Raw genomic sequence first — 57,671 nt, forward strand, 5'->3', positions numbered from 1 at the left:
GCGCCACGGTCTCCTTGTTGGCATCGAAGAGTCGCGCCACGGTCTCCTTGTTGGCTTCGCTGGTGGCCATGGTGAGTCCTCCTGGCAGCCGGTGTGGTGTGGCTCATAGACTACGCGGCAGCGGCCCCGTCAACAAGCTCTCGCGTTGACACGAGCAGTGCGCGGGCGTTCGATGATCCCACAGGGTCACACGCTGCGAGGAGGCAACCGTCGATGCGCGTGGTTAGCAAGCCTAAACGAGTGTCCGTGACAGTCGGCGGTGCCTTGAGGGTTGCCGGATGCCTCGGCATGTGGCTGGCCGCCATACTTTCGGTTGGACCGGAGGACGGCAGAAACGTTCTATTTTCCTTCTTCTTCGCCGTCTTTGCCCTGATTTGAGGCGTCGTCATCCTGTCCTGGGACCGCCGGTCCGATCCCATGGTCCTGATGCGTATGCAGCGGATGCCCTTCAAGGAATCCTGCCCTTGGCCTTCTTCGCTTCATTCCTTCTGTCCATGCCCGCGCCCGAGCTCACAGATCCTGCCCAACCGTACCTGTGGATGGCCGGCCTGCTTCTGGCATCGGCTGCCGTTTCAGTAGTGCCGGCAGTGCAGGCGGCGCTCTTGGAGATCCCGCCACTGCGTCCCGGACGCTATCTGGACTGGCTCCGATGGCAGAACTTCGGCGCCGGCACCCTGCTGCACTCGATTCTCGTTCCAGTAATGTTTTTTCCTATCCACTGCAGTCCCACGCCTTTGCACCGCTGATCGTCGTGTTGGCCCTCGCCCAAGCGACCGTGAGCGTCTGGCGCATCATCGAACGCCGCCAGCTTTCTGTCTACCGGAGGCTTCGCCCCTCTGCTCTTGGATGAGTTGTCCGATACTCTCGGGTGCCTGGGCGCTCTACCGCTTTCCATCGCGCTTATCGTCCGTCTTGCACGTCAACGCCCACAAGCAAGCCATGGACGGGGTCCCGGGGGATCTCCTCATCTGCGGATCGAACCCAACCACATGGAGTGACCCTCTGGACCGCCCAGTTCCAACGTGCCCCAGTATTCATTCCTTGTTCCTGACTACTCGGCCGACCATGTTGAGACCTCAAGGTCCAGGAAGCCTATCGGCTTCGTGTAGCCGCGCATACGCCGGCCGCGGTCAATTAGTCGTTAATGAGGCCGGGATCACACTTCCTTGCGTCGTGACTTGGTCTCAGGGTGTAAGTTCTCGGAAACGTTTGTCCGAGGCGCTCATGGGTCGGCTCCTTTTCCTTGGAACGCCAGATCCAGCGGAGCAAGCAACAGTGGGTCATCCGGCGCGCCAAGCTCATCTGAGAGAGTGCCCAGTCCTTCGATGCCGGCAAACATTGCATGCTTCCGCGTCGGAGCGAGGCGGAGAGGCAGCGCGATCGACAGCGGAAATGAGCTGGTGCCACGCTACAGGTGACAGCGATGGATCCAGACCGCTCCCACGCGCCGTCGAGCAGCCCCATCTACTTCAATAGCCATGAACATTCCGGAAGTGAGACGAACTGACCAGACCGTCCTAGAAGATACGCCAAACTGTCGTCTGCCAATTCATTGATCTAGTCCCCGATGATCGGACCAGAGCAGTATTGATCTTTACGGGAATATTCGGTCTTCCGTCCTTCTTCTTTGGCAGTGCATTAAGAACGAGCTCATTGCCAGCGAAGCGGCCAGCCCAATCCCTGAGGCGGTAGTGACGGGGATGTGGGTTTCGATTTTGATCTGGTATTTCTAAGATCCCCCTCGCAGCCCCTCTGTATTTTCTCAGCGGCATTTTGTTTTCGAGAGACTTCAGAACGGCGTCAACTTTCTTAGTGGGGCCGGATAGAACGAACAAGCATTCAGTGGTGGGGGAGTGCTGGCTTACGAGGGCTAGTCGACACAAGTCAAGTAGGATCCTGTCCCATTTGCAATGGCCTGATTCGGCCCATTTCGCTTCGATACAGATGTCCGTCATCCCTGTGCGATACGCCTGGATGTAGAAGTCAACTTCGCGCCTACGTCCTACATTCTGATCGACATCCCTTGCGAGTGCATCGTGGGCATACCCCGAATGAATCCTGAAGTCTGTCGGACTGGTGATTGCGCCAATAATCTCATTCATGACCCCATGAAGGTGGTATTCGCTGAAGGACTGTCCACGTTCACAGACGTAGTCAAACTCAAGCTTGGCTGATACCCCGTCTGCCAGCCGTTTCGCGATGTCTTTTCGTTGCACTCAGTAAGCGTAGTAGGGCTAACGCTAACTCCTGTCATGCGTTTCGAGTCGGGATGAGGGCCTCCAGCCCTCAGCCGACGGCGACAAGGTGCCCATGACATTCAGCCGCAACGCCACGGCGCATACAGTGAGTCCCCGCCAGTTCAACCGGCGTAACGCGGTCCAAGGCATCATGGTGGCCTGCAGCCTGCTGTACCGACTTGACGAGAAGGCCCAGGCGCTCGGCGTGGATACGGAAGTGTAGTTGCCAGGGGCAACGGAAGAGGACACGCTCTCCAGGCCGGCTTCGAATAGCGGCCCAAACGGTGTGAAACCGGCCAACTCAGTACACGCGCATCGCGGGACGGTACCTTGAGCCACGTACGTCTAGGGCTCGGCAAGCAGGGGAGATTCTGCCTAGGAAGAACCCACCTCCTAACTCAACAATGAGCGGCCTGACCACAAGAGCTCCGTGCCACCAAAGTTGCTATAGGAGGTGGGCGCCAAAATGCCCGGAATTACGCGGGTTCCGGTCTATCTGTGACATCTTTGTAGCACAGCAAAGATCCATCTCATTTAGTAACATTGGTGGCTTCTTTTCCCAGTGGCAGGTGTGAGGGAATGAGCCCGGAGACGTCCTTGCTTCATCTGATTGAGGACCTCGAAAGTTGCGGACCTCACTGTGCTCGAGTTGCGTTGCAGCAGGAGGCACTTCACCGAGGCAACGAAACCACGCTTCCGGAGGTCTTTAAATGAGGCAACGTATTACTTTTCCCGGAGGGATTGCAATGAGGCAACAAGGGCTCAATGGCGTGGAGGGCCGTTTTTCAGTGTTGCAGGGGCATGGTTGAATGCTCCATGACCAAAAAGAAGAAGAAGAACTCAGGGAACCCCGGCCGCACGTCAGATGTACAGATCGTTATGCCTTCCAAGGCGCTCAAGGCGGTTGTGCGTTTGTTGGAGGAGATCGATGACGAGGCTCATGATGCCGCCCGACGGAGCTTTCCAGATGAGTATTCTCCTCTGTTCAATTTTGACCAGGGCGTCCTTGAGCGGGGCATCAATACGTTGAAGTCGGTGCGTATCCTGGTGGAGCATGGCCATTGGGAAATGGCACATTCGCTGCTTCGCCAGCTCCTGGAGCTGCTTGCGAACATGGAGTTCCTGGCGCAGATGCCGGACCGGACCAAAGCGACTCTTCAGTATGTGAAATATGGCCTGCTCCAGAAGACCACGGAGCAGATCCTCACGATGAAGTATGACGAGGAGTCCGGCCGGCCGATCGACCGGGAGCGTCTGGCGAAGCTCGAAGCCTTCCAGCAGGGCCCGACGTTCGATGAATTCAAGGCCAAAACAAAAGACGGGTCGTTGAAGTTTGTAGATAGTTGGTGCCGGAAGAACATGAAGTCACTGTGTGAAGCGTCGGCGAACAAGCTTCGCCTGTCGCAGTATGAACTGCTCTACTCGCCGTGGTCTGAGCAGGTACATGCGTCCCCGGGCGCTCTTATTGATTCGATGTTCCGGAACCAGGGAACCGATTGGCAGAAGCTTGTCATTGAAGGAGATGAAGTGCGGATTCACGAGGCCGTTAGCATGGCCATCACCTTGTTCCTGGAGCTCCGCCGCTTCCTGCCGGCCATCGATGCCCCTGATCATGAAAAAGCCAACGACTGGCTCGAAAAGGCCAAGCCAAAGCAGGCGGTGGCAGCCTAACGTTCTCAAGCGTGACCACGAGAACTCCGTAGCACCAAAGTTTTAATAGGAGGTGGGTACCCAAATCCCCGGAATGACGCGATTTCTGGCCTACTTTTGACATCCTTGTGGCACAGCAACGACCCACCTCCTTTAGTAACGTTGGTGGCTTCATTTTGCTGACATCGCCATCGTGTTTGCCGCCGACAGGAACGATGTCGGCGTCACCGACCCCGCGGTGCAGGACGTCGAGGACTTCATCCAAGACGACTACCGGACGACCGCTGAACGCATCGCGGACGGTGAGCTGAAACAGTCCCAACTCCAGTCCTGGATGTGAGGGTCGTTCAGCATTCCTATAGCTGTCTCAGTCACCGTCCAACATGTCATGCGGCACGGCGATTTCCTCGTAGAAGTACGCGAGAGCCCCGGCCGCTGCCAAAGCACGCTCTGCCCCTACGCGGGCGTCTCTGGCCACTGGGCCAGAGAATCCAGACGTGAGCTGTACAACGTCAATCGCAAGTTGAATGAGTATGTCTTCCGGCAATCCTTCGGGTAGGAACGTGAGCATATCTGGCCGCGCATTTGTGGCATCTTCACCGAGAAGCTGCGCCTGCAAACCGTCAAGCCATAGCTCCGCCGCCCGATTTGGCGAGACGGCATGATAGTCGGCGGGCCTAATACGTAAATTCGCGGGGGCGACCCAAATGGAGGCGGCCGCACACAGGATGCCACCGGCTCGAGATAATCGACTGGCGTCGGAGATATCTTGGAGCGCTTCCCGGGCTAGCGCACGCCAGTCTTGCGCATTGAGGATCGAGACAAAGTCCGAAGAATCCAATGGGGAAGCCGAAAAGCCCAATTCGGCCTGCTTCATGCGAGGCCCGTGACCCAGACGATCCCAATCTAGCAACTGATCATAGACCCGACTGGAAGGAAATGCCGCCAGTACACGGAGCGCCCAAAAGAACCCTCCAATCTCGACAGCCGAATGCTCTCGGTCATCCTTTAGGCCGTTAATGATTTCCTCGGCGAACGGTAGGTCATCAACTGTGAGATCGTCGCCAGGATCAAGTTTCCAAACCTCCCGATCCAGAGAACCGCAAGCGTTTGAGAACAGGAGAGCTTCACGTCCAATGAATGTCAGTTCTCGTTGTTGTTTGTTTTCGGGCTCCCAGTCGCTATGGACCATAAGCAGCGGGCCCCACCCAAGAACGTCGCGCGGATGCTGGATGCCTGACATTTTCACGGCCAGTGTCGAAAAGTCTGACTTCTCCTTATCCAGATGCTCCTTTATTTCGAGGCCCAAATCAATGCGAGGATGCAGGTCTGCCCGGTCAGCAACAGATTTCAGAATCCGTTGATCGAGAAATGCTACTTCGGTTCCGCTGATTCCAATTGACCCATCGGCGAACGCCTGGACGAGTTGCTCTGCTAATTGCGCTAGAGTCTGAGGTTCAAGTTCGGGCAAGTTGTGCGCGAAAGACATGTCACCAGTAGCCGCGGCGAATTCGAGCGCACGCGGCCACCATTTGCCTATGTCTGCCCAAAGACGAGCTTCCCACACCACTGCTGCCTGATCTGGCACGTGCATACTGAGCACCCCGGCCTCGAGCATGCTTTCGACTTGATCGGTAGAAGCCGGGCAGCCTGTGCTTCGTCGCTGAAGAGCCAATGAAATCTGCTTTACGATCCCCCCGCGATTTGCGATGTCAACCGCAAGGTCGGTCGCAACCTGGGGATCGAGATCAAAAGCCCATCTCCAAAAACGCCCGTGCGCCAGAAACTTGGCCAGCGTTCTTCGTCGATGAGCACATTTGCAGTAATCCGACACTAGAGCGAGCGAGTAGGTCAAGGAGAAATCAGGAGTATCGCCATCCTCTATTGCTCCCCGTAGGGCATCCACTAGACCGTGAAGGGCAGGGCCGTCGCCGAGGAGCTGGCAGCTCTGATGTATGGTCTCTATCCAAGAAGGGTGCAAGGCAGCATCTAAGAAGTCTTCCCACCAGCCTTCGGAACGTGTCTGGATACGTCTGGCGAGAACGGTGGCGGTGAAATATTCGTGGATGGCACGATGCATCCAGCGAACTCGCTGGAATCGTCGGGAGAATGGTGACTCTTGCAGCCCGTGCGGAACAAGGATGCCCGACAAATACACTTCATAAGGGGCATCCGGCGAACTGGTCCAGTCTTCAAGCGTGGCCAGTACTTCGCTATCTCTCCAAAGCGATTGGATACTATTGTGCTTGTGCTTGGCCATTGCCCAGGCCACAGTAGTCGCGGCCCGATGCACGCGAGCAACCTGAGCGTCGTCGTCTATCCAGTGAGTTCGGGGATGCCATTTGCGTCGAAGAAAGTGATCCACGAACCGGTCGAAGAGGCTGGCTTGGTCGCCGGGAACCTCCTCGTGATGTGCGACAAAACACATGAACCCGAGCATCAACGGATTGGTGTTCAGCTCCGACAGGCTAGCCTCACGGATCGTTCGGTTGTATCGCTTACGGGCAACCATGCTTCCTGACAGATCGAACCACCTATCGGCGGTGCTGGCTGCGGCAGCCTCGGTGATCGGCAAGACTGCCACATGTGTTGCGGTAGCAAACGGCGTGCTGTATCCGGTAATTCTGGAAGTGATAACCAGCCGGTATCGACAGTCAATTAGAAGATTCACCAGTTGCTTTACCGCAGCTTGGCCGGCGGCACTTGGGATCTCGTCTAACCCGTCAAGAACAACCAATGTCTGGCAGGTGTTTTCCGCTTCTCTTGAGGCGCGAGCGGCTTCCAACAGAGCGTCAGGAGAGACCCTGGCCGAGACGGCTCGAGTCATTGCTTGCGCGATTGCAGCGAGCGCCTCCCGCTCTTTAGTAATAGGCCTTTCCGGTGTAAGGATGGCGGCAACGTCCGCGAGGCGAGCGAAGGCGGCCTTTTCACCGGCTTTGACTGCTTGTACAACCAGATCCTTAGCGAGAGTGCTCTTACCACTCCCAGGATTTCCAAGTATCACCGTCAAAGATGAGCTCGGAAGAACCCCATCGAGTCGTTCTGATTCGCCGTACAATCGGCCGTCCCAGTACAAGTCCTCGCGATCAGATGGCACGAATCTGAGCAGGTCGTCGACCCGAGTTACCAACAGATCTTTCGCGAGGTCGCGGTTGGAAAACCCGTCGGGGTAGTACTCAGGCGGGCGATCGAGCGCTTCGATAACAGCAGTGGTTGGCCAAGCTGCATTGGATTGCTCAACCGACGCAGCGTGGATCTCGTCGATCAGTGACCGCGTCTCCTTCGCGAGGAGTTCGATACGCAGCTGCGACCGCATCTGGTCCACTGTTGCGTCTGTGTTGAACCAGTCTGCATATCGGACAACTTCAACGACAACCGAAAGGCTGCACCAAATGGCGGTGGAAAGACGAGTGGTCGCCGGTTCCTCGGCGTGCAAGGCCTCGATCGCCCGCCTGCCGTCAACATCCAATATCCGCTGCATCCCATGCTCGGGGTCGCGTACGAGGTCCAGCAGCGCATCGTGAGCAGAAAAAGCATCGGCCAGGAGTTTCGCGACGTCTCCTGCAATCGCGTTCCACTGGGCGGTGGTCCCCCCAAGTTCTGTTTGCACGCTCCGGTCAGTGCGTAGAGCATTGGCTGTGTGTGACGCGATGAATTCAAATCCGTCATGTTGTTTGAGAATTCTCCGAGTCCAGCCTTGTTCCCCCGTCAGTGCGTTGGCCAACTCGTTTTGTGAAAATGCCGTCCGCAACGACGACACGACCCGCGGGACGGCCCTAGACGCTAAAGGGACAAGATCAAGCATGTGTGTATTCTGCCAACACCTTCCGAACAGTGCGAACCTGCTTCGCGAATCAGGCACCGATAGGTGCTTTGGTGTAGTTATTCGCCCGTTGCCCATACACAGAGGAACATCGCTCGAGCCGGGCCTACTCGTTACTTCTCACTGACGCTTAACCGTGCGGCAAGACTATGCGCGATCGGTGGAGCGGCTAACTTCGTCCGGTCGCGATGACGCCGCGCCCCGGTGACCATTCGATCTTGTCCCTCGGAGTCCCGGGCGGCAACTTGTCAGGAGACAATCGGCGGCGCTGACAGTAAACGGCGGCCTCCGCCGGACCGGGTGATCGTGACCGAGCTCGAGCCCGCGGCTCACCCGATGATCATCCATGTGCCCGATTGCTCGTCCGTCAGACGGAAGCTGGCTGGTCGAGCGAGCACGCTGCTGGTTGGGCCCCATGCCGACCCACCACGTTCTTGAACGTTCGTCAATCAAGCTCCTCTCAGATGGTCTCTCGCAAGGTCTCAATCGTCCTTCGGTCAAGCTCGGCACGGTCGACTTGATCGCCGTGCCATGGGCCTATTGAATGTGCCTGAACACGGGAAACACGGGCCTGAACCGACCCACCTCCTAACTAAACAATGAGGGGGTAGTAATGTGCGGAGGTCGATATGGGTTGTGCGGGTTCAATCTAATAGTATTTGTCCAGCTCAGGGGCGCATTGGCCCACCCATCTGGCAACATTGGTAATTGACCGGAAAGTAGTCTTTCGCCTTCCGTATTGGGTTCGGCCAGTTCACCATCATGGAAGATGTCGATGAGGCTGCGGAACAAATTACGACGGCCGTTCCGCGTGCCATCTAGGTTGGGGGTCGTGGCCATTGACGTTCCGTCGCTCACGAGACAGGATACGTTTCATGGCTTGGCTGGATGGGGCGGTCAATGGAATGATGTCGCGACTGATGCCCGCGGGATTCACCCCTGATGAGGCATTCTGCCTAGCGCAGGCTGCGTACATCAAGGAGCGTAAACGCGCCCAAGGCGTTCCGCGCACCGTGCTGGAACGACAGCAGGTTTCGTTTGAGATCAATCAAACTTTGAAGCGTTTGGGGCAGTTTCCGATGGGACCTGAGGCGCACCGCCAACGGATCATCCTGTGGGAAACAGTCTTTGGGCGCGGGTCCTGGCACGAGCCCATCGATCCGGAGGAAATCTATGGTCCCGGAGCTGGTTTACAGCCCGAGAGCATCGTGCATAACTTGAAGCTCCACAAAGATGCCGATGATGCCGCATTTCTTAAGCTGTCGTATGCCGGTCCTCAAGAAGGTGAACTTGCCTCAAATTTAGACAGGATTAGGCGTGGTTTCGAGGCGCTGGCAGGAGGACATTCTCTGTTCTGCGCGTTCGAGACTAAAGAATCCACGGACCTGCAGAAGGGCCTGATCGCGTGCACGCATGAAAAGATCGGCTTGTTTACGATGCAGAGCCTGGCAAAAGGCGGAGACCCTTTACCCGGCGACAAAATCGTGGACTTCTCCTCGATCAGAGACGTGGGATACACAAGAGTCCCGGGCGAACTTGAAGCCGCCGAACTCGCCCATTTCACCGCCTTTCAACAACCCCACATGGCGATGCGAATCATCTTTGACAACGATGACGTCTGGGACATGGGGTTCTCAGTAGAACAAATGGGCGGCTATAGCTCTGCTCCGTACGTGAACTTCGTGAAGGGGCTCCACGACAACTATCACGAGTGGCATGCAGCTAGACTCCCGGATCGCATTCCGCCCCGACCAACCAAGGAACCTGCGGCAACAGCAGCAGCGCCCATGACTAAAGCCCGCACAGAGCACACGGCCACGCTCCTGGCCTCTGGCACCGTCCTCATTGTCGGAGGGGAACGAGACGGCGCTTTGCGCAGTGCCGAATTGTTCGACCCTACAGCCGGACTGTGGCAGAAGGCGGCCAAGATGGCGACTGCCCGAACGTCTCACACAGCGACGCTGCTGCCTAATGGGACAGTACTGGTGGCTGGCGGATCAATTTACTCGTGGATGCCCATGCCTAGTTGTGAGGTGTTCGACCCAACAACCGGACTGTGGCAGAAAACAGCTAGCATGGCGACTGCCCGAGACTCTCACACAGCTACGCTACTGCCAAACGGAACAGTCCTGGTCGCGGGCGGAACCGCCGAATATGCAGCCCCTTTGGCCAGTAGTGAACTCTATAACCCAGCGACTGGAACGTGGTCGGCAACGGGCAGCATGACGGTTGCCCGCCACGGTCACTGTGCCACCCTACTCCTCGACGGAACTGTGCTTGTCTGTGGCGGTTACGCCGACCCGCAAAGACTCGACTCGGCCGAGCTTTACGCCCCAAATACCGGCACCTGGTCCACCGTGGAAAGTTTGGAAGTTGCGCGCTCCAGCCACTGTGCAACCCTTCTCTCCACTGGTTCGGTGCTCGTGGCGGGCGGCTATGACAGCGGTGCGATCGCCACCGCTGAAATGTATGATCCAGCGTCCGAAACGTGGTCGACCACGGCAGATCTGGAAGTCGCCCGCTACGATCACAGTTCCACGCTGATGCCCGATGACACGGTCCTTGTTGTTGGTGGAATGACGGGCTCAGACGAGCGCATTGGCAGCGCTGAACTGTTTGACCCCGTGCTTGAGACGTGGTCAGTGCAGACTGGCATCGGGGGCGTCCGCAGTGACCACACGGCAACACTGCTCGCCAACGGCGCTGTGCTCATCACAGGCGGTATGGTCGGGGGCGGGGACGACAGCGAACCGGCCGCCAGCGCAGTGCTTTACCGATAGACGGATCAGGTTCGTAGAAACGAGAGCGTTCCGTGGGGTCAAAGCTAGCAGGATCGTCTCCGGAGCAACCGAGAGCTGGGGCCGGTTACGTTTGCCCCCAGGCAGACGAGGACGTCTACGTGATCTTCGATCGAGCCCGCATGAGACCCGTCGGAAGCAATGTAGCTGCCTCCGACCGAGATGTCATCACCCAGGAGCGCCAGCAGCGGTACGCGGATCCTGTCCGGGACGTCGCCGGCCGCGACAGCTGTCATAAAGGGCACCGCATGGGCCGTTGCCTGATGAACCGTAGCCTGGTGACAGGTGTTCGAGTAAAGCCGTCACCGATTGCCGTGGAAGGATCTATTCGAAGGGCAGCCAGAGATCGCGGCACGTCGCCTGCGATGGCAAGTGACAGGTCGCCCTCAACACCAAATGAAACGACGCCTCGCCCGTAACTGTGCTCCAGCCGGCCCCAGTCGACACGGTCGAGTTCGTCCAAAGCATCGAAACCTATCCCATGAGGCTGATACGGCGTATCCACACGACCGAGAATACTCAGACAAGATCGTGGAGAGGACCACTCAGCGGGGTGGGAAGACGCAGGTCAGTGGATGCCTTGAAGGCCGCTGCCCCAGGTGCATGGGCCTCAGTATTGTGGAGCGGACCTGCTGGAATAGAGACGGACCGCCTCTGTCAGCATCATGTACGCGAGCTGGGTTAGTACTGAAACGTCCGTCATTCCTGCGGTGAGCCGGACCTCGGTGACTCCGTTGTCGTGCTCCTTCATCAATTGGCGGTGGAGGACATCCAACGTGGACCACTCCCGTCCGTGTGCCATGCCGCTGCACATCCGCCAACCCAGTTCACCAAGGTTGTCGCCGTCGGACCAGGTTTCCTTGTCGACCGTCTTCGCGATGGATCCAAATGAGGGGACCCCGCCCCGTACCCTGTGGGGGTCGAGGTCGCATTCGACGATAAGGTTCTCGACCCAGTCGTCCCGGGGTGTCGCAGGTGGTTCGTCAAGGCAGTCTGCCATGGTGTTCTGATCCCTGTCGTCAGCGCGGCAGGCAAGTATGTGACGGCTGATTCGTTCGCTCCGTTGCTCCGGTTTCAGGAGCCAGAGGGCGTTGATGGAGCCTTCGAGGCTGCCACGAATGAGTGTGAACGGTGCGTAGGTGTGCAGTGAGTTGGCCAGGAACAGCGAAGCCCGCAGCGAATGAAGGTGATCGATCGCAACGAGCAGGTTGCGGGTCACTGCATGGGACAACGGGTACGGGCTTGTCCGTTTGTCGTCTCCGCGCAGCGATGAGCGTTGTTGTACGCGCGGAAGCCTGATACCGCCGTCAACGTACCAGGAATCGACCGCATCGAATATCCCAGACAGCTCAGCACCGGCCCGCAGGGTGTCTTGCTGCGTTTCGCTCCGCCGAGAAGACCACACGTCGTCATCGGGTCCGGTCATGATGTTGCTCCTGCATGAAGGGCCAGTGTGGGCGGCATTCAAAACTGCTCGATCTTGTCCTTGCGCAGATCCGGCCTTTCCGCCGGCGTTTTCGGCCAGTTCACGACGAAACCGAGTTCCTCAAGGGCTTCGACCGCCGCACTGGTGTTGTCCGCAACGGCAGCGCGAAGCTGCGTGTCTCGCCACAACGAGCGGCCTTCCCGCAGGGACTCCCGCCACCCGCGGGCACAGTCAATTGCCAGCTCAACTACCAGCATTTCGAGTACATCCTCCAGGGCCGGGCGGAAGCGTGGACCGCCGAGCGGCAGATGCAGTTGTGCCGCTGTAGGTGCGCCGGCAACTCGCCTTCGCTGGGTGCGCCTGTTGCTGCCCGCGTCCTGCATGGCTGCAATCAGCGCGGCCGACTCGGTATGCATGTTGATGTGTGCGGAGGGCACGTCGCCTTTTGGTTTCCGAATGAAGTCATACCGGAGAATGGGTTCAGTCCGGTCGAAATGGAAGACCGTAAACGTGCTCTTCTCTACGGCAAGGTACGTACTTGCCTGATTCAACTCACAGTAATACCTGGCGGCCAGCCGGAATAAGGGATTCCCGGCTACCGTGAGCGTCAGACCTTCAAGCTCAACGTTCTTGACCACGACCCGGCTGCCGGAAGCATCGACGTGCATTACATCTTCATCGCATCCCAGGAACGCCTTAAGCGTGTGATTCACGCGGGCAGCAAACTCGCCAGCCTTCCGTTCGACACTGGCCCGGTGGTCAAGCTTGCGTTGAGCAGGGCTACTCACTGAGCAGGTAGTCGATGTCAGCGATCGCCTCGAAGATGGCGAACTGGTTGACAGTCAGGGTGTAATCCTCGGCCCGAGCAGTAAGTTCCGCGAGGGGCAGGCCGGACTTCTCAACGAGCATGTCCCGCTCCTGCAGCAGTTCCTTACGGGTTTTGAAGTCCACAGCAAGTGCAGTCATCGGTGGTTCCCCCTGTTTGTCTCGTGGCACAAGTATTGCACCCCGGTCTGACTTTTTGGGTATCCGGGACTGGGCGTGGCACAAGGGAGTGACCCCAGGCTGCGTGCGTGTTGTAGGGCTCCGTGCACCCATCTCCTGTTTCAACATTCACCATTCGATTTCCATCTGATGGACTCCCGTAAGGAACTGACCGCCGACCACCCGCGCCCGGAAGATGGGCTTGATTGACGCGCAAATTCGATCATGGGATAGCGAGAAGAGGCCGATGACCTGCGGAAACGTTAGGCAGGTTCAACCCACCTCCCAACTCAACATTCACCGGCAAGAAAATCTGCAATATAATATGGGTTCAATTCGGGGCAATTTCGCGCATCCCCGCAGGTCAGAGCGATTTCAAGTACCCATCTCCTCTTAATAGTTTGTGATCAGTAATGTTCACTTTTTAGGTACTCAATGTGCCGAAGCCACTTCAACCGGCCACAAAATTCTCCTTGGGGGAGAGGAGCCCTCTGTCATCGCATAATGCTTTTCCACGAACCCAGAGCAGCAGCCCGGCAAGAACGCCGTTTGAGAGAATCGCAACCCGCGCGCGTTCGTTGGGATTTGTCACGCGGGTTCACAGACTTTGTAATTGGCCTGAAGGTTTTGTCGAACTTGGCCGGAGAGCCCTTGCCCTATTCCGGTGTCCCGTGGAAACTGCTATAAAAGCCGCAGACATTTCGGTCAACTGACTCATGTCACACCATTGGGGATCTCTTGGGGGCGTTCATGTTTGGACGGGTCTGCGCGTTTTTGGCAAAGTTGAGCCGCATCCGGGCAGGTCGTTTCCTGCCCGTTGTTGTATCCCTCTCCCTCATCACAGGGTTGGCAGTTTCAGCGCAGGCGTCACCACCAGGGCCGGCTCCGCAGGCACCGACGACCGTCGCTTCCCAACCGCAGGAACCGCCGAAGCCGGTCATTCCTGAGGTCAAGCGCGGCCAGGGGAAAGACCCCGACCAGCACGGTAAGAGCACCTGGAAGTATCAGCAACCTCAGCCTGCTGCCGGGGTGGCGACGGGCTCGCCGTACCTCCGGATCGATATGGAATCCAAGACGTACTACGGCCCGGATACCTACATCTGCTGGGACACCGCCTACGTCAACCTGGTCCAGGGCAGTCAGTACTTCATATGCGCAGTGGTCTTCCCCTATGACGCCAATGGGAATCCGGCAAGCTTCTCCTCGTCAAACACTTTCGAGTTCATTATCAAAGACGGGTGCGGGAACACCGTTTCCGACGTGACCCGTTACAACCTGTACACCGCCGGAACAAACCCCGCGGTGCTGACGGCGATGCAGAACGGTTTTGAGCTGGGCGTAGCCATAGGCTCCGGGGTGTTTGGCGTACCGTGGGACTCGTCCTGTTCTACCGGGTGGTCGATGACGGTCAACTTCTCCGGCTCCACAACGGATCCGACACCAGTCCCGGTGAACTCGACAGCCACAGTGATCGGTAACACGACGCCTCCTGCGCCGCCACCACCCATGCCCGCAGAACAGACGACCGGTGACGGCGCGCCCTATCACTCGGAGCAGGGCGATCCTGTTGACTCCCTCACCGGGGCGTTCAACTACCACCCGGATCGCATTGATCTTGGCTATGCGGCTCTCGGCGGCGGCGTGGCCTTGGGCCGCAGCTACTCCTCAGCGGCGCAGCGGTCCAACCGCTTCGGGCCGGGCTGGTCCGATTCGTACGACGCAACCCTCCAGGCTGATCCGACGACAGGCAAGGTAACATACCACGACCCGGGCGGCTCCGTTCAGGTCTTCACGCCCGCCGGGGGCTCTTATTACACCTCGCCACTTGGGGTGAGATCCACGCTGGTCACGACCCCGACCGGATGGACTCTGACAACCAAAACCCAAATGGTCTTGACCTTCGACCTGAACGGCAGGCTGACCGGGACCAGGGACCGCAACGGCCAGGGCACAGTCCTGAACTGGACCGGCGGGCAACTGGTCTCTGTCACGGGCTCAGGGCGGACCATCTCCTTCTCCTACAACCCCTCAGGGCTGGTCTCGGAAGTCACCGGCTCCGACGGGCGCACGGCCGGCTACCAGTATGACGCCCTCGGCCGGCTTCAGACTTTCACCGACGTTATGGGGAAAGTGACCACATACGGCTACGACGGGAACAGTCTGCTCGCTTCCGTGCAGGACGCGAACAGCAACTTCCCGATCCGGAGCACCTACGATCCCAACACCCGTAGGGTGATCCAGCAGCAGGACGCCAACGGGCAGATCTCAACGTTCGGCTGGACGCAGACCGGCGCTGATGCAGGGACCGGGACAGCGACGGTGACCGACCCAAGGGGATTCACGATCAACGATACCTATCAGAACGGGTATCTGGTCGCACAGGCTGACGGGGACGGCAAGGTCAGCCATTTCGTCTGGGACGAATCCGCCCAGCTCAAGCAATTCTACGACCGCCTCGGTATCTCCACGTATTTCTCCTACGACTCCGCGGGAAACCTGGCCTGGCGCAAGAGCCCCACCGACGGCTACACCGAGACGTACGCCCACAACAGCAGCAACGACGTCACTTCCGCCACCGACTTCAACGGCAACACTTCCACCTACACTTATGACCCCGCAGGGAACCTGGCATCGGTCAGCCGGCCCAGCATCGCCGGCGGGACCACCCCGGTCACCTCCGCCAGCTACGTCTACAACCCCAACGGGACACTCCAGACCTCCACAGACGCACTCGGCTACACCACCCAATACAGCTACGACTCCCAGGGTGACCTGACCTCGGCTACTTCCCCGGAGGGCAGGATCACCAGCTACACGATTGACTCGGCCGGTCGGGTCACCTCGATCGTTGAGCCGCGCGGCAATGTCACCGGTGCCAACCCGGACACGTACCGGACAACGCAAACGTGGGACAACCTCGACAGGATCACTAAAGTCACGGATCCGCTTGGCCACGCCACCCAGGCCTTCTACGATCCGGCGGGACGCCTCGACCACACCCTTGACGCCAAGGGAGGCACGACCAGTTACACCTACTCGGCCACCGGAAAACCCCTCACCATCCAAGGGCCGGATCTCGCGGTCGGACCCCAGCGTTACACCTATGACCCGAACGACAACGTCGCGACCGCGACGTCGCCCGCCGGCGTCACCACGAGCTACACGTACACCAGCTCCAACGCCGTCCGCACCGTCTCGTCCACAGGCACCGGTACGTGGACCTATGACCACGACGCCGACGGACGGATCACCAAAGCCACTGCGCCCAGCGGCCGGTCGGTGACCATGACCAGGACGGCCAAGGGCCATGTGTCCCAGGTCTCCTACAGCGACTCGACGCCCGCCGTAAGCTACACCTACGACGCCAACGGCAACCGCAAGACCATGACCGACGCACGCGGCACCACCACCTACGCCTACAACGCAATCAACCAGGTCACTTCCGCATCCCTTGGCAGCACGTCGTTCACGTACAGCTACGACCAGGCCAGCCAACTCATCCGCCGCACGCTCCCTGACGGAAGCGCAGCGACCCAGTACGCCTACGACAAGGACGGCCGACTCAAGACCGTCACCTCCGGGACCACAACGCTGGCCTCCTATGCCTACGCCCCGGCGACCGGCACCGTGACCACGACGCTCCCGGGATCGATTACCAACACCCTCCAGATCGACGCCGCCGGCAGGGCAGCGTCCACTCAGGCACTAAAGGGCTCAACCGTCCTGACCCGCAGCCAGTACACCCTCGACGAACTCGGCAACCCGACCCAGATCGTCAACGCGGACGGCACCACCGACAGCTACGCCTACAGCCCGCTGAGCCGGCTGGCCGCCGCCTGCTACGGGGCCACCAGCTGCACCTCGACCACACCCACGGCGGCCTTCAGGTTCAGCTACGACGGCGACGGCAACACCACCTCTGTGATGCAGCCCGCGGGCACCACCAACTACACCTACAACAGCGCCGGAAGGGTCACAGGACGGTCAGGACTCAAGGGCACCGCCACTTACCAGTACGACGCCGACGGCAATACCATCTCAGACGGCACCTCCAGCTACACCTGGAACGCAGCCAGCCAGCTCACCGCCGTCACCGCAGGATCAAACACAACCAGCTACACCTACGACGGCGATAACCACCGGGTGAGCACCACGGCCAGCCGGACAACCACCACCAACTCCTACGACACGTTGACCGGCCAAATCGTACTGGAACAGAGCAGCAGGTCAACCCTCCGGAAGTACGACTACGGCATCGGCCTGCTCAGCACGACCGCCGGGAACAGCATCTACAGTTACCTCACCGACGCCCTTGGTTCTGTCCGCGGGGTGGCAACATCAACGGGCACCCTGAGCCTGGGCTACAGCTACAACCCCTACGGCGACTCCCGGGCAACAACGTCGGGCAAGAGCTCCCCGACGAACCCCCTGCAGTTCACCGGCGGCTACCTCACGGGAGCGCTCTACCAGCTGGGAGCCCGTGACTACAGCTCCACCGACGGACGATTCCTCACCCCCGACCCGGCAGGAGTCCCCGGCCGCGGCTACTCATACGCAGCCAGCAACCCGCTCGCCTTCACTGACCCCACGGGCCTGAGCGAGCACGACTGGCGCAAGATGATCAACGAACTGGCCAACGGCGTAGCTAACGTCGCAGGAACCATCGCCCTCGTCTGCGCCATCGCAGTGGTTTGCGCTGAGATTTCCCCGATAGCCGGCGGCATCTCCCTCGCCGCGTCGGCCGTCGAGGTACTCACCAGCGACCAGACAGCTTCATGTGTCTCCGGCCACGGCTCCTGCCCCGAAGCCATCGTCAACGCCGCCATCGTGTCTACAGCAGGCAAGTTCGGGCCAGCGGGCAAAGAGGCCGCGAACGGCATCAAGGCGCTGGCGGGCGCTGGCGACACCTTTCTCTATCAAAAGCTAAGCTCGGCCGGCGAGCACCTCAAGTACGGGATAGCGAAGAATCCCGCCACGCGATATACCTCGTCGGAACTCGCTGGTGGCGAGCTCAATATCCTTGCCAAGGGGTCAAGACAGGAGATGCTTTCCCTCGAACGCTCACTTCACGAGACTCTGCCAATCGGTCCAGAAGAGGGACAGTTATTCTACATTCAGAAGCAGATCGAAAACGGTCTCCGTCCACCACCCTATCCTTGGTAGGCATCCGTGAAATACATCCTCGTCTTGCAGTGGCCAGGTACCAATGAGGCCGACTTTGACGCGCTCATCGCAATGGAGGACCTGCTAGAGGCAGCACTCCCTGAGGCCCACGGCTTCGTAGACGGCCATGACTTCGGCGCTGGCCAGATGAACATCTTCGTCCAAACCGACCGACCACTCGAAGCGTTTCAGGACGCGAAGACGTCATTGAGCCTTGACCCAAGATGGGCCGGGGCGCGGGCCGCATACAGACCAGCTGAGGGAGATCGTTATGTGCTCGTGTGGCCGGCGACTCTTGAAGGATTCTCGGTGTCGTGACGGCGAAGGATGCAGTCTCACGGAGGCGATGGTTCGTCGTCACCAGCATTCTTCTAGGAAAAAGTAGATGCTTGAATACGATGAGATGCTGCTGATGCTGCATCTGGAACCTCTTGACCGCCTCGCTAAGACAGCTTTTGCCGCTGCCTGCGCCGAACGTATGGTGCCCTTGTCCAATCGATACGAGCGACGAGTAGGTGACCAGCGTGAGCAGCGGCTTGCCGCCATCGTCTCGGCAGCTTGGCAAGCGGTTTCGGGAAATGACGTCGATGCGACTCTTCTGGAGACTGAAGCAGTGTCAATGATTCCGGACGAGGACGATGATGGATGGACAGCCGGCCGGAGCTACGCTGGCAACGCTGCAGCGGCTGCAGGCTACGCCATCCGGACGTGGCGCACCAACGATCCTCAACACGCTGCCTGGGCTGCCCGTCAGATCTTCGACGCCGCAGATCTTGCATACTTTCAGGCAAACCCCGGCAGGAGCTTCCTGACCGAGGGTGAGCAGAACGCATCCTTGGAGTCCACGGTCGTACAGTCAGCCATTTCGGCCATCCAACGGGATCTTGAGGCCGTCAACAACGCATGGCCTCTGTCCGAATTGCGCCAGAGAGCCCAGCAGGAAGGCCAGGAATGGGCAGCGACCGTGCCCTGGAACGGTTGCACCCCGATCTTCCGGACTCCTTGGCAGGCGACGACGCTGCGGCCTGGCTCGCCGCTGCGGAGTCCGAGGTCCGGAAGTCGCTATATGGGCGGGACCCAGCCTGACCCCATCGCAAGTCAACGCTAATCGATTGTGTCTGGCATCCGTTGATTTGGCGGCGGGCAGACGAAGCCTTTCGCATGCGAAGTCAGGGTGCGGTTCCCGCCCGACCACCGCCGGTCTGACTCAACTTCGCTAGCTGGGAAGCCGCGTCAGTTGGTTGCCCACCCGGTGAGCCTCAGAAGGTCAGCAGCAATGTCCTGCACGACGCGGTTGTCCGTAGGGCATCGATGGACCCATCGTGGTGTGAGGAGTTCGAGTTCTCTGGCGGCTGCGTTGTTACGGTCAAGATGTTCCCGAAGGTCGCTGCCCTGGGTCCGCCGGAGGAGCCTTGCTGACGCTGTTTCGTCGTCAGCGGTCAGCAGTACCGCAGTGATACGGGGACTGTCTCCCATGGCTGCTGCTAATTCCTGTGTGAATCGGACGCTGACCGTGTTCGTGTAAATCATCCGCCGGTAGCCGAGAGCACGGTAGTTGGCCCAGATCGCGGCAAGATTCCGCTCTGCCAGATTGTGCTCCCACGGTTGAGGGAAGGCCAGATCGAGGTTGTCGCCTTCGATCACACAGTGCTTGACCTTTAGGGCAGTGAGCTGGGCATGCAGTTCGAAAGCCACCGAGCTTTTCCCAACACCTGACCGGCCGCCAACAAACAGAACCTCACTCTTCATATTCACCCTCCGAGTATTGTCTAAAAACTGGTCAAAGCCGCATCATCTGAGCGGGGACGACAGGCGGAGCTGCTGCCTGGGCTCGTCGTGTACTTCATGAAACCTTGTAGCTAGATGGGAAGCAGCGCCTCATGCAATGTTCCAGCCGTCCTGTGTCCTGGAGAAGAACTCCTCTCGTGTGCACGACTCGATCTCGAATTCTGCGGCGTTTGCCCGGACAGCTTTGTCGTTCGACACGATTATCCACGTCGGGTCGAAAAGTCGGCTCTCGGATTCTTGAGTCGCGTCCAGCGCGCAGGCGACCAGCATCGGATCGGCAGCGCCCTTGTTTGCGTAAAGGTTCACGAGCGCCGTGTCGTCTTCAGGCACGGTGGCCATGACTGTCTGAAGAAAATTCAGAACGCTCGCTGTTGCCGGGTACTCAACAGCCTTGAGCGCATCGTCAGCGTACCCGTCGGCTTCATGGAGCACCTCAGACGGTATCCGGCAGCGCGCATGGAAGAACCCGCTCGCTCGCTGTGCCGGCGACAAGTGCGAGAGCACGTTGTTATCGATGAGGTACATCTCCTCGTTCATCGGAGCGCTGCCTTCAGTTCGCCGAGGTCACTGGGACCGATCCGGTTCAGGCAGACGACCCGGCAAAATTCTCGGGCGCTAAGACGCCGCTCTTCGACAGCGAGGAGCATCCGCCTGGTCAGCTCGCGGCCACTGTATTTGCGGATCGCGTTGACGGTTTTTGGCTGATGCGCTGGGGTCTTGGCCCGCGCGCGAAACTCGTCCTCGAGTGTGCGAAGGTACCCGGCCGCGGTCAATGGGGTGAGGCTGCCGAGACGCATGGCCCTGACGGTCAGGGCGCTCGGGGTCACCTTGAACACGTCAGCCATGGCCTTCACGGCATCAAGGTCTTCGAAGGTGATTCTCTGGAGATCGGCCGCGGGCATGAGGATCTCACCCACGATGTCGTACTCCCGCCCCGCGTCAGGGGCGGTGCTGTTCGCGTCGTAGCTGACGGGAGCAAAGATCCCACGCGCAACAAGCACAGTCATCAGGACGAGAGTGAAGATCTGCCGGCCGTAAGGCTCTTGGAAGTCGCCGTGATCGCCACCTGTCAGGAAGATGTAGGGCACTTTCGAGTCGCGCACGGTCATGCCACTGAAATGCACCTCGATGAGCTGGGGCATGTATCCTCGAACGCTCCGGGACACGAGCACCTGATTGGCTTCGAGCTGTTCGATGATCAGCTCCAATGCGGATTCTTTCTTTCGTGCCTGACGGATGGCTTCACGGTCGAGCCCGATCGCTTTGATCAGCGCCTCGGCGTCTTCCCGTACGGTCGGTCGTGGCTTTCGGAGCAGCCCGACGACCTTGTTCTTCACAAGCGTGGAGTCGTGCTTCCGGGCCAATTCCTGTTTGCGCAGGAGGTCCTTCACGATCAGCTCAACATCCCGTAGCTTCACGGTCGTCCGCGTGTTCACTGTGAACGTGTCGGGCGCAACGCCTTGCAGCAGCTTCGCGGTCTTGGTACGCAATTGTGCTTGGACTACGGCCGGGGAAGCGAAAAACAGTGGGTGCGGGACCTCCGCTTTCCGGGCAAGCTTCAAGAGCTCGGAGTATTGAATCTTCGACTTCTCGAGGGCATGGAGGTACGGGGCCCTCCCGTTCACCACAGAGTTCTCCAGCAGATCAACAAACACCGATCGGTCAATCGGCACTGACTCGCCCGCAATGATCACATGCACCGTGAAGCCCCCAAAACTCCAGTCCGTACCCAGTCCTTGGTCTATGCCTCCGCAATGTACACCGTATGAATCGCCATAGGGGAGTTACCTGCCAAGTTCGGCCGTCACGGGAAACTCAGTTCCGGCGGTCAGAACTCGTCCAAGTAGTCGGGTACGGGCTCGTTGATTTTGTCCAGAAGAACTTGTCGGGCTTCTTCTTCGGCGCGGCGAAGTTCGTCATTCGTTTCGGACTCCAGGGCACGTTCGATTGCAGCCAGTGCCGATTGCAGCTCGGGCGACCCCGCATCGTTTCCGCTCCAGAAGTGTGGAGTGAGATGCTGTGAGACCCGATTGAGGGTGGAGCTGTAAACATGTTCTCCGAAGGTGCGGGCATGCTCGGTCAGCCGCCGCGCCAGCTCGATGTGATGGGCAGCCCACGCGTTCAGAGAAGCCAGAATTCCGAGGAGATTAGTGAGCTGTCGCTCGCTAAGGTTGCCCACGGCAGCGCACAGCTTGCCCGTGACTTCTCGAGGAAGCCGGTCTCCGGTCACCTTGGTCAGTGCTGACGCGACCTGGCCGGGGTCATCGCTTCCGCATCCGTCGATGATCCATGCTGCGACCTCGTGCGGCTTCCCGGAAAAGGCTGCGCGCAGGCTGTGATCCCCGGCGCTTCGCAGAAGATGGCGGAGGGAATGGATCCCGGTCATTCGGTCGAGGACCAGCCGTGGATGCGCCGTTGCGATGTCCGTGATCCGGTTCTCGGCCTCCCAGGTCCCCACCTGAATGGCGGCAAGGAGGTCGAGCACTGCCGTGGCCTGGGCATTGTTGAGATTCTGGTACCAGTCTCTGGCAGAGCCGCTCATGGGAGTACGGAGGATGTCATAGATGGTATGGTCTGTTGCCTTTCCGGCGATCAGGGTCTTGGAAACGGTGATTGGATCCTCGACAAAAGGCAAGGCTGTGAGGAATGCCTGCCGAACACGCTCCGAAGGGTCCTCCACTCCCTCGGTGATCGCCTCGGTGTAAGGGGCCCCGAGATTCGCCCAGCCGAAGAATCCGGCAGCACGTCCGATAGCCCACCGGACACCTTCGCGTTGTGCCGCTGCCTCGGCAACGATCTGGTCGAGCAGGGCATTTTTCGATGTCTGAAGGCAGTCCAGGAGGATCGGCAGGCCGGCATCGAGTGGGCCATCGGAGAGATCGAGGATAGCCGCGACCACGTCGGGAACACGATCGGCATGCCCGCTGGCGGTGAGCTGTAGAAGGGTGATGAGCTGGTGGTTCGGCGTGCTCTTCGAGGTCAAGAGGGCTTCCCGCAATTCCGCGTCGAGCCGGTCTACGCCTGCTTTCGTATCGGCATGAGGCCCCCACAATGACTCGGCAAGTCGGAGGAGCCTCAGGTGGGAGCGGCGCTCCTGTGCTTTCATCCGGCCGTTGAGTTCGGCCTCACCTTCTGCGGACTGTTTCGATCGGGCAGCAATTCTTTCAACGCACTCGCTGAGCGTTGGTGCGTCCTTCCCTCGTTGTGGGTCAAGGTCAATCAAACGTTCGCCGCCGAGCAGGTGATCGCTGAGATCATCATCCTCGCGTTGGTCGAGCTGATGGAGAAGTGAAAGGGCCGCATGCATAACTTCCGGAGAGCTGGAGTAGCCGGCCGGGATTTCGACGGCCCGGCGCACCGTTCTCCGGATGACCGATATCGTTGTAATATCGGCGATGGTTCGCAGGGCTGCGATGGTCTGGAGATCATCGTCTGCCCAGGCATTGCGCTGTTCCTCGGGAACATCCGCTCCGAAGTAGCCCCGAGATGGTCGGACGGCACCTTCGAGGAGCCCGACGATTTCACTGGTGAGCGACAGGTTCTCGTCGCCGGCATATTTCACGCATAATGCCCGAACCGCATCCCGGTGGGCCCGGGCCCACTCTGGATTGACCTGGAACTGGCCGAGCGAAATCTCACGTGGATCCTGCATCTCACTGGTCGTCCCTTCTTTGGCAAGGAGCGGCCCGAGCACCGCAAGCGGGGTACTGGCATCACCCGCTTCTAGTGCGCCGAGCCATTGCCTGACTTTGGCGATGATTCTCTCCGGGTAGGACGGATCGGGAAGCCTATTCACCTGGCATAGCCGGTCGATGATAATTCTCAACGGGTGATCCAGCGCCGAATCGACGGGACGCGAGTCTCGGCGGCCGAGCTCCCAGAGAGCATCAAGCGCCGTTTCGAGTCGTTCCGGACCGTTGGCGGCACACGCACCATAGGGGATCGCGAGCCTTCGTTCCACGGCTGTCCGGCCGATCTCGCCGTCATCGAACAACGTCGCGATACCAGCATCGCCACGGAGCACGGAAGGTCGCTGGCTTGGCTCGAGGACCTCGAGTTCGTCCAACCGGCGGCGGATTCTGTCGAGCAGTTCCAGTGTCTTCAGCGGCTGAGTAAGTGGGAGGTATCCGAGGTGACCGGCCAGGTTGTAGAGGTCGCCATAGCCCCCGTCATCAACGCTGGTTTCAACGCTCGCCCAGATCGGACCCATGACGTGTGGGCCGTCGTAGTGGGCCAGCCGCCACTGGAGGCTCCCGACGGAAGTGAAGAGATCCTCACCGGCTACGTCACCGAGGGCGTTCCAGAGCTCCTCGACGAATCCGGTATCCACCCCTTCGATCGACGCAACACGCTCTAGAACTTGATCTGCGAACAGCTCAGGTATGACCCGCGCCCTGCCATTCTGCTCAATGACGATGCCGCGGTGACGAAGCTGTTCGCGGAGGCGAAGGTAATCGCGCAGCGAGATGCCCGCCAGCTTAAGGATCCTGGACCGTACGTCTTCGTCGTCAGCGCTGACCGTGCCAAGCGCCGACAGAGTAGCGAGCACACGCTCGAGAGGTTCAGGCCCGACCGCGTCAATGCCTCCGGTCAGTATGTCCCCGTAGCGTGCCATGACCTGCTCCCGTACGTCGCTGTCGAGAGACAGCGGGCCGCTCAGCTGGCCACCTTTGATCATGTTCAGCATCAGGACGGCCACAAATGGCGTGTCCCGTGCCTGTCGAGCGAGGGCTTCAAAGTGCGAAGAGTCGAGGGAGAGCCCGTCAGCAAGGGAAGCCACCAATTCGCGACCTTCAGGCAGGGTGAGCCTTCCAACGGTAATTTCGCAGATCTTCTCCAGGCGGAAGCCCCTCATGATCACCTCATTGCGAATGGAACGTGCTTCCAGACCCCTGACACCAAGGACCAGCTGTGTTCCAGCATTCGCTGCGGCGTAATTGAGAAGAATCGCGAGGTCCGGTGCACCTCTGTGAGCGTCGTCGATCACGATGACCGCCGGTGTCTGCGGCAGTAGCTTGATCGCATCTTTGTCGAGGCCATGGCCGGGGGAAAGCCAGAAGACCGGGACTGCGGGCGTGGCTGCATGGAAGGTCACAAGGCAATCGACCATGAGTCGAGTCTTGCCGACACCAGCGATCCCATTCACGAAGACGACGCGTGGCCAATCTGCTGACCTATCCAGTGCGGACGAGAGCTTCGTCTTCTCTGATTCACGTCCGATAGCGGGTCCGAGGTCGTTCAGGAGGTCCTCACCGCTGCGCCTTCGCTCTGAGACTTCCTCGATGCTGAGGAAAGGCGACTTGCCGCCGCCACGGGACCGTTCAACGAGTGCCAGTATCTCGCCAGCCCGGGCATGGCGGGTGTTGCTCGTCCCTCGCACATAGACGGCACCGTCTTCTAGGCCGTCTTTGCGGTCATCGCCCTGGAAGCTCTTGTGGCACGGAAATATCGGATCACCATCCTGGGGTGGCTGCGCGATGATGAACACGACCTCGCTGGAGTCGTTGACACTAATCCTGCCGAACTCGAACGCAGGGAACTGGGGTCCGAGGTATGGCCGCAGCCGGTCCTCAAGCTCATGGGCTTCGACGCCACGGGGAATGCCCGGCGCGGCATCCTTCGACGCACCGATGACCATCACAGCGTAGCCACGGAAGTACGGTGACGCCTCCTTCGGCCGACGGTTGGCTGCCCCGAGCAGGAACTTCGCGACCTTCGCCACGCCTGTCTTGCTGTTGAGATCCAGGCTGCTCTTGACCTCCAGGTAGGTCGTCTCGGCCTCGTCGCCGACGGCCATGACGTAATCCAGGATGAGTCGCAGGGAACGTTCACCGAGGGGGAGGACAGCAGTGTCAAGCCCTGCGGGATTCGGCTCGGGTACGTTGACCAGTGTGGGATCGGCAGTCATGGATCGATCTTCTCACTCCCCATGTTTCGTCATGGGGTTGCGATGCATCTAACGTTCGTGGGTCGATCGATTATCAGAAGTCGCCCGTTTGGACCCGATCGTCGTCTACATTCGACCGGATATAGGGGTCCTACATCCATGCCAATTCCATCATGGACCAGTACGACAACCCTGGTGACCTGCAAAAATGCCGCACCAAGGGTACCCACCGGCGGTTTCATCTTTCTCCGGAGCGAACTGCAGCCTCATTCTTGGCGGTCTGGTGCTTCTGGCCAGGAGCTTTCGGCTTGCCAGGGGAGTCGCGGCAATAGTGGCCCTGGGAGGCTTGGCGGGCTTTGTCATGATGGTCGGACCGGACGCGAGCGTCGTGAGGGCGGCGGTCATGGGTGCAATCGGCCTCAGCGCGCTAAGTGCCGGCAGGCGGAGCCGGTCCCTGGGCTTTCTCTGCCTTGCCGTGACTGGGCTTCTCATCCTGGATCCCTCCCTTGGTACGAGCATCGGATTCCTTTTGTCGGTCCTCGCCACCCTGGGAATTGTCTTGTTGGCACGGCCCATCGCCTTTTGGGCTCCAGCGTGGGTCCCTTCCTGGTTAGCTTCCGCCGTTGCCGTGCCCTTGGCGGCGCAGCTTCTGTGCAGCCCGGTGATTGTGGCCTTGCAACCGCAGTTCTCCAGCTACTCATTGCTGACGAATATCGCAGTTGCTCCGTTTGTCGCACCCGTGACGATCCTGGGAACCATTGCGGTTCCCCTTGTTCCGCTGTTTCCTTGGTTGGCAGTTGTTCCAATCGCCGTTGCCGGGGTCAGCGCGGAAATGGTGGCAGCAATCGCCAGGTTCTTCGCAGGACTTCCGGGAGCGGCCCTGCCGTGGCCGGAAGGTCCCACGGGAATCGCCACCATGGTTCTCTGGTCGGTTGTGACCATCTTGATGGTGTGGCTGGTCCTGCATCCAACGCGGGTGGTCTCAGCCGTACTCTGGTTGCACCGCCACGTGGTGTTCCTTATAGCCGCCGGTGAGTCGGCTGTCCGTCGCCCCTGGACCGAGGGCCATTCCGGGTGCTCGCCGGCGCCCGGCAAGCAGCCCGAGGGGTTCAGGATCACTGCCCTGGACGCTGAACGTGGGAGACTGGGAATCTGCAAAAACACTTCTGGAAGGAAGCAACATTGGCTGCTGCCCAGGTCTCAAAAGCTAAAACCTCCGCGGCAAACACCGCCAGCTGGCGGGACGTTACCCCGTCCGCGGTAGTGCTTATCACCGGCCCTGAGGAGTACCTCGGAATCCGGTCAATGGATCGGATCCGCTCGCAGGTGCGGGCCGCGGCACCGGAAGTGGAAATCAGCAGGCTCAATGCCGGAAGCTACGAGTCCGGTTCCCTCGCAATGGCGGTCACGCCGTCGTTGTTCGACGAGGCCAAACTCATCGAGATCGAGGGGCTCGAGTCAATGAACGATGCCTTCCTTGCCGATGCCTTGAAATACGTAACCCAACCGGAGAACGACGTCGTGTTGGTCCTTCGTCACGGTGGCGGGGTGCGCGGAAAGAAGCTCCTGGACGCCATCAAATCGTCTGGATGGCCAGTGGTGGACTGCCAGCCCTTGAAAAAGGACGCCGAGAAAACAGCATTCGTCGTCTCGGAATTCAAGGCAGGCGGCCGCCGCATCGAAGCGGAAGCTGTCCAGGCCCTCGTCAATGCAGTCGGTGCCAGCCTCTCTGAGCTCGCTGCGGCATGCAACCAGCTCATCGCAGACGCCACCACCGCGGTCGACGCAGCCACCGTGGAGCGCTACTACGGCGGCCGCGTGGAAGCCACTGCTTTCAAGGTTGCGGACGCCGCCATGGCCGGCAACGGGCCGCAGGCTCTGTCCAGCCTCCGGCACGCCCTCGCCACCGGGGTTGACCCGGTGCCGCTGGTTGCCGCCCTTGCCGCAAAGCTGCGCACCCTTGCCAAGGTAGCCGGTGCCCAGGGATCCTCGGCACAGATCGCCAAGCAGCTTGGCATGCAGCCATGGCTCATAGAACAGGCCCAACGGGACGTTCGCCGTTGGACTCCGGAAGGCCTGATCCGTTCCATCCAGGTCACGGCTGAAGCGGATGCCCAGGTGAAGGGCCTCTCTCGGGATCCCGTGTACGCAGTGGAGCACGCCGTCACGGTTATTGCCGCCTCGGCCCGCGGACGCTAAGCCCGCGCGCGACACCCGGATTCTTGGGCGATACGCACATTTCCTGGCGATGCCGGAATACACGCGTCGCATGTCAATTTGCGCGTCGTCAGTCGGAAACGCGTCGCATGTCCCCTTCCGCGTCGTCAGTAGATCCGGTGGCCCGTCGGACTCACGAGCCTTAAATACCTGAGGCCGGCACCCATGGGTGCCGGCCTCACGTTCAGCTCAGTCGAACTGGATAAACCTTAGAGTGCGTTGACCTTTTTGGAGATCGCCGACTTGCGGTTTGCAGCGTTGTTCTTGTGAATAACGCCCTTGCTGACAGCCTTATCCAGCTTACGGCTGGCAGCAACAAGAGCCTTTGCAGCGGCATCCTTGTCCGTGGACTCAACGGCGGTGGCAACGGCGCGGATGGCCGTCTTCAGCTCAGACTTGACAGCGTTGTTACGCAGGCGAGCCTTCTCGTTGGTGAGGATGCGCTTCTTCTGGGACTTGATATTAGCCACGTGTGTGAACTCTCTTTTTAATGCGGAAATGGTCTAGAGGGTTTTCAGGTTGGCCATCGACTGAGCGGCGTGGGGATGCCTATGGCAGCCAACCATGAGTGGCCGTCGACCTGCACGGACACACAGCCATAAATATTATCAGACTCGGCGCTTTTCCGGGGATTTGGCGTCTACGCCGAGTTGTGTTGTCCGCTGAGCCGATTCGCCACCAGTTGGAAAGTGCGCTTGTCGAGGACGGCCCCCTCGCGCCGGACGTCCGCCGGATTGACGCGGACCACCCGGTCTACCTTGACCTCACTGGGTCGGCCTTGGGGGTCCCAGGCGCCAGTGCCGATGTCCACGTAGTCGTCTGCACGGCGGCCGTTGTCGTGGTCTTTGCTGGTCAGCATCAGCCCCAGCAGCCACCTGCCGTCGTGCCCTATCAAAAGCAGCGGCCGATCCTTGCCCTGGGAATAGTCCTCTTCGTAGGGGACCCACGACCACACGATCTCTCCGGGGTCCGGCTTGCCGTCGGGATTGGGGGAGTACCGCGGAGACACCGTGCCCCGGAAGTCGCCCGGATATGGGCGGGAAAGCTGCCCGACGCCGGTGCTTGCGCTCCGGGTCCGACTCGCCTTCGCCGCTGCCCCGCCTTTCTGGGGCTGGCCAGGGCGCGTGCCGGGGGCTCCGATGATCCGTCGAAGGTAGCCCAGGGAGCCTTTGAGGAGTCTGCCAAGCAAATGTGTGTCCGATGCCATGGAACCACCGTACTTTCCATTGCCGTGCCGCGTCGCCCACACTCGTCGCCCACATTGCAACAGCGACGATCACAGTGCACAACCGGCGTCAGGTTCATGGGAGACTATTAGTTCAGATATGCGGCATCGGCCGGAATGGTCCAGACCAGTCCGGAGTCCGGCCGTGTGAGTATCGACAGTAAGGACCCTGCGTGTCTCCCATGGCCCGCACCGCACCGGTGCCCGCCGCGACAGATCCGGCCATCATCCGGAACTTCTGCATCATCGCCCACATCGACCACGGTAAATCCACCCTGGCCGACCGCATGTTGCAGTACACCGGCGTCGTTAAGTCCCGCGACATGAAGGCCCAGTATCTGGACCGCATGGATATCGAACGCGAACGTGGCATCACTATCAAGTCCCAGGCTGTCCGCATGCCCTGGGAGCTTGACGGCACCAGCTACGCCCTGAACATGATCGATACCCCTGGCCACGTTGACTTCACCTATGAGGTTTCCCGTTCCCTCGCGGCCTGTGAAGGTGCAGTCCTCTTGGTGGACGCCGCGCAAGGCATCGAGGCCCAGACGCTGGCGAACCTCTACCTGGCGATGGAAAACAACCTCACCATCATTCCGGTGCTGAACAAGATCGACCTCCCCGCCGCCCAGCCCGAAAAGTACGCGGCCGAACTCGCCAACCTGATCGGCGGCGACCCCGAGGACGTGCTACGGGTATCCGGCAAGACCGGTGTTGGCGTGGAGGCCCTGTTGGACAAGATCGTCCGCGATCTTCCGGCCCCTGTCGGCGACCCCGACGCACCGGCCCGCGCCATGATCTTCGACTCCGTGTATGACACATATCGCGGCGTGGTGACGTACGTCCGCGTCGTGGACGGCATGCTGCACCCGCGCGAGCGGATCCAGATGATGTCCACCCGCGCAACCCACGAGCTCCTGGAAATCGGTGTCAGCTCTCCGGAACCTACCCCTTCCAAGGGGCTGGGCGTCGGCGAAGTAGGCTACTTGATCACCGGCGTGAAGGACGTCCGCCAGTCGAAGGTCGGCGACACCGTGACCAACCTGGCCAAGCCCGCTTCGCAATCCCTCGCCGGTTATGCCGACGCCAAGCCCATGGTCTTCTCGGGCTTGTATCCCCTGGACGGCACGGACTATCCCGTGCTCCGGGATGCCCTCGAGAAGCTGATGCTCAACGACGCAGCGCTCGTCTACGAACCCGAGACGTCTGCCGCCCTGGGATTCGGTTTCCGCGTGGGCTTCCTTGGCTTGCTGCACCTGGAAATCACCCGTGAGCGCCTTGAGCGCGAGTACAACCTCGACCTCATCTCCACCGCTCCCAACGTTGAGTATGAGGTCACGCTGGAGGACAAAAGGGTCCTGCACGTCACCAACCCGAGCGAATACCCCACCGGCAAGATCGCTGAGGTCCGCGAACCGATGGTGTCCGCCACCATCCTGGCGCCGAATGAGTTTGTGGGCGCCATCATGGAGCTGTGCCAGAGCCGCCGCGGCGTCATGGGCGGCATGGACTACCTCTCCGAAGACCGCGTGGAAATCCGGTATCGGCTGCCGCTGGCCGAGATCGTCTTCGACTTCTTCGACATCCTCAAGTCCAAGACCCGTGGCTACGGTTCGCTGGACTGGAAGGCCGACGGCGAGCAGGTTGCCGATCTGGTCAAGGTGGACATCATGCTCCAAGGTGAGCAGGTTGACGCTTTCAGCGCCATCACACACCGCGACAAGGCCTACGCCTACGGCGTCATGATGACAGGCAAGCTGCGCGAACTCATTCCCCGCCAGCAGTTCGAGGTGCCTATCCAGGCCGCCATCGGCTCGCGGATCATTGCCCGCGAGAGCATCCGCGCCATCCGCAAGGACGTCCTTGCCAAGTGCTACGGCGGTGACATCACCCGTAAGCGCAAACTTCTGGAAAAGCAGAAGGAAGGCAAGAAGCGCATGAAGATGGTGGGCCGCGTGGAAGTTCCACAGGAAGCGTTCATCGCAGCCCTGACCACCGACGAATCCAAGGACAAGGCCAAGAAGTAATGGGGCTGTTCGCCCGGAACACTGCGGGACAGGTGTGCGCTTTGGCGGCGCGCACAGGACGGCCACGAGGGGAAATCCGTGCCTAGCGTTCTTCCCGTCGGGGATCCGGCACCTGCGGACGGCCTCTTGCCGCCGCAGGTCCTCGACGGCGTCGGTTCACGCAAGTTTGGACTCTACGTCCACATACCTTTCTGTGCCGTACGTTGCGGTTACTGCGATTTCAACACCTACACCGCCACCGAGCTTGGCGGAGGCGCCTCCCAGGACGCCTACGCGTCTACTGCTATTTCGGAAGTGGAGTTCGCCGTCCGGGCCATGGAAGCCTCCGGGCTCCCGCAGCGGCCCCTGAGCACGGTGTTCTTCGGCGGTGGCACACCGACCCTGTTGCCTGCTGAAGATCTCGCACGCATCATGACGGCCGCCGTCGGGCACTGGGGCCTGGAATCGGGAGCCGAAGTCACCACTGAAGCGAACCCGGACTCCGTGACACCGGAGTCCCTCCAGTTGCTCGCGGACGCCGGCTTTACGCGGATTTCCTTTGGCATGCAGTCGGCGGTCCCTCACGTGCTCAAGGTCCTGGACCGTACTCACACTCCAAGCAGGGTCCCCTTGGTGGTCCAATGGGCGCGCGACGCCGGCCTCGCCGTAAGCCTCGACCTCATCTACGGCACTCCCGGCGAGTCCATGGCTGATTGGCAGACCTCCTTGGAGACTGCCTTGTCCTACGGGCCGGACCACATCAGCGCCTATGCGCTGATCGTGGAAGAAGGCACCAAACTGGCGGCACAGATCCGGCGCGGAGAAGTTCCCGGAATCGACGACGACGACCACGCGGCCAAGTACGAACTCGCCGACCAGCTGATCAGCGCTGCCGGACTGGACTGGTACGAGGTCAGCAATTGGTCCCGCACACCCGAACAGGCGTGCAAACACAACCTTGCCTACTGGCGCGGAGACGATTGGTGGGGCATCGGACCCGGTGCGCATTCCCACATGGGCGGCGTCCGCTGGTGGAACGTCAAACACCCCACTGCCTATGCCAACAGGCTCGGTAGCGGGGTGTCGCCCGCCGCTGGACGCGAAACGCTCGACGCCGGAACCCGGGAAGTGGAACGCATCATGCTGGAGGCGCGCCTCGGCACCGGGCTTCAGGTCGACGCCCTCGACAAGGTAGGCCGCCACGCCGTCGCAGGCCTCATTGCCGACGGTCTGGTTGAGCCTGGAGCGGCCTTCCAAGGACGGTTGGTCCTGACGCTCAAAGGCCGGCTGCTCGCAGATGCCGTGGTCCGCCGGATCCTTCCGGACTAGCGGCACCCACGAAGACCGGCTACTTGATCCAGCGCAGGTTGAAGCGGTAGCGGTGCGGCTGTCCGTGGTTGACGCGGATTCCGGCTGACACCGAGAAGCAGGTCACTGCGACCCAGATTGCCGTGGCAAGGACAGCGAACAGGTTTCCGACCACCGGAAGCAAGACGAGGATGTTGGCGAGCACTGCGGCAATCGTCGGAGGCAAAGTGAAGTTGAGCGCTTCCTTGGATTCCTGTGCCGTGAACGGGCCACGTTCGCGGAAAATCAGGTAGATCAGAAGCGAAGGCACGCAGCCAAGGATCCCGCCGAAGTGCGCCAGGGTTGCCCACTGCCGGTCTTCCGAGGCAGTCAAGGGCAGCGCGTTGGCAGGAACGCCGTGGTACTGGGACTGGCCCGAGGTGCCATCCCGATCGTCAGGAGCGTTGTCTGCCACAGTATCTTCCTTCGAGTATCTATCGGTGCAGTGTTGCTGTCCCAGAATACTTGCTCGGCAGGCGATCAGCCGACCAACTCCGGGATCGCTGCCCAGGGCCGCGCTTGGTCCGCTGCCAGGTGAGCACTGGACGGCCAAGGGACTCGTCACGGAACGGTCAGGAAATCGATCACTTCTTCCACGCGGCCCAGCAAAGAGGCTTCCAAATCGGCGTAGCTGTGGACGGCGCCCAGAAGCTTCTGCCAGCCAAGTCCGACGTCCTCGGCCGTCTCATGGGGCCAGCCGAACGACCTCAGGATTCCGGTCTTCCAATCCGTGCCGCGCGCGATGGTTGGCCATTGCTCGATCCCCAACACCCTGGGCCGGATTGCCTGCCAGACGTCCACATAAGGGTGTCCTACGATCAGGAGGTTTCCTGCGGCGCCCGGCAGCGTCATGGCGTCGGCAGCAATCCGCGACTCCTTCGAATCCGGCACCAAGTGGTCCACGAGGATCCCGAGCCGGCGGCCCGGGCCGGGGGAGAACCCTGCTATGGCCGCCTTGAGATCGTCCACGCCGTGCAAGGGCTCGACGACGATGCCCTCCACCCGGAGATCATCTCCCCACACCTTTTCCACAAGTTCTGCGTCGTGCTTGCCTTCCACCCAGATCCGGCTCGCCTTGGCGACTTGGGCCCGCTGGCCGGCCACCCGGACGGATCCTGATGCCGTCCTGCCTGCTTGCGCCGCGCCCTTGGCGGTCGCCGCGCGTGGCGCCGGCGGCAGGAGCTTCACTGCTTGTCCCTCCAGCAGGAATCCGAATCCGAGCCGGAATGATTTGGCCTTTCCCCGCCGATCCTCAAGCACCACAATGTGCATGCCTCCGGACTTCTCCACCCTGGTCACGGCCCCGACCCAACCGGACTGCACGTCCTCGAGAACCATCCCGCGTTCAACGGGCACCTCCGGCAGTTGCCGTTTGGCCGGCGAGGAGAGGTCTTGCGGGCCCCAATTGTCGTAAGACACGGTCTTCACACCACTTTGCACTAGGGGGATCGGTCACGGTCCGTGGCATTCCCAGGACCGCGCGGGAATCATGTTCGCCGCGAGCGGTACCAATGCTAACAACGAGGTGGCTCATACTAGACTTGTTAGCACTTGGGTATGTTGAGTGCTAATCGTTGAGTGCTAATTGTTGAAATACCGGATTGTTGAGAACTTGATCGTTTGAGTCCTTGATCGTCCAGTACTGGCTGTTGAATGGAGGTGGGCAGTGAGCGAACCACGGAAGCTAGAAGTGTTGCGCGCCATCGTGGAGGACTACGTTCACTCCCGCGAGCCCGTCGGCTCCAAAGCCTTGGTCGAACGGCACCACCTGGGAGTGTCGAGCGCAACCATCCGCAATGACATGGCCCTCTTGGAAGAAGAAGGCCTCATTGCAGCACCACACACGAGTGCGGGCCGCATTCCCACGGACAAGGGCTACCGCTTGTTCGTCGACCGTATTTCCGAGGTCAAGCCACTTTCGGCTGCCGAGCGCCGGGCCATCCATTCGTTGCTTGAGGGGCCCGACGACGTCGAGGACATCCTTGAGCGAACCGTCCGGCTCCTCTCCCAACTGACCAACCAGGTCGCCGTCGTCCAGTATCCGCACCTGAGCCGCGCGCGTGTCCGGCACATTGAGTTTGTCCTTTTGGCACCCCGCCAGGTCTTGGTGGTGTTGATCGCCGACTCGGGCAAAGTGGAACAGGGCGTTGTGCACGCAGCGACAGACGCCACTGACGAAGAGCTCATGGCTTTGCGCGCGCGATTCCTTGGGAGCATTGCCAGCTCCCAGCTCGACCTCATGCCGCAAGTCCTGCCCTCGGTGGTTGCCTTGTGCCCGCCGGCGCTTCGGAACCTTGCAGGCGCCCTTGCCCACGGCCTGGAAAGGCTTGCCGAGCGGAGCCGCGACGAACGCATGGTCATGGCAGGCACGGCAAACCTGGCCCGCTCCAACGTGGACTTCCCGCTGAGCATCGGTCCGGTCCTCGAGGCGCTCGAGGAGCAAGTGGTCATGTTGCGGCTGTTGTCGGACATGGCCGAGGACCCGCGGGGCGTCACGGTGAGCATCGGCCGCGAAAACCCCTATGACGGCCTCTCCGAGGCTTCGGTGGTTGCCACGGGCTACGGTCCGGGCAGCAGTGCCAAGATCGGCATTCTTGGACCCACCCGCATGGATTATCCCAACACCATGGCGGCCGTCCGTGCCGTCGCACGCTACCTTTCCCGCATTCTGGGCGGCTGACGGCCTCGGCTGGAAACCGCCTCGCAAGAAAAGCAGTGGAACCGTAAACAAGGAAGAGATACCGACTTTGAGCAGTCACTATGACGTTCTGGGCGTCTCGCCGGAAGCAACCGGCGAGGAGATCAAGAAGGCCTACCGCAAGCTCGCACGTAAGCTGCACCCCGATGTGAACCCCGGGGCCGGCGCTGCCGAGGAATTCAAGGCGGTGACCCACGCTTACGAGGTCCTCTCCGACCCCCAGAAGCGCCGCGTCTACGATGCCACCGGCAACGAGAACGGGACCGACAACGGTTTCGGCGGAGGCTACGCGGGCCAGGGATTCGCCTTCCAGGACATCTTCGACACATTCTTCGGCGGAGGCGGCGGCGGCATGCAGGGCCCCGCATCCCGCATGCGCCGCGGCCAGGACGCCCTGATCAGTGTCCGCATCGACATGCGCGAGGCGGTGTTCGGTGTCAACAAAAAGCTTGAGGTGGACACCGCTGTCATCTGCCCCACGTGCGAAGGCTCATGCTGCCGTCCGGGCACCCACCCGGAGCGCTGCGACATCTGTGGCGGCTCGGGCCAGGTCCAGCGGGCCGTCCGCTCGATTCTCGGCCAGGTCATGACCGCCGCACCATGTGGATCGTGCGAAGGTTTCGGCTCGATCATCAAGGATCCTTGCAATGAGTGCAACGGCCAAGGCCGCATCCGCAGCCGCCGTTCGCTGACCGTCAAGGTGCCTGGCGGCGTCGCTACCGGGACCCGCATCCAGCTTTCGTCGCAAGGCGAGGCAGGTCCCGCGGGCGGACCTCCCGGTGACCTCTACGTGGAGATCCGGGTCAACAACGATTCCACCTACATCCGCGAAGGCGACGACCTTCACGCCACGCTGAGCGTTCCCATGACTGCCGCGGCACTGGGTACCGAGCTGCAGCTTGAGACTTTCGACGGTCCCCAGGAGATCGACGTCAAGTCAGGCACGCAGTCCGGCGAAGTCATCACCTTGCGTGGACTCGGGGTCACCCATCTCCGCGGCTACGGCAGGGGAGACCTCAAGGTGCACCTGCACGTTGAGACCCCCGGCAAGCTCGACGCCGTGCAGGAAGACCTGCTTCGCCAACTGGCCAAATTGCGCGGAGAGCAGTTCACCGAAGGCAAGCTTGTGGCCAGTGGCGGTATGTTCGCGAAGCTGCGGGACAAGCTCGGTAACCTGTAGCGGTGAGCAACCCCGTATTCTTCACAGCAGCCGGAACGCTTGACGGGCTCGGCCCTGGTGACTCTTTCGTGCTCGACGGCGCCGAAGCCAGGCATGCTGTCACCGTCAAGCGCCTGGAACTCGGCGAAGCCGTCGATATCGCCGACGGTGCCGGTAGACGGCTCACGGGCACCGTGACGGAATCCGGGCAGGGAACCTTGACAGTCCTTGCCTCCGCTGTCGATGCGGAGCACCAGCCAAGCGTGCGGCTCGTGCTGGTCCAGGCCCTCGCGAAGGGCGACCGTGACGAGCTTGCAGTAGAGACTGCAACGGAACTCGGGATCGACGCCGTCGTGCCCTGGCAGGCGGAACGTTCGATCGTCCGTTGGAAGGGTGACCGGGCCGCCAAAGCCCACGCGAAGTGGCAATCCGTGGCCACCGCAGCCGCCAAGCAAGCGCGGCGCGCGTGGATTCCCGAGGTGCGTTCCGCCGTCGACGGCTCCGGCCTGGCTGCGGCGGTTGCCGCGGCTGACCTGGCGATCATCCTGCACGAGGACGCGAAACGTCCGCTGCGGGATGTCCTGGAGAAGTGGCAGGGCCAAGTTTCCGATGCGGATACCGGAGCGGGACGGGAAGTCCTGCTTATCGTCGGCCCGGAGGGCGGCATTTCACCGCGCGAAGTGACGAAGCTCAGCGACGTCGGCGCCGTCACCGCGCTCTTAGGCCACCACGTGCTTCGCTCGTCGACGGCAGGTCCTGCCGCCGTCGTGCTGGCCAGCGACATCCTGGGGCGCTGGTAGCTCGCAGCGCACGTCCTTGATGAGCGAACGTCCTCAACGAACGTTGAAACTCCGGGTATCCGTCGCGACGTCCCCATCGTTGGGTCCCACCAAGGAAACCCGCAATTCATAGCGGCCCGCTCCCAGCCCCACTGTGAGGCTGAAGACCCCGCCTTGTCCCGGAACGGTCGAAGCTGTGGTCTGCCCGGCGAGGTAGGACGACTTATCGCCGTTTGAATTCTCGCGAAGGATTTGCCAATGCAGTTTCTTCGAGGGATCCGTGCTCCGGCCGTTGAACTTGACCGGACCGGCAGGCAAGGTCAGATCCTCCTGCGGGTCAATGATCCACACCGGTGCCACCATGGATGCGTCGCGGATCATCGGATCGCCTAGTTTGACCTGTCCGAATGCCATGTAGTCCGTGTGCCCGTCCACCAGGATGGTCACTTTGATCTGCTGTCCGGAATCGATCAGGCCTGAGCTCGCGGCCGCAGCGGTAGCGGTGTAGACGAGTTCCTGGACCGCCCGCTGGGCCATCCCGGCATCGAGATTGGAATTGAACGCGTCGCGGGAAACATCGACCGTGACCACGTTCTTACCGGAAATCGAGGTCGCCAGGCTGCCCGGGTTCTGCCACGGAGTGAAGAAATCGTGATCCAACGGCTTCTGGGACATCATGATCCGCAGGGCGGTGGTGATGGGGTTCTCATTGCCTGGGTTGTCACGGAATTCGCGGTAAAGGAAGGTGTCCGTGTCGCTGCGCCCGATCCAATACACGGGGATCTTGTTTGAGGCCTGGGTTGTTTCGAGCGGAGCATTGCTGTCCGGGGCCGTCTGCAGGGCAACTGTCGGGGTGGGGACCGGCGTCGTGGATCCCTGTACCGTGCGATCGGCAATGCAACCCGACAGGAACAAGGCAGCCGTCAGGGCGGTCACAAGCATGGCGGAACGTTTCCGGATGCGTGTGCCGTGTGAAATCCCGGCTGGCCTGGTGATGGTGGATTCCTGCTCGCGTGTTCGGCCGCTGTACTGCGGGGGAGTCATGCGCCCGGGGGCCGGGCACAGGGGCATTTTTGCCCATGAATCAGCTTGTCATAGTCCCAGGGGCCCCGGCTGGCGTTTCGATACTCCGGCGGGCAACTGCAATGCGATTGATACGAGGTCGATGCCGAGTTGATACCAAAGCGGCACCGATCGGCCGTCCGCAGCCCCGCCGGGCACGGTCCGGAACCACCCTGAGACCGCCTGGCGTAGGATTGAAAGCAATCCGAGGCCCGCGATCCTGCCCCCATCCAGCAGACGGACATCGGAGAAAATCGATGGACATCACCAAGCCGGAGGAGCAGAGGCCGCAAGGCCAGCACTATGACAGAATCATTGAACGGGCGGCCCAAGGCCGGCAGCGTTGACACAGGTCCGGCCGAGTTCCCACACTCTGTCCCGGGCGCCCGGACGGAAGTTGTCATCTTCGACAACTCGGATCAGATGGTTCAGACCCTTGGCAGCCATGACGAGGCGTTGCGCTACATCGAAGCCCAGTTCCCCGGCGTCGATTTTCATGTGCGCGGCAACGAGCTCTCCTTCAGCGGACCGTCAAGCGATGTTCCCCGGATCATGCGGCTTCTGGAAGAAGTCCGCGGCCTGGTCGGCAAGGGGACGGTCATCACCCCGGACGTGCTGCAGCAGCTCGTGTCCTTGTTGCGCAGCCAGTCGCTGCAAAACCCCGTGGAAGTCCTGACCCACAACATCCTTTCGAGCCGCGGGCGCACCATCCGCCCCAAAACGCTCAACCAGAAGAACTACGTCGACGCCATCGACGACAACACCGTCATCTTCGGGATCGGCCCTGCGGGCACCGGTAAGACGTACCTCGCGATGGCCAAAGCCGTTCAGGCACTCCAGCTCAAGGAAGTCAGCCGCATCATCCTCACGCGGCCTGCCGTCGAGGCAGGGGAGCGCCTCGGCTTCCTGCCGGGAACGTTGAGCGACAAGATCGATCCCTATCTGCGTCCTTTGTACGACGCCTTGCACGACATGATGGACCCGGAATCCATCCCGCGCCTCATGGCTGCGGGAACCATTGAGGTAGCGCCGCTTGCGTACATGCGCGGCCGCACGCTCAATGATGCGTTCATTATCCTCGATGAGGCCCAGAACACTACCGCGGAACAGATGAAGATGTTCCTGACCCGCCTGGGCTTCGGCTCCAAGATGGTTGTCACGGGGGATATCACCCAAGTGGATCTGCCCTTCGGTGCCACCTCCGGTCTGCGCATTGTCCAGGAAATCCTCAGCGGGATCGACGGCGTGAACTTTACGATGTTGGACGCTTCCGACGTCGTCAGGCACCGGCTCGTCGCCGACATTGTGTCCGCCTACAGCATATGGGATGAAAAGCATCGGGTGCGTGCCCAGCACACGCCGATCCACGACAAACGGGGAGAACACAGATGAGCATCGAGGTCAACAACGAGTCCGGCGTCCAGGTGGACGAGGCACAATTGGTGACGCTTTCACGCTTCATCTTCGAGCGGCTCTACATTCACCCCCAGGCCGAACTTTCCATCCTCCTGGTGGATGAACCTGCCATGGAAAAGCTCCACATCGAGCTCATGGACGAACCCGGCGCTACCGATGTCCTGTCTGTTCCGATGGATGAGTTGACGCCGGGGACACCGGGTAAGCCGACTCCGCAAGGCATGCTGGGCGACATCGCCATCTGCCCACAGGTAGCCGAAGTACAAGCGCGCAACGCAGGTCATTCAACGCAGGATGAAATGCTCCTGCTCTGCACGCACGGAATCCTCCACCTGCTCGGTTTCGACCACGCCGAACCGGAGGAAAAGGAAGAGATGTTCGGCCTGCAGCGTGAGCTGCTGTCCGCGTTCCTTGGCAAGGACGCCCCCATGGAGACCATGCTGTGACCTCGCTCATCCTGGTCGGGATGGCGTTGGTGTTCCTCAGTTTCGTCGCCCTGCTGACCGCGGCTGAGGCTGCCTTCACCTTCCTGCCGCGGCACGACGCGGAGCAAGCCGTCGTCAGGAGCCGGGGGAATTCGCTTCGCAGTATCCTCGCCCAGCCTATTGCGCACATTCGCGCGCTGCGATTCTGGCGGGTTTGGTTCGAGATGGCGGCGGCGGTGGCCGTCGCCGTCGTCATGCATAGCCTCCTCGAGAACGTCTGGCTTGCCGGTTTGGCGGCGACGGGCATCATGGCCGTCATTGGTTTCGTTTTGGTGGGCGTCTCGCCCCGCCAACTCGGACGGGCCCACTCAGGCGGCGTGGTTCGCTACTCGGCCCCGCTCATCAGGTTCCTGTGCTGGATCCTGGGTCCCATTCCAGGCTGGCTCGTGAGGATCGGCAGCGTGGTGGCACCCGGTGCGCCCAGCGGCGATGAGGCTTTCTTCAGCGAGGAAGAATTCCGTGAACTCGTCGACAGGGCCACGGAATCCGACATGATCGAGGACAGCGAAGCCGAACTCATCCAGTCGGTCTTCGATTTCGGAGACACCCTGGTGCGCTCGGTGATGGTCCCTCGAACGGACATTGTGAGCATCGATTCCGGATCCAGCCTGGAACAGGCCATGGCCCTGTTCCTGCGCTCCGGATACTCAAGGATCCCCGTTATCGGCGAGAACGCGGATCAAATCCGCGGCATTCTCTATTTGAAGGACGTTGCCGCCGCATTGCACCGCCCGGAACAGCCATCAGTGCGCCAGGACGTTGATGCCATAGCCCGCGAGGCACGTTTCGTTCCCGAATCAAAGCCTGTCAGCGACCTCCTGAGCGAGCTACAGCAAGAGTCCACGCACGTGGCTGTAGTCATTGACGAATACGGCGGCACAGCCGGACTGGTGACGCTGGAGGACCTCATTGAGGAAATCGTGGGGGAGATCGTGGATGAGTACGATTCCAACGATGCGGAGGTCACTGACTTGGGTGATGGCACCTATCGCGTCAGTTCACGGATGAGCATCGATGACCTCGGCGAACTTTTCGACATCGACCTCGACGACGACGAAGTGGACACGGTGGGCGGCCTCCTGGCCAAAACGCTGGGCAAGGTGCCGATCGTAGGCAGCGCGGTGGAGGTGGATGGAATCTCCTTGAAAGCCGATAGGCTGGAAGGCCGGCGAAACCGGGTCAGCCATATCATTGCGGCAGCCATTCCAAAAGAAGACACTGACCTTGAAGACCTTCTCGACGAGGCCGACACAACGCAACAGGGAGTTCCACGTGAGCAAGCACAATAAGAAGTTCGACGCCGATCAGGACTTCGGCGGCTTCCACGCAGGTTTCTCGGTTCTTGTGGGCCGTCCCAATGCCGGCAAGTCCACCCTCACCAACGCTTTGGTTGGGCAGAAGGTGGCCATCACCTCGGCAAAGCCGCAGACCACGAGGCACACGATCCGTGGCATTGTCCATCGGGAGGACGCCCAACTTATCCTCGTGGATACTCCGGGCCTTCACCGCCCGCGCACCCTTCTTGGCAAGAGGCTGAACGATCTCGTCGCGGACACCCTTTCCGAAGTCGACGCCATTGGTTTTTGCCTGCCCGCCAACGAGAAGATCGGACCGGGCGACAAGTACATTGCAGCCCAGCTGGCCGCCGTCGGACGCAAGCCGATCATCGCACTTGTCACGAAGACCGACCTGGTGGACCGCCAGGCCTTGACCGAGCAACTCCTGGCCGTAGCCGCGTTGGGCCGCGAGGTCCTTGGCGAACAGGGCTGGGCAGATATCGTTCCGGTTTCCGCGACCGACGGCTTCCAGGTCAGTACGGTCGCCGACGTCCTCATCGGCCACATGCCTCCTTCTCCGCCTCTCTACCCGGACGGTGAACTCACTGATGAGCCGGAGGCCGTCATGGTCGCCGAACTTATCCGGGAAGCAGCCCTGGAAGGCGTCCGCGACGAGCTTCCGCACTCCCTGGCCGTGGTGGTGGAGGAAATCCTGCCCCGCGAAGGCCGCTCTGAAGACAACCCTCTCCTCGACGTGCGGGTCAATTTGTACGTTGAACGCCCGTCCCAGAAGGCCATCATCATCGGCAAGGCCGGAAGCCGGCTGCGCGAGGTCGGAACGAACGCCCGCAAGGGCATTGAGGCCCTTTTGGGAACCAAGATCTACCTCGACTTGCATGTGAAAGTGGCCAAGGACTGGCAGCGCGACCCGAAGCAACTCGTGAAGCTGGGATTCTAGGCGCTGGGGAATTTCCCAGTTTGGGCCCGTAAAATGGTCCGAATCCCATTTTCCGAGGAAAGGTTGAGCGAGTCGTGCGACGTCGCGATGCACGCGTTCAGGAGCCCGGCACCATTGGTGCCCCCGGCGCTGCACGCCACGGGGAAGCTCCCGGCACCCCCCGCCACATGAATGCTCCGAAGGGTCTCCCGCTCTGGCTCAAGGTCACTGCTGTGACGGTGTCAGTGCTGTTGGTCGCCGGTATCGCTTTCGCCGCCTACTGGGTCATCCGTTTGCAGTCGAACATCAGCAAAGCACCATTGTCGGCAGGCGATTCCAGGACGGAGGCTGCTGCAAACGATGCCACGGACCGCTTGCAGATCCTCATCCTCGGGTCCGACACCAGGGACGGGAAGAACTCGCAATACGGTTCAACGCAGGATTCCGCCGGCTATGGCCAGTCAGATGTCATGATGCTGCTGGACATTTCGGCGGACAACAAGAGAGTGAGCCTCACGAGCTTTCCGCGCGACCTCCTCGTGAATGTTCCGAAGTGCACCGATCCCAAAACCAAGACCGTCTATGAAGCCCATTCCAACGTCATGATCAACTCGGCCATGGCAGAAGCCGGGATCGGTTGCGCCGTGGACACAGTGAACAAACTGACGGGACTGCAAATCGATCACTTCATGATGGCCGACTTCAACGCCGTCAAGGAGCTGTCCAACGCCGTAGGCGGAGTCGACGTGTGCGTGAGCGATGCTGTCTACGATCCCGACTCCGGGCTCCGGCTCCCCAAGGGAACATCGAAGGTCCAGGGGGAGCAAGCCTTGGCTTTCCTTCGGACCCGCCACGGTTTTAGCGACGGAAGCGACCTCGGCCGCATCCAGGCGCAGCAGGGTTTCCTTTCCTCGCTGACCCGGAAGATCAAGTCTGACGGCACGCTGGGCAATCCCCAGAGCCTGCTGTCCATCGCGGATGTCGTGACAAGGAACCTCACCGTGGATGAAGGCCTGGCGTCCGTCCAGTCGCTCCTGACCATCGGGACCCGCCTCAAGGACGTCGACTTGTCCAAGGTTGCGTTCGTCTCGGTTCCCACCCAGCCCGCCGCCGTCGATCCCAACAGGCTCGAATTGGTTCAACCGCAGGCCTCCCAGCTGTTCGCCGCCATGCGCGCGAACCTGGACCTGACAACCCCGGGGGCTACAGCCACTCCATCGGCCAGTCCCTCGCCCGCCGCGTCTGGCGCCCCCTCGAGCGGCTCGGCGCCGGCGCCGAGCGCTCCCGCTGTTCCCGCCTATGACAAGGCCCTTCAGCCAGTGACCGTTGCCGACGGAACAGGCATCGCCTCCCGCGGCCAGGAGATCGCGGCCGCGCTGGTTGGCGGCGGATTCACGAAAGCCGCACACTTCCTTGCAGCCGCGGTGCCCAAGACCGTTGTCTATTACGGGGCCGGCTATGCTGACGTCGCGCCGGATGTAGCGAATCTTCTGGGGATCCCGGCCTCACAAGTCGAACCATCCAACGATGTCGTCGGAGTCCAGGTCTATATCGGCAGTGACTTCGATTCCGGGACCAAGTACGGAGTTGCCTCCGTTCCGTCCGACGTCGTCAAGCAGACCGCAGGCGACGTGAAATGCCAGGCGGTCAACCCCGTACTCATCGCGAGGTAGCCGCACAGGAATTACCCCGGACGCAGCGAAGGGAGCGGTCACCACACGGCGTGTGGTGACCGCCCCCTTCCGTTTGTTTGTTGCTTCCTACCAGATACTGACGCGGTCCTCGGGCGACAGCCACATTCCATCCCCGGCTTCCACCTCGAACGCCTCATGGAACGAGTCCAGGTTCTTGGCTATGGCATTGGTCCGGAACTCGTTGGGGGAGTGCGGGTCCGTGGCGACGCGCCGGATGGCTTCCTCAGGACGGATGACTTGACGCCAGCCGGCAGCCCAGGACATGAAGAAGCGCTGCTGGCCGGTCAGCCCTTCGAGAACGGGCGGTTCCGCACCGTCAAGGCTCAGGAGGTAAGCCTTATAGGCGATGGTCAGGCCGCCCAGATCGCCAATGTTTTCGCCGAGCGTGAGCTTCCCGTTGACCCTGTGCTCCGGAGCGGCATAGGGGGCAAGGGCGTCGAACTGGGCCACGAGCTTCGCCGCCAGTCCTTCGAAGGCCTTGCGGTCTTCCTCGCTCCACCAATTCCGCAGCGCTCCACTTCCGTCGAACTGTGAGCCTTGGTCGTCGAAGCCATGGCCGATTTCATGGCCGATGATGGCGCCGATGCCCCCGTAGTTGACCGCGTCGTCAGCCTCCGCTGTGAAGAAGGGCGGCTGCAGGATCGCAGCGGGGAAGACAATCTCGTTCAGCATCGGGTGGTAGTACGCGTTGACGGTCTGCGGGGTCATGAGCCACTTGTCGAGATCGACCGGCTTGCCGACCTCATCGAGGTGACGGTCGACGTCGGCGTTGTGCGCCCGTTCGACGTTCCCCAGAAGATCAGTCGGGTCAATGTCGACGGCGGAATAGTCGATCCACTTGTCCGGGAAACCAATCTTGGGCCGGAAGGCCTCAAGCTTTTTCAGCGCTTCGGCCTTGGTGTCCTCGCCCATCCAGTCGAGCGCCGTGATGCTCTGGCGGTAAGCCTCGATCAGTTTGGCAACCAGCGTCTGCATCCTGGCTTTGTAACCTTCGGGGAAGTGGCGCTCCACGTAGATCTGGCCTACCGCCTCGCCCAGGGCGGCTTCGACGACGGCGACTCCGCGCTTCCAGCGGTCCTTGTTCTGCGGAGTGCCACTCAGGGTGGTGCCGTAGAAATCGAAGTTTGCGTCCACGAATGCCGAGGAAAGATAAGGGGCGGCGGCATTGAGCACACGCAGGGCCAGCCACCCCTGCCACGTGGCAAGGGACTCGGACTCGACGAGGGAGGACGCGCCGGTGAAGAAATCAGGAGTACTTACCACCAGCTCGGTGAATTTGTCTCCTTCGATCCGGGCCGAATCGAACCACGAGTCAAGGTACGGGAACAGTTCACGGCCCTCCTCCGCGGTCTTGAGGTTGTAGGTCTTCTGCGGATCGCGAAGGGTGACGTTGTCCCAGTGATGCGAGGCAAGGGCTTTTTCAAGGGCGACAACGCGCGCGGCGGCATCGTCGGCGTCGGGAATGTCTGCCAGGCCGAAGAGTTTGGCGACGTATTTCGCATAAGCGCTGACAATGCCTTCGAACTTCGCGTCCCGATAGTAGGACTCGTCGGGAAGCCCCAGGCCGCCCTGGCCGATGTACAACAGGATCCGGTCCGGGTTCCCGGCGTCGGGAGCAGGATAGATGGAGAAGAGCCCGGAAACATCCGAGCGGAACAGCCGCCCGGTCAGGGCAACCACTTCGGCCGGCGAAGCCGTGGCAAAGACCTCCGCGAGCCGGGCGCGGATAGGCTCCATGCCCTTGGCCTCGGTGGCCTCCTCGTCCATGAAGCTGTTGTAAAGCCCGCCTACTTTGCGTTCGATGCCGCTGGCGTAGTCGCCCTTTCCGGCGGCTTCCTCGATGATCGCTTTGACTGCCAGTTCAGCGCCATCCCGCAACGCGGTGAACGTTCCCTCGAGCGGGCGGTCGTCGGGGATGACCGTCGACTTCAGCCACGCTCCGTTGACGTGCTGGTAAAGGTCGTCCTGCGGCCTAACGCTTTCATCGATGTTGGACAGTGTGATCCCCGACTGTGGCACAAGAACTCCTTCGGACGACGATCGGATCCGGCTCACCACCGTTCCCGCGTCTGCATAGTGGACGTTGCTTCTGGTATTGCATTGTCATCATACGCACCCGTGTTACTGTGAAATGGTGCGTGCAGGAATGCTTCTCCTTAGCTGCCGCGGCGGGGCCTCGTAAGCGATCATTCGCTAGGCCAACCCTCGCTGCGGAGTTAGCTATGCCCGGCCAATCTTCCATCAAAGATTAAGAGAAAAGGCCCCAAGTCATGCGCAACGCACAAAAGCCCTCCGGAATGCCCATTCACCGGTACCTGCCCTTCCAGGACCAGATAAATGTCGAGCTGCCGGACCGCACCTGGCCGGACAAGGTCATCACCAAGGCTCCGCGCTGGTGCGCTGTGGACCTCCGTGACGGCAACCAGGCCCTGATCGACCCCATGAGTCCGGCCCGCAAGCTGAAAATGTTCCAGCTGTTGGTGAAGATGGGCTACAAGGAAATCGAGGTCGGCTTCCCGTCCGCTTCGCAGACCGACTTCGACTTCGTACGGCAGCTCATCGAAGGCGGCCATATTCCGGATGACGTCTCCATCCAGGTCCTGACCCAGGCGCGAGAACACCTGATCGAACGCACCTACGAATCCCTCGTGGGCGCCAAGCAGGCCATCGTCCACCTGTACAACTCCACGTCGGTCCTGCAGCGCCGCGTCGTGTTCAACCAGGACGAGGACGGCATCCTGGACATCGCCCTGCAAGGTGCCCGCTTGTGCAAGAAGTACGAGGAAACCCTCACGGACACCCACATCACGTACGAGTACTCGCCGGAGTCCTTCACCGGAACCGAGCTTGAGTACGCAGCGCGTGTTTGCAACGCAATCGCCGACGTTTTCGAAGCATCCGCTGACAAGCAGGTCATCATCAACCTGCCCGCCACGGTGGAAATGGCCACTCCCAATGTCTACGCGGACTCCATCGAATGGATGCACCGGAACCTGCATCCCCGTGACGGCATCATCATCTCCCTCCACCCGCACAACGATCGCGGCACGGGCGTTGCCGCCGCGGAGTTGGGCTACCTGGCCGGCGCCGACCGCATCGAGGGCTGCCTGTTCGGCAACGGCGAGCGTACCGGCAATGTGGACCTGGTCACCCTGGGCCTGAACATGTTCGTTCAGGGCGTCGATCCGATGATCGACTTCTCGGACATCGACGAAGTCCGTCGGACCGTGGAGTACTGCAACCAGCTGCCCGTCCCCGAACGTTCCCCGTACGGCGGCGACCTGGTGTTCACGGCATTCTCCGGTTCGCACCAGGACGCCATCAAAAAGGGTTTCGAAGCCCTCGAAAAGGACGCTGCCGCTGCCGGCAAAGCCGTGGACGACTTCACGTGGCAGGTTCCGTACCTGCCGATCGACCCCAAGGACCTGGGTCGCAGCTACGAGGCAGTCATCCGCGTCAACTCGCAGTCCGGTAAGGGCGGTGTGGCGTACTTGCTCAAGAACGAACACAGTCTGGACCTGCCGCGCCGGGCGCAGATCGAATTCTCCGGCGTCATCCAGCACCGCACCGACACTGTGGGCGGCGAAGTCAGCGGAGCCCAGTTGTGGGCAATGTTCCAGGACGAGTACCTGCCGGCCAGCACGGCCGATGGCCAGTGGGGACGGTATTCGCTGGGTTCCATCCGCACCGAGACCGACGAGTCCGGCGAGCTTACCCTGCATGCAGCCCTCCGGGTTGACGGCTCCGTAGTTCAGCGCACCGGCACGGGCAACGGACCGATCGCGGCCATGCTGGACATCCTGCGTCAAGACGGCGTGGACGTCCGCGTCCTTGACTACACGGAACACGCCCTTTCCGAAGGTGGCAGCGCCACCGCCGCCGCTTATGTGGAATGCGCAGTTGGCGAGCGGGTACTCTGGGGCGTCGGAATCGATCCCAACACGAGCACCGCGGCGCTCAAGGCAGTCATCTCTGCCGTCAACCGCGCGATCAGGGCCGTCCGGGCATAGCCAATTGCCGTGCGGCGCCGTCAATACGGCGCCGCACGGCTTCGCCGGACCTGATCAGGCCCGGTGTGGTGCGAAGATTAACTGTGGCCAATCCTTCGTCGTTTGCAGCGCGGTCCTATCGGGACGATGCCGTAGTGCTGCGCACCCACAAACTGGGCGAAGCGGACCGCATCATCACTTTGCTGACAAAACACCACGGACAAGTAAGGGCGGTTGCCAAGGGCGTACGGCGAACCAGCAGCCGGTTCGGAGCCCGATTGGAGCCGTTCATGGTGGCTGACCTGCAACTCGTTTCCGGCCGGACCCTGGACATCGTCACGCAGGCTGTCGCCAAGGGAGCCTATGGGAGCTCGATCGCTGCAGATTACTCCCGGTATACCGTCGCTGCCGCCATGACGGAGACCGCAGAAAAGCTGACGGACGCCGACGCCGATTCGGGAACCGCCCAATACAACCTGCTGGTCGGGGCTCTTGCCGCGCTGAGCCGTTCCGACCACCCGCCGGAGCTCATTCTTGATTCCTACCTGCTCCGCGCTTTGGCAACCGGCGGTTGGGCGCCCAGTTTCACGGATTGCGCCCGCTGCGGGGCGAGCGGTCCGCACGCCGCTTTCTCCGCTCCCTTGGGCGGAATGATCTGCCACGACTGCCGCCCGCCTGGTTCGCCGGCGCCGGCACCCGAAACCGTCATTTTGCTGGGCGCGCTGCTGACGGGGGACTGGGCAACTGCGGATGTGTCCGAAACCTTGCATCGCCGGGAGGCCGCCGGATTGGTGGCGAGCTACCTGCAATGGCATCTTGAACGAGCATTGAAGTCCCTCAAACATGTGGAGCGAAGCTGAAAGTGGCACTGGGAAAAAAGAAGACGGCAACGGCGCGGACCACCCCGGTGAGGGCCCCCTACCACCATCCCTCAGGCGCCCGGCCGCCGGCCATCCCTGCCGAGCTGGTACCGCGGCACGTGGCCATCGTCATGGACGGCAACGGCCGCTGGGCGAACCAACGCGGCCTCCCGCGCATCGAGGGTCACAAGGCCGGAGAGCCGGCCCTGCTGGATGTGATGGCGGGTGCGATCGAACTTGGCATCAAGTACGTCAGTGTCTACGCTTTCTCCACCGAAAACTGGCGCCGTTCTCCTGAAGAAGTGCGCTTTCTCATGGGATTTAACAAGGATGTGCTACGCCGGCAGCGCAACCAGCTCGATGAATGGGGAGTGCGGATCCGCTGGGCAGGGCGGCGGCCCAAGCTCTGGGGTTCCGTCATCAAGGAGCTGGAGGATGCCGAGGAGTTCACGCGCGGCAACGACACGTGCACCTTGACCATGTGTGTTAACTACGGCGGCCGGGCCGAGATCGCCGATGCAGTGGCCGCGATTGCCCGGGATGTTGCCGATGGCCGCCTGAAGCCCGGCTCGGTCACCGAGAAGACCATCCAGAAGTACCTCGACGAACCGGACCTTCCGGATGTGGACCTGTTCCTGCGGAGCTCCGGTGAGCAACGGCTCTCGAACTTCCTCTTGTGGCAATCCGCCTACGCGGAATTCGTCTTCATGGACACGCTGTGGCCCGACGTCGACCGCAGGACCCTGTGGGACGCCGTCGAGATCTATGCCAAACGGGATCGGCGCTACGGAGGCGCGGTGGACGCTGCGGCACCCCGCTGACCGCGGCACCAAATGAGCACAAGCGTGCTGTGAAACCCCCTCAGTCCGGATAGGAAGCCAACCAGATGGCTACGTCCCTGTAGGCCTGCTGCCGGACGGTGCGCCGTGACAGGAACACATCGTGGAGTGCACCCGGGTAGCGGAATACCGCCGTCCGGCGCCCGAGGCCCAGCGCCCGGCGGGCAGTCTGCTCGACGTCGATCACGGCGTCGACGCGCATGAGCTCCGCGGTCCACTCAGCCTGGATCCGGGTCCGGCCGGAAAGCAGCACGAGCACCGGAGCATCGATATTGAGTTTGCGCTCGACGGCGGCGTGGCCCGCCAGGACTGCCTTTGTCCACCCTGCGCGGATCGGGAAGGAAGCCCGCGGCCTCCATTCCGGATCAAGGGTCCACTCGCCGTGGGCCAGGTTGCTCACGCTTTCCCAGTAAGCAGGCATCTCCGGGAAACGGAAAGGACGCTTGGGGTCGGTGCGCGCAAACGGCTCCACCACATGCATCGCGATGCTGCGGATCAGGCTGCTGCCCTGGAGCTCCAGCCACGGCGAATTCAACGTCAGGGTGGCAATGCGGCCGGGATTCCGGTCAGCCCACAGCGCCGAGATCAGGCCGCCCAGCGAATGGGCCACGAGGTGGATGGTAGGTGCCTCCGCGCTACCCGTCAGCTCGGCGATATCCCGCTGGATGGCTTGCAGGGCGGCGTCGAGGTCTTCGTCATAGACCGTCAGGTCCGTGGTGTAGCCGGGAGTCTGGCCCGGCCGCAGGCTCCGCCCGAACTTGCGCAGGTCAAGCGCATAGAAATGGAACCCCGAGGCGCCCAGGAACTCGGCCAACTCCGTCTGCATGAAGTAGTCGGCCCAGCCGTGGAGATACAACACCACCCTCGGTGGCCCCTGGGTGACGGGAACGTCGCTTCTGCGCCGACGTCGAGTGAATGCCGTCAGTGCATCCAGAAGTCCGTGGGGCACCGATGGTGCGGGCACCGGACGGACGTGTCGGACGAGGGTGGCGCAGACAGGCCCCTCCTCGTCCGGTGGAAGTTCGAGCTCCAAGGCCTCGAAACCACCGCCCAGAAAGTCCTGTTGCCAGACCGGCAACCCCAGCTCGGTGGTCATGGCGTTTCCCCCGATTGTCCAAGCTCGTGGCCTGCCGGAGGTACCGTCCGTGACCCATTGGCAATGTACCCGTGAATCCAACGCGCAAGCCTGTCGTAGGCATCCGCCCGCACCGGACCGGCCGACAGGAACACGTCGTGGAGGCCGCCATCGACCCGTTCCAGGGTGACGGTCCGGCCGAGGGTCATGGCACGGACAGCCATGGTGTTGACGTCCAGGACGGCGTCCGAATGCCGCATGGACTCCTGCCAGACCATGCCGTTGGCGCTCGCCCCGGAAATCAAGACCAGGATCGGGATGTCTATTCTCAGCCCTCGTGCCACCCTCGTGTGGCCGCTGAGGACCGCACTGAGCCAACCGGCCCGCATGGGGAAAGCCAACGGCGGGCGGTATTTGTCGTCGAGGGGCCATTCTCCCTCGGCCGAGCTGCTGATGCTCCGGTAATAGAACCCTCGCTCGGGCAAGCGCAGGATGGTCTTGGGCCGGAACCGCGCGAGCGGCTTCACCATGGTCTGGGCTGCGCGGCGGACCACGGAGCTTCCATGCATTTCAAGCCACGGACTATTGAGGACCAGGTATTGGACGGAACCGGGATGGCTGCTGACCCACAAAGCGGCTACGAGGCCTCCGGTTGAATGCCCCATGAGGGTCAACGAGCCGGGCTCCCGACCAAGCTGGTCTCCCGAGCGGATCATGTCAATGGCTTTGCTGATTTCGGCGTCGTAGTCGTTCAGATGCTCAACGTAACCGCCTGGCGTGTCCGCTTGCAGGCTGCGGCCATGGTTGTGCATGTCCAACGCATAGAACTGGAAACCTTGTCCCGTCCAGAACTCCGCGAGGGCGACGTTGAAAAAGTAATCACTCCATCCGTGCAGGAACAGGACCGAACGGTTGGCCAGCAGAGCAGGATCACCGGGACTTCCGGTGCCCTGGCGCGGGACATGGCGGACCAGCGTTGCGCGCCGGACAACTCCATCAGGTCCGGCCGCCTCGAATGCGCAACTCTCGAAGTCCGCCCCGAGGATATCGGTCTGCCACTCCATGGGAACAGCTTAGACACTCGCCGCGGCATCGCGCCCGGCTGCACGTCCGGAGAACAGGCACCCGCCAAGGAACGTCCCTTCCAATGCCCGGTACCCATGGATTCCTCCTCCGCCGAAGCCGGCAGCCTCGCCCGCCGCATACAAGCCCGGGACGGGAACTCCGGAATCGCCAAGGACGCGTGAACGAAGGTCTGTTTGGAGTCCGCCGAGGCTCTTGCGCGTCAGGACGGAGAGCCGGACAGCCAGGAGGGGCCCGTGTTCCGGGTCGGTGAGCCGATGCGGAGGGGCCACACGCATGATCTTGTCGGTGGCGAAACGCCGGGCCGCCCGGATCGCGGCGAGCTGCGGATCCTTGCCCAGCCCGCTCGCCACTTGCAGGTCCCGGTCGTGGATGAGTGAATCGAGCCGGGCGGGATCTATTAGCTCTGAGCCTGTCAACGAGTTCATTTTCGCGGCGAGCCCGGCGGCTGTTGCCGCGTGTAGGAAATCCACGCCGCGGTCCAGGAAGAGGCGCAACGGAGTATCGCTGCCGGGATAGAGCCTGGAGGCAAGGAGCCTAATGTCCTTGCCAGTGAGGTCCGGGTTCTGTTCTGAGCCTGAGAGGGCGAATTCCTTCAGCGCGATGGTGCGGTTGCACACGAACCACGAATGTCCGTGTCCGCCCGCCAGGATATGCCTGAGGGCGCCCAGGGAGTCGAAACCCGGAAACAGCGGCGCGGGCAACTGCCGTCCCGTCGCGTCAATCCACAGCGACGATGGACCGGGAAGTATCCGGATGCCGTGCGAAGGCCATACGGGGGAGTGGTTGTGGATTCCTTCGGGGTAGTGCCACATGCGGTCGCCATTGGTGAGCCTTCCGCCGGCGGCTGCGGCGGCAGCGAGGAACTCGCCGTCGACGGAAGCGGGCACACCGCTCAGCATGTGTTCCGGCGCGCTATCGTCGGGCCATTGCGTCCGCACCATAGCGTGGTTCCCGCCGATCCCGCCGGTAGTCACGATGATCGCTCCCGCGGTCGCCTCAAAGTGCCCGACGACGGTCCTTGGCGACGCTTGGCCGCGTCCGGCTCCGGACGCCTCAAGAATCTCGCCGCCGACCCCGGTGACGCGGCCCGCCGCCGTCGTAATCTCCGTGGCGCGATGCCGAAAGTGGAGGGATATCCTTCCGCGGGCCACGCCTTCGTTGACTTTTGCCAAGAACGGTTGCACGACAGCGGGTCCCGTGCCCCACGTGACGTGGAACCGCGGGACCGTGTTGCCGTGGCCTTGGGGACCATAGCCGCCCCGTTCGGCCCACTGCACCAGCGGAAAGAGGCGCACGCCAAGGGAGCTCAGCCACCGGCGCTTCTCGCCGGCGGCAAAATCCACGTAGGCTTCCGCCCAACGCCGCGCCCAGGAGTCTTCCGGCCGGTCAAACGCCGCGGACGCCAACCAGTCGCTCATCGCGAGCTCGGTGCTGTCCTTGACGCCCAGCCGCCGCTGCTCCGGAGAGTTGACCAGGAACAAGCCACCGAAGGACCAATGCGCCTGGCCGCCCACGGAGGCAGGCGGTTCCTGGTCCAGGACAGCGACCCGTTTGCCGTCGGCGTAGGCTTGGGCCGCGGCGACCAAGCCCGACAGTCCCGCCCCGATGACGACGACATCGGCTTCAATGTTTGCCTTGGAGTGAACTCCCTCACGCGGATTGCTCGGCATTCGTACATGCTACCGTCCGGTAACCGCGCTGGTTTGGTGCGCGACCCGTAAACCGGAAAACTAGGACCATGCGCGTTTACCCCACATTCTTCAAGTTGGCCTTCTCCTGGATGGATGCCGAAAAAGCCCACAAGATCGGCTTCCAGGCGATCCGCTTTGCACACCGCTCAGGCGCAGGACGCGTTCTGGCCAAAATGACCGCTCCGCACCCCTCCCTGCGCACGGAGGCTTTCGGGCTGACGTTCCCGTCGCCCTTTGGCCTTGCGGCGGGCTTCGACAAAGAGGGCCATGGAATCGAGGCCCTCGCTGAGCTGGGCTTCGGCCATGTGGAAGTGGGTACGATCACCGGCCAGGCTCAGCCCGGCAATGAGAAGCCACGGCTTTTCCGCCTGATCGAGGACAAGGCCGTGATCAACCGCATGGGCTTCAACAACGACGGCGCAGCGGCCGTGGCCCCGCGGCTCAAGGCTGCGCGGGCGGCACTGCAGCGGACGCATTCGGGCGTTCGTCCCGTGATCGGAGTCAACATCGGCAAGTCCAAGGTTGTTGAGCTCGACGACGCAGTTGAGGACTATTTGGTCAGCGCACGCAGCCTGGCACCCGCCGCCGACTACCTCGTAGTCAATGTCAGTTCGCCCAACACTCCGGGACTGCGCCTGCTCCAGAACGTCGAAACACTTCGCCCCCTCCTGCGCGCCGTTGGAGACGCCGCAGACGAATCCGCCGGCCGCCATGTGCCGCTGCTCGTCAAGATCGCGCCGGATCTGAGCGACGAAGACATCGACGACGTCGCCCGCCTCGCCTTGGACCTCAAGCTCGACGGGATCATTGCGACAAACACCACGATCGGCCGGGAAGGCCTGATTTCGGAGCCGGACAAAGTGGAAGCGTGCGGCGCCGGCGGACTCTCCGGTGCGCCGCTCAAAGGGCGTTCGCTCGAGGTACTGCGCCGGCTGAAGGCTGCCGTGGGGGAGGGCCTGGTGCTCATCGCGGTCGGCGGAGTGCAGTCCGCGGCCGACGTCCAGGAGCGGCTCGACGCCGGAGCAACCCTCGTGCAGGGCTACACGGCATTCCTCTACGAAGGTCCGTTCTGGGCTGCCGGCATCAACAAAGCCCTCGCGAAACGTCGCCGCTAAGCAGGGAGACGAGCACCTGAACCACCAAGTGCGGACAAGCAAAAAGACCCTGGGACGGCTGTTCCAGGGTCTTTTTGATTCCTCGGACTCTTGTCCGCGGGGATAGGGGCCTTAGGCGGGGTACTGGCCTCGCTGCACTTGCGGCTTCGGCAGGCGCAGGCGACGGAATTGCAGGGAACGCATGCTGCCGTACCAGACGGTGCCACGCTCGACGTCGCCGAACTTCTGCGTCAAGCCCTTGCGCAACTTGCGGGAAAGGATGAACACATCCGCGAAGACCGCGAGGAACATGACCCAGAAGCCGATCAGGATATAGCTCAGGGCGTCGCTTCCTGAAGGAATGATGAAGGAGATGACCACGAAAAGCAGGGCACCGAACATCAAGTACTCACCCAGGCTGAAACGGGCATCGACATAGTCGCGCGCAAAACGCTTCTGCGGTCCCTTGTCCCGCAGCGGCAGGTACTTTTCGTCCCCGGTGTCGAGGGCCTGGCGCATTTTCTGGCGCTGATCCTGCACTGCAATGCGCTCGGCTTCTTTCGAGGCCTTGCGGTCAGTCGGCACGAGGGGTCGCTTGCGGGCCGCTTCCTGTTCCTTGCGCTTGGGCGTGGGAGCGCCCTTGCCAGCGCCTTTCACGGCGGCATCGGCGGCAAGCTGGTCTACTTGGTCTTGAGCGCTCGGCTCATCCTTTTTACGTCCAAACACCACTACAGAATACCCCGCAGGAACCGCGCCAAAGTCGACGTGACGTGCCGCCCTGCGAATGAGCCCGCCAAGCCGCCAGGTCCGGTTCCCCAGCGCCCCTCCCGGCGGTAGTGTTTTCGCCATGACTTCAATGAATGCGGAGATCCCGCAGACCTTTTCCGGCGGCTCCGGCACGATCAATGTTGATGCGCTCAAGTCCTCGATCGATGTCTCTTTCGACGAGACGATGGCCCGTTTGAAAGCCCTGGTTGCCATCCCGGGGATCGCCTGGCCCAGCTTTGACCCGGCGGAACTGGAGCGCAGCGCCGAGGCTGTTGCGGCGCTGGTCCGAGAGGCGGGCTTCCGGGACGTACAAATCCTGCGCTGCGACAAGGCCGACGGGACCCCCGGAGGCCCTGCCATTGTTGCTCGCCGCGTTGCCGCGCCGGGCAAAGCAACGATCCTGCTTTACGCGCACCACGATGTGCAACCGCCGGGCGACGTGACCTTGTGGGACACCGAGCCGTTTGTGGCCGAGGAACGCGATGGCCGCCTTTATGGCCGTGGCGCAGCCGACGACAAAGCGGGAATCATGGCCCATCTGGCTTCCTATGCCGCGGTAACCCAGGTATTGGGAGACGATTTCGGGCTTGGTGTCACCTTGTTCTTCGAGGGCGAAGAAGAAGCCGGTTCGCCGACGTTCCGCACTTTCCTCGAAACACACCGCGAGCTCCTCGAAGCGAACGTCATCGTTGTTGCGGATTCAAGCAATTGGAAAGTCGGCGTTCCCGCGCTGACAACCAGTCTCCGCGGCTTGGTGGACGGCACCTTCGAAGTGCGGGTCCTGGATCACGCCGTGCACTCCGGCATGTTCGGTGGTCCCGTGCTGGATGCGCCGACCCTTCTGTCCCGCCTCATCGCCACCCTGCACGACGACGACGGCAACGTGGCCATCGAAGGCTTGGTGGCCAGGGACGACGTAGTAGAGGACGTTGACGAGGAACAGTACCGCGCCGATGCCTCCGTGCTCGACGGCGTACGGCTCGCAGGCAGCGGCAGCATCGCCTCGAGGCTCTGGACCAAGCCCGCGCTCTCCATCATCGGCATCGACGCACCCGCCGTCGACGTCGCATCCAACACGCTGCTCCCCGCCGCGCGGGCAAAGTTCAGCCTGCGCTTGGCTCCGGGGCAGGATCCCGATGCCGCCATGGACGCAGTGGGAAGGCATCTGGAGGCGAACGCACCCTTCGGAGGAAAGGTGACCTTCGTGCCAGGGGAGCGGGGCAACGCCTTCTCCACCGATACGTCATCGGCTGCGGCCCGGATCGCGATGTGGGCCCTGGGTGAGGCCTGGGGTGTGCCCGCCGTCGAAATGGGGATCGGTGGATCCATACCGTTCATCGCGGACCTGACGGAAACCTATCCCGATGTCCAGATCCTGGTGACCGGTGTCGAGGACCCGGACTCACGGGCCCACAGCGCCAACGAATCCCTTCACATCGGTGATTTCCGCAACGGTGTGCTGGCTGAGGCACTGATGCTCGCCCGTTTGAACACGGAAGGCCTCTGAGCCCTCGCCTGCATGGACCGGGAACAAGGCAAGGGTCCGGCCGGTTACGTTAGAAGTTATAGCTATGCGCCGGCTCGACGTAGCATGTAGCTATAGCCCGCACGTATTTGGGTAAGGGCAGGCAGCGCGAAGGCGCAGCCGCCAAGAGCGTCATAAGAAGGTAGGCCAATGAGCACTGCAACCAACGAAAACAGCACCGAAGCGCAGCTCGCAGGCGGCGAGCTTCCTGAGCACGAGGTCAAGTTGACCGATGTCGCCGCAGGCAAAGTCCGGAGCCTTCTCGAACAAGAAGGCCGCACGGACTTGCGGCTCCGCGTCGCTGTTCAGCCGGGCGGCTGCTCGGGCCTGATCTACCAGCTCTATTTCGACGAGCGTCTGCTCGACGGCGATGCCGTCCGCGACTACGACGGCGTCGAAGTGGTTGTCGACAAGATGAGCGTGCCTTACCTGAGCGGTGCCAGCATCGACTTCGAGGACACGATCTCGAAGCAGGGCTTCACCATCGACAACCCCAACGCCGGCGGGTCTTGCGCCTGCGGCGATTCGTTCCACTAGCCCGGGCATTCGCAGGCTGTTGGCCCAGTTCAGGAACGGGTTAAACCCGGGCCGACGCACTGGGCCAGCATGTCGGCGAAAACCGCTCCATAGCGGTAAGCTCTACATCGGGTAGTAAAACTTTAGTGTGCCCGGTGGGCTTCCGGCCG

47 protein-coding genes are annotated in these 57,671 nt (G+C 61.6%); 27 read left to right on the forward strand and 20 right to left on the reverse strand.

Annotation, left to right across the window (positions count from 1 at the left end):
• Positions 1-240: 240 nt before the first annotated feature.
• Positions 241-378, forward strand: coding sequence for a hypothetical protein (locus QRN59_RS12620; RefSeq protein ID WP_284982852.1), 138 nt, complete (start codon positions 241-243; stop codon positions 376-378).
• 86 nt (positions 379-464) lie between these two features.
• A complete protein-coding gene (locus QRN59_RS12625) occupies positions 465-746 on the forward strand; it encodes a hypothetical protein (protein WP_284982853.1) in 282 nt (93 codons plus the stop codon).
• Positions 747-1,517: 771 nt separating this feature from the next.
• On the opposite strand, the gene QRN59_RS12630 is transcribed toward QRN59_RS12625, so the two are convergent.
• Positions 1,518-2,216, reverse strand: a complete 699-nt coding sequence (locus QRN59_RS12630) for a hypothetical protein (protein ID WP_284982854.1) — start codon at positions 2,214-2,216, stop codon at positions 1,518-1,520.
• Between the two features lie 94 nt (positions 2,217-2,310).
• On the opposite strand from QRN59_RS12630, the gene QRN59_RS12635 reads away from it, so the two are divergent.
• The 3 genes from QRN59_RS12635 to QRN59_RS12645 all read left to right on the forward strand — a co-directional run bounded on the left by QRN59_RS12635 (position 2,311) and on the right by QRN59_RS12645 (position 4,227).
• A complete protein-coding gene (locus QRN59_RS12635) occupies positions 2,311-2,460 on the forward strand; it encodes a hypothetical protein (protein ID WP_284982855.1) in 150 nt (49 codons plus the stop codon).
• A gap of 593 nt (positions 2,461-3,053) precedes the next feature.
• The gene (locus QRN59_RS12640) at positions 3,054-3,908 is read left to right on the forward strand and encodes a DUF5677 domain-containing protein (protein ID WP_284982856.1); all 855 of its coding nucleotides are present in this window, start codon (positions 3,054-3,056) and stop codon (positions 3,906-3,908) included.
• Positions 3,909-4,080: 172 nt separating this feature from the next.
• Positions 4,081-4,227, forward strand: a complete 147-nt coding sequence (locus QRN59_RS12645) for a hypothetical protein (RefSeq protein WP_284982857.1) — start codon at positions 4,081-4,083, stop codon at positions 4,225-4,227.
• A gap of 27 nt (positions 4,228-4,254) precedes the next feature.
• On the opposite strand, the gene QRN59_RS12650 is transcribed toward QRN59_RS12645, so the two are convergent.
• Positions 4,255-7,692: an NACHT domain-containing protein gene (locus QRN59_RS12650; protein ID WP_284982858.1), complete on the reverse strand. Its 3,438-nt coding sequence runs from the start codon at positions 7,690-7,692 to the stop codon at positions 4,255-4,257.
• 893 nt (positions 7,693-8,585) lie between these two features.
• On the opposite strand from QRN59_RS12650, the gene QRN59_RS12655 reads away from it, so the two are divergent.
• Positions 8,586-10,490 carry a Kelch repeat-containing protein gene (locus QRN59_RS12655; protein WP_284982859.1) on the forward strand — a complete coding sequence of 635 codons (1,905 nt, stop codon included), beginning with the start codon at positions 8,586-8,588 and terminating at the stop codon, positions 10,488-10,490.
• 44 nt (positions 10,491-10,534) lie between these two features.
• Here the strand turns inward: QRN59_RS12655 and QRN59_RS12660 are convergent, their stop codons facing one another.
• From QRN59_RS12660 to QRN59_RS12675, 4 genes are all read right to left on the reverse strand, one after another.
• On the reverse strand, positions 10,535-10,744 hold the full coding sequence (locus tag QRN59_RS12660; RefSeq protein ID WP_284982860.1) for a hypothetical protein: 210 nt from the start codon (positions 10,742-10,744) through the stop codon (positions 10,535-10,537).
• Between the two features lie 374 nt (positions 10,745-11,118).
• Positions 11,119-11,934, reverse strand: coding sequence for a hypothetical protein (locus QRN59_RS12665; protein WP_284982861.1), 816 nt, complete (start codon positions 11,932-11,934; stop codon positions 11,119-11,121).
• Between the two features lie 38 nt (positions 11,935-11,972).
• On the reverse strand, positions 11,973-12,647 hold the full coding sequence (locus QRN59_RS12670) for a hypothetical protein (RefSeq protein WP_284982862.1): 675 nt from the start codon (positions 12,645-12,647) through the stop codon (positions 11,973-11,975).
• 67 nt (positions 12,648-12,714) lie between these two features.
• Positions 12,715-12,900 carry a hypothetical protein gene (locus QRN59_RS12675; protein WP_284982863.1) on the reverse strand — a complete coding sequence of 62 codons (186 nt, stop codon included), beginning with the start codon at positions 12,898-12,900 and terminating at the stop codon, positions 12,715-12,717.
• Positions 12,901-13,692: 792 nt separating this feature from the next.
• Between QRN59_RS12675 and QRN59_RS12680 the strand changes: the two genes are divergently transcribed.
• The 3 genes from QRN59_RS12680 (at position 13,693) to QRN59_RS12690 (ending at position 19,189) form a co-directional block, all read left to right on the forward strand.
• Positions 13,693-18,081 carry an RHS repeat-associated core domain-containing protein gene (locus QRN59_RS12680; protein WP_284982864.1) on the forward strand — a complete coding sequence of 1,463 codons (4,389 nt, stop codon included), beginning with the start codon at positions 13,693-13,695 and terminating at the stop codon, positions 18,079-18,081.
• Between the two features lie 6 nt (positions 18,082-18,087).
• A complete protein-coding gene (locus QRN59_RS12685) occupies positions 18,088-18,399 on the forward strand; it encodes a hypothetical protein (RefSeq protein WP_284982865.1) in 312 nt (103 codons plus the stop codon).
• A 67-nt stretch (positions 18,400-18,466) separates the two neighbouring features.
• Positions 18,467-19,189: a DUF416 family protein gene (locus QRN59_RS12690; protein WP_284982866.1), complete on the forward strand. Its 723-nt coding sequence runs from the start codon at positions 18,467-18,469 to the stop codon at positions 19,187-19,189.
• 125 nt (positions 19,190-19,314) lie between these two features.
• Here QRN59_RS12690 and QRN59_RS12695 read toward each other — a convergent pair whose 3' ends face one another.
• From QRN59_RS12695 to QRN59_RS12710, 4 genes are all read right to left on the reverse strand, one after another.
• A complete protein-coding gene (locus QRN59_RS12695) occupies positions 19,315-19,830 on the reverse strand; it encodes an adenylyl-sulfate kinase (protein ID WP_284982994.1) in 516 nt (171 codons plus the stop codon).
• 129 nt (positions 19,831-19,959) lie between these two features.
• Positions 19,960-20,406 carry a hypothetical protein gene (locus QRN59_RS12700; RefSeq protein WP_284982867.1) on the reverse strand — a complete coding sequence of 149 codons (447 nt, stop codon included), beginning with the start codon at positions 20,404-20,406 and terminating at the stop codon, positions 19,960-19,962.
• On the reverse strand, positions 20,403-21,542 hold the full coding sequence (locus QRN59_RS12705; protein ID WP_284982868.1) for a hypothetical protein: 1,140 nt from the start codon (positions 21,540-21,542) through the stop codon (positions 20,403-20,405). The genes QRN59_RS12700 and QRN59_RS12705 overlap by 4 nt, the downstream gene beginning before the upstream one ends.
• A gap of 155 nt (positions 21,543-21,697) precedes the next feature.
• The gene (locus QRN59_RS12710) at positions 21,698-25,777 is read right to left on the reverse strand and encodes a P-loop NTPase (protein ID WP_284982869.1); all 4,080 of its coding nucleotides are present in this window, start codon (positions 25,775-25,777) and stop codon (positions 21,698-21,700) included.
• A 187-nt stretch (positions 25,778-25,964) separates the two neighbouring features.
• Between QRN59_RS12710 and QRN59_RS12715 the strand changes: the two genes are divergently transcribed.
• Positions 25,965-27,020, forward strand: coding sequence for a ComEC/Rec2 family competence protein (locus QRN59_RS12715; protein ID WP_284982870.1), 1,056 nt, complete (start codon positions 25,965-25,967; stop codon positions 27,018-27,020).
• A complete protein-coding gene (gene holA / locus QRN59_RS12720; RefSeq protein ID WP_284982871.1) occupies positions 26,939-27,955 on the forward strand; it encodes a DNA polymerase III subunit delta in 1,017 nt (338 codons plus the stop codon). Before QRN59_RS12715 ends, holA begins: the two co-directional genes overlap by 82 nt.
• Positions 27,956-28,182: 227 nt before the next feature.
• Here the strand turns inward: holA and rpsT are convergent, their stop codons facing one another.
• Both rpsT and QRN59_RS12730 read right to left on the reverse strand, forming a co-directional pair.
• Complete coding sequence (gene rpsT / locus QRN59_RS12725) at positions 28,183-28,443, reverse strand: 30S ribosomal protein S20 (protein WP_028267110.1); 261 nt, start codon at positions 28,441-28,443, stop codon at positions 28,183-28,185.
• A 170-nt stretch (positions 28,444-28,613) separates the two neighbouring features.
• Positions 28,614-29,180, reverse strand: a complete 567-nt coding sequence (locus QRN59_RS12730; protein WP_284982872.1) for a type II toxin-antitoxin system PemK/MazF family toxin — start codon at positions 29,178-29,180, stop codon at positions 28,614-28,616.
• Positions 29,181-29,371: 191 nt separating this feature from the next.
• Here QRN59_RS12730 and lepA point away from each other — a divergent pair, with 191 nt between their 5' ends.
• Together lepA and hemW are read left to right on the forward strand one after the other, a co-directional pair.
• Complete coding sequence (lepA, locus tag QRN59_RS12735; RefSeq protein ID WP_234749224.1) at positions 29,372-31,225, forward strand: translation elongation factor 4; 1,854 nt, start codon at positions 29,372-29,374, stop codon at positions 31,223-31,225.
• A gap of 78 nt (positions 31,226-31,303) precedes the next feature.
• A complete protein-coding gene (gene hemW, locus QRN59_RS12740) occupies positions 31,304-32,533 on the forward strand; it encodes a radical SAM family heme chaperone HemW (protein WP_284982873.1) in 1,230 nt (409 codons plus the stop codon).
• Between the two features lie 19 nt (positions 32,534-32,552).
• Here hemW and QRN59_RS12745 read toward each other — a convergent pair whose 3' ends face one another.
• The gene (locus tag QRN59_RS12745) at positions 32,553-32,966 is read right to left on the reverse strand and encodes a DUF4870 domain-containing protein (RefSeq protein WP_059390016.1); all 414 of its coding nucleotides are present in this window, start codon (positions 32,964-32,966) and stop codon (positions 32,553-32,555) included.
• A 146-nt stretch (positions 32,967-33,112) separates the two neighbouring features.
• Positions 33,113-33,970, reverse strand: coding sequence for a DUF3097 domain-containing protein (locus QRN59_RS12750; protein WP_284982874.1), 858 nt, complete (start codon positions 33,968-33,970; stop codon positions 33,113-33,115).
• Positions 33,971-34,217: 247 nt separating this feature from the next.
• Here QRN59_RS12750 and hrcA point away from each other — a divergent pair, with 247 nt between their 5' ends.
• The 3 genes from hrcA to QRN59_RS12765 all read left to right on the forward strand — a co-directional run bounded on the left by hrcA (position 34,218) and on the right by QRN59_RS12765 (position 37,208).
• Entirely contained in the window at positions 34,218-35,231 is a 1,014-nt protein-coding gene (gene hrcA, locus QRN59_RS12755; protein ID WP_284982875.1) for a heat-inducible transcriptional repressor HrcA, read from the forward strand.
• A gap of 67 nt (positions 35,232-35,298) precedes the next feature.
• A complete protein-coding gene (dnaJ, locus tag QRN59_RS12760) occupies positions 35,299-36,429 on the forward strand; it encodes a molecular chaperone DnaJ (protein WP_284982876.1) in 1,131 nt (376 codons plus the stop codon).
• Between the two features lie 2 nt (positions 36,430-36,431).
• The gene (locus tag QRN59_RS12765; protein WP_284982877.1) at positions 36,432-37,208 is read left to right on the forward strand and encodes a 16S rRNA (uracil(1498)-N(3))-methyltransferase; all 777 of its coding nucleotides are present in this window, start codon (positions 36,432-36,434) and stop codon (positions 37,206-37,208) included.
• Between the two features lie 33 nt (positions 37,209-37,241).
• On the opposite strand, the gene QRN59_RS12770 is transcribed toward QRN59_RS12765, so the two are convergent.
• Positions 37,242-38,129 carry a GerMN domain-containing protein gene (locus tag QRN59_RS12770; RefSeq protein ID WP_284982878.1) on the reverse strand — a complete coding sequence of 296 codons (888 nt, stop codon included), beginning with the start codon at positions 38,127-38,129 and terminating at the stop codon, positions 37,242-37,244.
• A gap of 423 nt (positions 38,130-38,552) precedes the next feature.
• Here QRN59_RS12770 and QRN59_RS12775 point away from each other — a divergent pair, with 423 nt between their 5' ends.
• From QRN59_RS12775 to QRN59_RS12795, 5 genes are all read left to right on the forward strand, one after another.
• Entirely contained in the window at positions 38,553-39,641 is a 1,089-nt protein-coding gene (locus tag QRN59_RS12775; RefSeq protein WP_284982879.1) for a PhoH family protein, read from the forward strand.
• Positions 39,638-40,111 (forward strand): rRNA maturation RNase YbeY, encoded by a 474-nt coding sequence (gene ybeY, locus QRN59_RS12780; protein WP_284982880.1) that lies wholly within the window; start codon positions 39,638-39,640, stop codon positions 40,109-40,111. The genes QRN59_RS12775 and ybeY overlap by 4 nt, the downstream gene beginning before the upstream one ends.
• A complete protein-coding gene (locus tag QRN59_RS12785) occupies positions 40,108-41,439 on the forward strand; it encodes a hemolysin family protein (RefSeq protein WP_284982881.1) in 1,332 nt (443 codons plus the stop codon). The genes ybeY and QRN59_RS12785 overlap by 4 nt, the downstream gene beginning before the upstream one ends.
• A complete protein-coding gene (gene era, locus QRN59_RS12790; protein ID WP_078105123.1) occupies positions 41,423-42,385 on the forward strand; it encodes a GTPase Era in 963 nt (320 codons plus the stop codon). The genes QRN59_RS12785 and era overlap by 17 nt, the downstream gene beginning before the upstream one ends.
• A gap of 74 nt (positions 42,386-42,459) precedes the next feature.
• Complete coding sequence (locus tag QRN59_RS12795) at positions 42,460-44,037, forward strand: LCP family protein (protein ID WP_284982882.1); 1,578 nt, start codon at positions 42,460-42,462, stop codon at positions 44,035-44,037.
• Between the two features lie 87 nt (positions 44,038-44,124).
• Here QRN59_RS12795 and QRN59_RS12800 read toward each other — a convergent pair whose 3' ends face one another.
• Positions 44,125-46,077: a M13 family metallopeptidase gene (locus QRN59_RS12800; protein ID WP_284982883.1), complete on the reverse strand. Its 1,953-nt coding sequence runs from the start codon at positions 46,075-46,077 to the stop codon at positions 44,125-44,127.
• Between the two features lie 251 nt (positions 46,078-46,328).
• Between QRN59_RS12800 and leuA the strand changes: the two genes are divergently transcribed.
• The 3 genes from leuA (at position 46,329) to QRN59_RS12815 (ending at position 49,728) form a co-directional block, all read left to right on the forward strand.
• Positions 46,329-48,068 (forward strand): 2-isopropylmalate synthase, encoded by a 1,740-nt coding sequence (gene leuA / locus QRN59_RS12805; protein WP_284982884.1) that lies wholly within the window; start codon positions 46,329-46,331, stop codon positions 48,066-48,068.
• Between the two features lie 83 nt (positions 48,069-48,151).
• Positions 48,152-48,907: a DNA repair protein RecO gene (recO, locus tag QRN59_RS12810; protein WP_284982885.1), complete on the forward strand. Its 756-nt coding sequence runs from the start codon at positions 48,152-48,154 to the stop codon at positions 48,905-48,907.
• A 2-nt stretch (positions 48,908-48,909) separates the two neighbouring features.
• On the forward strand, positions 48,910-49,728 hold the full coding sequence (locus tag QRN59_RS12815; protein WP_284982886.1) for an isoprenyl transferase: 819 nt from the start codon (positions 48,910-48,912) through the stop codon (positions 49,726-49,728).
• A 40-nt stretch (positions 49,729-49,768) separates the two neighbouring features.
• Here QRN59_RS12815 and QRN59_RS12820 read toward each other — a convergent pair whose 3' ends face one another.
• The 3 genes from QRN59_RS12820 to QRN59_RS12830 are packed head-to-tail and all read right to left on the reverse strand — an operon-like array spanning position 49,769 to position 53,577.
• On the reverse strand, positions 49,769-50,842 hold the full coding sequence (locus QRN59_RS12820; protein WP_284982887.1) for an alpha/beta hydrolase: 1,074 nt from the start codon (positions 50,840-50,842) through the stop codon (positions 49,769-49,771).
• Positions 50,839-51,885 carry an alpha/beta hydrolase gene (locus QRN59_RS12825; RefSeq protein ID WP_284982888.1) on the reverse strand — a complete coding sequence of 349 codons (1,047 nt, stop codon included), beginning with the start codon at positions 51,883-51,885 and terminating at the stop codon, positions 50,839-50,841. The genes QRN59_RS12820 and QRN59_RS12825 overlap by 4 nt, the downstream gene beginning before the upstream one ends.
• A 9-nt stretch (positions 51,886-51,894) precedes the next feature.
• Positions 51,895-53,577: an FAD-binding dehydrogenase gene (locus QRN59_RS12830; RefSeq protein WP_284982889.1), complete on the reverse strand. Its 1,683-nt coding sequence runs from the start codon at positions 53,575-53,577 to the stop codon at positions 51,895-51,897.
• 68 nt (positions 53,578-53,645) lie between these two features.
• On the opposite strand from QRN59_RS12830, the gene QRN59_RS12835 reads away from it, so the two are divergent.
• A complete protein-coding gene (locus tag QRN59_RS12835; protein WP_284982890.1) occupies positions 53,646-54,713 on the forward strand; it encodes a quinone-dependent dihydroorotate dehydrogenase in 1,068 nt (355 codons plus the stop codon).
• A 111-nt stretch (positions 54,714-54,824) separates the two neighbouring features.
• On the opposite strand, the gene QRN59_RS12840 is transcribed toward QRN59_RS12835, so the two are convergent.
• The gene (locus QRN59_RS12840) at positions 54,825-55,418 is read right to left on the reverse strand and encodes a DUF3043 domain-containing protein (RefSeq protein WP_284982891.1); all 594 of its coding nucleotides are present in this window, start codon (positions 55,416-55,418) and stop codon (positions 54,825-54,827) included.
• A gap of 121 nt (positions 55,419-55,539) precedes the next feature.
• Here QRN59_RS12840 and QRN59_RS12845 point away from each other — a divergent pair, with 121 nt between their 5' ends.
• Together QRN59_RS12845 and QRN59_RS12850 are read left to right on the forward strand one after the other, a co-directional pair.
• Positions 55,540-56,967, forward strand: coding sequence for a dipeptidase (locus tag QRN59_RS12845; RefSeq protein ID WP_284982892.1), 1,428 nt, complete (start codon positions 55,540-55,542; stop codon positions 56,965-56,967).
• A 168-nt stretch (positions 56,968-57,135) separates the two neighbouring features.
• A complete protein-coding gene (locus QRN59_RS12850; RefSeq protein WP_284982893.1) occupies positions 57,136-57,522 on the forward strand; it encodes a HesB/IscA family protein in 387 nt (128 codons plus the stop codon).
• Positions 57,523-57,671 lie beyond the last annotated feature (149 nt).

The sequence above is a fragment of the Arthrobacter sp. efr-133-TYG-118 genome (genome assembly GCF_030209755.1).
Taxonomy (GTDB): domain Bacteria; phylum Actinomycetota; class Actinomycetes; order Actinomycetales; family Micrococcaceae; genus Arthrobacter.

Bases quoted from the DNA above. Each gene is read 5' to 3' on its own strand.
- ybeY (WP_284982880.1), top strand. From the start codon at position 39,638: ATGAGCATCGAGGTCAACAACGAGTCCGGCGTCCAGGTGGACGAGGCA.
- QRN59_RS12640 (WP_284982856.1), top strand. From the start codon at position 3,054: ATGACCAAAAAGAAGAAGAAGAACTCAGGGAACCCCGGCCGCACGTCA.
- QRN59_RS12820 (WP_284982887.1), bottom strand. From the start codon at position 50,842: ATGACCACCGAGCTGGGGTTGCCGGTCTGGCAACAGGACTTTCTGGGC.
- QRN59_RS12660 (WP_284982860.1), bottom strand. From the start codon at position 10,744: ATGACAGCTGTCGCGGCCGGCGACGTCCCGGACAGGATCCGCGTACCG.
- QRN59_RS12770 (WP_284982878.1), bottom strand. From the start codon at position 38,129: ATGCTTGTGACCGCCCTGACGGCTGCCTTGTTCCTGTCGGGTTGCATT.
- QRN59_RS12695 (WP_284982994.1), bottom strand. From the start codon at position 19,830: ATGAAGAGTGAGGTTCTGTTTGTTGGCGGCCGGTCAGGTGTTGGGAAA.
- QRN59_RS12675 (WP_284982863.1), bottom strand. From the start codon at position 12,900: ATGACTGCACTTGCTGTGGACTTCAAAACCCGTAAGGAACTGCTGCAG.
- QRN59_RS12700 (WP_284982867.1), bottom strand. From the start codon at position 20,406: ATGAACGAGGAGATGTACCTCATCGATAACAACGTGCTCTCGCACTTG.
- QRN59_RS12845 (WP_284982892.1), top strand. From the start codon at position 55,540: ATGACTTCAATGAATGCGGAGATCCCGCAGACCTTTTCCGGCGGCTCC.
- QRN59_RS12710 (WP_284982869.1), bottom strand. From the start codon at position 25,777: ATGACTGCCGATCCCACACTGGTCAACGTACCCGAGCCGAATCCCGCA.
- QRN59_RS12650 (WP_284982858.1), bottom strand. From the start codon at position 7,692: ATGCTTGATCTTGTCCCTTTAGCGTCTAGGGCCGTCCCGCGGGTCGTG.
- QRN59_RS12830 (WP_284982889.1), bottom strand. From the start codon at position 53,577: ATGCCGAGCAATCCGCGTGAGGGAGTTCACTCCAAGGCAAACATTGAA.
- QRN59_RS12715 (WP_284982870.1), top strand. From the start codon at position 25,965: ATGCCGCACCAAGGGTACCCACCGGCGGTTTCATCTTTCTCCGGAGCG.
- QRN59_RS12655 (WP_284982859.1), top strand. From the start codon at position 8,586: ATGGCTTGGCTGGATGGGGCGGTCAATGGAATGATGTCGCGACTGATG.
- QRN59_RS12665 (WP_284982861.1), bottom strand. From the start codon at position 11,934: ATGACCGGACCCGATGACGACGTGTGGTCTTCTCGGCGGAGCGAAACG.
- QRN59_RS12850 (WP_284982893.1), top strand. From the start codon at position 57,136: ATGAGCACTGCAACCAACGAAAACAGCACCGAAGCGCAGCTCGCAGGC.
- QRN59_RS12775 (WP_284982879.1), top strand. From the start codon at position 38,553: ATGACAGAATCATTGAACGGGCGGCCCAAGGCCGGCAGCGTTGACACA.
- QRN59_RS12825 (WP_284982888.1), bottom strand. From the start codon at position 51,885: ATGGAGTGGCAGACCGATATCCTCGGGGCGGACTTCGAGAGTTGCGCA.
- QRN59_RS12690 (WP_284982866.1), top strand. From the start codon at position 18,467: ATGCTTGAATACGATGAGATGCTGCTGATGCTGCATCTGGAACCTCTT.
- QRN59_RS12730 (WP_284982872.1), bottom strand. From the start codon at position 29,180: ATGGCATCGGACACACATTTGCTTGGCAGACTCCTCAAAGGCTCCCTG.
- QRN59_RS12835 (WP_284982890.1), top strand. From the start codon at position 53,646: ATGCGCGTTTACCCCACATTCTTCAAGTTGGCCTTCTCCTGGATGGAT.
- leuA (WP_284982884.1), top strand. From the start codon at position 46,329: ATGCGCAACGCACAAAAGCCCTCCGGAATGCCCATTCACCGGTACCTG.
- QRN59_RS12635 (WP_284982855.1), top strand. From the start codon at position 2,311: ATGACATTCAGCCGCAACGCCACGGCGCATACAGTGAGTCCCCGCCAG.